Consider the following 56,428-nt stretch of genomic DNA (forward strand, 5'->3'; position numbering starts at 1 on the left):
CTAAAGCGACGTTGATTACGGCTACTATCACTCATAAAATCCATTGACCAACATTCACCTTGTTTATTAGGCACCAATAGCTTTTCCGGGCATCGTGGAGGAATGCGTTTTTTTCGTTTTACTCTGAGATTAAGCTTTAATTCACAATACACCCGATAAACACGCTTATGGTTCCATTGATAGCCGAGCTTTCTGATACGATTAAAGCATTTAGGAAAGCCCCAGCGTAAATGCCGGTCTGTGATAGCATTCAATACCGAAACAATCACCGAATCATCCTGTAACTTAGGTTGATAATAGTAAGCACAACGGCTTAAGCCAACAATGGCACAACTCATAGCAATAGTAACTGAATGATTTTGTTGTAGTTGCTGTGCCCACGTTTTACGTGCCTTTGTGGGCACTAAAGCTTTTTTATGATTTCTTCCTGAAGCTGTGATTTTAAGCTCAGCTCGGCAAACATCTGCTTAAGTTTGCGGTTTTCAGCCTCCAGCTCTTTTAAGCGTTTGATATCCGAAGTTTCCATTCCGCCGTATTTTTCCCGCCATTTATAAAAAGTTGAATTACCCATGCCATATTTACGGCAGAGTTCCTTGACAGGAATACCTGCTTCAGCTTCTTTTAAAATAGCGACGATTTGATGTTCAGTCATTTTTTTCATAATTAAATCCCCTTTTACTTTTATCATAGATAATTTTCTACTTTTTTGCTGTACTATTTTAGGGGATAGTTACAGTTGCTTTCTAAAAAAGTAATGTGAAATGCAAATACTTAACCAAACTGCTACCACGGCGAAGCCAGAAATAGCGGTTAATGCTACAAATACAGTATCAGGAGCTATCACGCTTGAAAATAACGCTAACAATCCACCAAGCATACTTACTGCAATAGCGATCATTGGAATACCTTTATTGGTTAATTTAGCAAAGCACTTTGGTAGTGTACCTTGATTAGACAACGACCACATCATACGCCCAGAGGCATAAAGTCCTGAATTAGCGGCTGATAAAATAGCGGTTACAATAACAAAATTAAATATATCAGCAGCATATGGAATACCGATATTTTCAAATACCATTACAAATGGACTAGTAATAACGCCAGCTTGATCCATAGGTAGTAGAGAGGCTAACACAATAATGGTTCCAATAAAAAAGAGAATCAATCTTAAAATTGTTGTTTTAATTGCAAGTGGAATCGATTTTTCGGGATTATGAGTTTCGCCCGCAGCAATACCAATTAACTCGGTACCAGAAAAGGCAAAATTAACTGAAACCATCGTCATGATAATTGGTGTTATACCATTAGGAAACCAGCCATTATCGGTAATATTGTGTAAAAAAGGTGCTGGCATGTCATTTTTCATAGGAACAAAACCAAAGATAGCAGCAGCTCCAGCAACAATAAAAATAATAATAGTGATGACTTTAATGATTGAAAACCAAAATTCACTTTCGGCAAAGAATTGAGCGGTTATAATGTTTAATGCAAAGATTACGATACAAAAAATTAAACACCAAATCCAGACCGAAACAGTAGGGAACCAATACTTCATACATAATCCAGCTGCGGTTAGACTTGAACCAAGTGCCACTGTCCAAGTAACCAATACAGCCAAGCAACGGTATAACCAGTGCCAGGACTAATAAAGCGAGAAGCATAAGTGTGAAATGCACCTGTTTCAGGCATAGCGACAGCCAGTTCGCCTAGGCACAACATCACCAAATAAACAACTAATGCACCAATTAAATAAGCAATAATAGCGCCAATAGCCCCAGCAGTAGCAATAATGTAACCAGTATTAAAAAATAAACCTGTGCCAATAACGCCACCCAGTGATAACATAATTAAATGACGGGTTTTCATGGTTCGTTTAAATTGGTTTTCTGTTGTGGATGATGAATTTGTATTCATAAATTTTTTTGCTTAAGTTAAAAATAATAAAATTCCGCCAAAATTAGTGGCGGAACTAAATAGGTTAGTTTGAATAATAAATTAGCTAATTATAATTGTTCAAAGAATTCTTCTTTTGTTACTTTTTTACCATTTACGTTAACTTCATCACTATCTTTGGTTAGGCTTATATCAGAATAGATACCTTTGGTTTTACCATTGCTTGAAGTAAAATATTGAGAGCTACTAATGAAAAATGCGGACATCATTTGTAGGTTTTGATTTGCTTTAGCAATTTGTTCTGGTGTTACCTTGTTAGAGTTAGGGTTTTCGATCTGTGCGGACGTATACGCTAATACATCAAATGGTGCTTCAAGTTTTAATTTTAGTGAGTCAATTTTATTGTAATCGGCTTCATCAATAGCTGTACTATCTATATCAGACATACTGAACATTAAATTAAGATTAATATCGCCTGCAGGATTGTGCCAATTCAATTTATTTAACGAAAAATTAATATAATGCTTTTGTTCTGTATCATCTGAGTCAGGATAACCTATTCCCAATTGATTAGTGAATAGATGCTTATCAAGTCCCTTAAAATCAATATCTATCGAGCCATAACCTAGATTTTGTTGTCCATAAATAATTGAATCTACACTACTTGAAAATGATCCATCGACAGTATTGGTGACGTCATTTAGGACATTTTTTTCGTCCATAACGAATTTATTAATAACAACCGAAACTGGTTTTGAATTAAATGATGCAGGGTAGGTTAATAAAATTTTATCAATTTCAATTTTAGTTGATATGTCAGAGCCAGTAGTATAACTACCAAAGGTGTACTTGCCTTCACCAAGTTCTAATGCACTATCAATTCTTGGAAAGAATGGAACTTCATTTTGGGTAACTTTTATTGCTTTGCTTGCTAGTTTTACGGTGATATATTCACCATAACTTATACCTGCATGTCCTGTAATAAAAGGCTGATTGCCCGCTAGCTTCCAAAGTGTCGGATTAGTTTGTTCGCTCATTTCATATTCTAACCAAGCCATTTTAGGCGCAAAACTTCCTTTGGCGAGTGCAGCGATAGGAAATGGACCATGATGAATAGTAACATCATCAGAAAATAAGGTTTTAGGTTGAGCATCGTCGCCTGTAGCATTTTGGAGTGATGCTGTAATAGTTAAATGCAATTTAGTTGAAAAGATATTCTTTTCATAATTACTTTTTATAATATTAAACGTGAAATCGTTTTGAGTTTGATTAATTTTGTTTGTAATTTGTACCAATTCATTATCGATGTTATTTTCGATCATGTTGCCTGTATGCCATGCAGTGCCTACGTAAGCAACCCCTAATACAGCAAATATTCCTATAGCAAGTGTGGTTTTTTTCATTATAGATCTCTTAGTTATTTATTATATTTTAAATTATCATTCCTGATGATTTATAAAATCAACTAGAAAATTTTTAACATATTCAACGTGATAAATTAATTGTAATCCTAGTTGTTATAATTTTAATCGATTTGAGCTTTCTAGGCGATAGTTTTTTGATTTTTTGTAAAATGCACCTATACAAGTTTAAATAAGTACCCTAGCATATTATGGTGCATATATTGTTAACTACTACGCTTGAATCTAAAATAATCGCCAAATTAACCAATATCATTGAAACATTTTATAATTTTTTTAGTGTCGCTAAAATAAATTAGAAATTTCCAAAAAAATCTTTTTTATCTAGTAATTGTCCATTTACCTTTACGCTTTGATTGCCTTTTGTATACTCCACATTAGAATAGATACCTTCTGTTTGATCTTTATTAAAGATAAAAAATGGTGATCTACTAAAAAACATTTTGGCATTGTTTTTTATTACAGCGCTTTCTTTTGCAATTTGTTCTGATGTAACTTGCTTAGTGTTAGGGTTTTGGATTTGTGCGGACAAACTAGCTAAAACATCAAACGGAGCTTCGAGATTGAATTTAAGTGTATTTATTTTGTCATAGTTTTCTACATCAGTATTTGAGCTATTTATTTCTGATATATTAAACAATAAGTTAACATTAATGTCGCCACTAGCATTGTGCCAATTCAATTTATTTAACGAAAATTCAATATTGTGTTTGTCGCTCTCACTTATGTCAGGATCAGTTGTTTCAAAGTGAGGATCGAAAAATTGTCTACCAACCCCTTTGAAGTCAATATCAAATGATCCACTACCTAGGTTTTGTTGACCATAAATAATCGAACCAATACGACTTACAAGCGAACCTTCAATTGTATTATTGCTGTCATTTAAGATATTTTTTTGACTCATCACAATTTTGTCAATAATCACTGATTCGTTTTTCGGAGTGGATGATTTGAAATTTAATGTAATTTTATCAATACTGCTTTGCTCATCAATATTTCGATTTTTGTAGTTAGCACGACCTTTTGATTTTAAGTTGTCAATATTAAAATTCCCTTTTGAAAGATAGCTATCAAAACTGTATTTAACCTTTCTAATGTTAAATTCATAATCGAAGTCTTCTATGGTGTTAAGTGGTCTTAATGACATATTAATGTCATCAAAGTTAAAATTATTACCGTCAGAAAGAAAAAACAATTTATCCAGATGCACTTTAGCCTTGCCGTCAGAACCATCGGCATAGCAACTAAATGTATAGCTGCCATGGCTAATATCCAAGATACTATCATCAATGGCAGGGATTTCTGCTTGGGTCATTTTAATCGCTTTGCTTGCTAGTTTAACGGTAATATATTCGTCATAACTCACGCTTGTATGTCCACTAATAAACGGTCGATTGCCCGCTAGTTTCCAAAGTGTTGGATTTGCTTGTTGACTCATTTCATATTGTAACCAAGCCAATTGTGGGGAAAAAGTCCCTTTTGCAAGCGCAGCAATAGGAAAAGGACCATGATGGATAGTGACATCGTCATCAAATAAGTTTTTTGGATAACTACCTTGAATAGTCGATTCACGTGGTGATACGGCCACTGTTAAATGTACTTTTGTTGAAAAAACACCCTTGTCATAATGGTTTTTAGTAACGGAAAATGTGAAAAGATCTTGGGACAGGTTAACTTTGTTTGTGATTAGTGCTAATTGGTCATCAATATGCTCTTCAATCATATTACCGCTGTACCATGATGTACCTGCATAAGCCATACCTAATACAGCAATTATTCCTATAGTAAGTGTGCTTTTTTTCATTGTGGCTCTCTTAGTCGTTTATTGTAATTATAGTTATCATTCTTGATGACTTGCAAAATCAGACAACAAATTTTTAATATATTCAATGCGATCGATTCGTTGCAATTCTGATTTTTGTAATTTTAATCGATTTGAACTTTCTAAGCGATAATTTTTTGGTTCTTTTTGAATTATTTCAATTAAGTAATTGACTGACACCTTATTATTATTACCGAATTCAATATAACCGCCTTTTTCACCAAATTCAATCTTAGTAATGCCTAATTGAGTTGCGTGATAACGGATTTTGGTAGTTTCTAGTAAAAAAAGCACTGCATCGGGCAATTTACCAAAACGATCTCGCATTTCAACTTGAATATCGGTGAGTTCGATAAGATCGGTGATACTCGCAATACGTTTATATAGTGATAAACGTGTATTAACATCGGGAATAAAATCATCAGGAATAAGTGTTGGTAAGCGTAACTCAATTTCTGTTTGTTGATTATTGAGTAATGATTCAAGTGTTGGCTCTTTGCCTTCTTTTAGTGATTTGACGGCCTCATCAAGTAGCTCAATATAAAGGTTAAAGCCAATCGTCTCTATTTGACCGCTTTGATCGCTGCCTAATAACTCACCAGCACCTCGAATTTCAAGATCGTGTGTGGCTAGAGCAAAACCTGCTCCTAAATCTTCAAGTGAGGCAATTGCTTCTAGGCGTTTTTTGGCATCTTTAGTGAGTAATTTAGGATGTGGGGTTAATAGATAAGCGTAAGCCTGATGATAAGAACGTCCAACTCGTCCTCTGAGCTGATGTAACTGGGCTAAACCAAATTTATCGGCACGATCAATGATAATGGTATTGGCATTAGGAATGTCGATACCAGTTTCAACAATGGTTGTACAAACAAGTATGTGAAAACGTTGATGATGAAAGTCATTCATTACGCGCTCTAAGTCGCGTTCATGCATTTGCCCATGACCAATGGTAATTCGAGCTTCGGGCACCAGCTCTGCCAGTTTTTCGCTTACTTTTTCGATATCAGAAATATCATTGTGTAAGTAATAAATCTGACCACCACGTAAAATTTCACGCAAAATAGCTTCTCTAATCACGAGATCATCATATTCTCTAACAAAGGTTTTTACTGCTAATCGGCGAGCTGGAGGGGTCGCAATAATAGAGAGATCGCGCATACCACTCATTGCCATGTTGAGGGTTCTTGGAATTGGCGTTGCGGTTAGTGTTAGAATATCAATGTTTGCTCGCATTGCTTTAATTCGTTCTTTTTGGCGGACGCCAAAACGATGTTCTTCATCAACAATCAACAAACCTAAATCTTTCCATTTGATATCTTCTTGTAACAATTTATGTGTGCCAATTACAATATCAATTTTGCCTTCACCAAGAGCTTCTATAATACTTTTTTGTTGTTTGGCGGTTTTGAATCGAGACAGGCTTTCTATGCGAATTGGCCAGTTTGCAAAGCGATTACAAAAGCTTTCGTAATGTTGTTCTGCAAGTAAAGTTGTAGGAACTAAAACTGCTGTTTGTTTATGATTAATAACGGCTAAAAAAGCAGCGCGGATCGCTACTTCTGTTTTACCAAATCCAACATCACCACAGACTAATCTATCCATGGCATAAGGAGAGCACATATCGCCAATTACTGCTCCAATAGCATTTTGTTGATCATCAGTTTCTTGATAAGGAAACCCTTGGCAAAATAGTTCATACTGCTCTCGGTCTTGTTTAAATTCAAACCCGGGTTTACTTTCACGTTCAGCGTAAATATCGAGTAATTCAGCAGCAACATCTCGTACTTTTTCGGCCGCTTTTTGCCGTGCTTTACTCCAAGCATCAGTACCTAATTTATTCAATGGTGCGTTTTCTTCATCGCCACCAGAATAACGGCTAATTAGATTTAATGATGAAACAGGAACATAAAGCTTGGTGTCATTGGCATATAATAGAATAAGATATTCAGCCGTAATCCCACCTGTTTCTAATGTGGTAAGTCCTGCATATCGACCAACGCCATGTTCTAAATGGACAACGGGTTTGCCGGGTGTTAGCTCAGCTAAACTACGAATAAGTGAATCAGTATTGATAGCTTGTTTATTTTCTTTTTTGCGACGAACTACTCGCCGTCCTAATAGCTCATTTTCAGTAATAAAGGCAAAATTATCTTGCTGATTGATAAAGCCTTGTTCACTAGATCCAACAATTAAATAAAATCGGCTATCACTGTTTTTTCGTTCATCAAGTAAATCGATAGTAGTGGGATGAATACGAATTCGTCCAAGAATTTCTTGTAAAGCCTCTTTGCGTCCTTCTGATTCAACCGAAAAGATGATTGTTCCTGTAAAATTTTCAACAAATTTTTGAAATTGCAAATAAGGATCTTTTTGTTGGATCTCAATAGCAATATTAGGTAATACTACATAAGGCAAATTAACGTTTTTATTTGATTCTGTCGTTATTGCATGCGATAAAACCATTCTTGGGTAGTTTTTGAAATTGGCAAAAATCTCGTCAGTTTTAGACCAAATAACATTTGGTGCAAGTAATGGTCGCATAGGATCGACTTTACGGCTTTCATAACGTTGGGTAATATCTTGCCAATATTTATTAGCATATTGCTCAATATTAACTGTATTGATAATTAAGCTATTTGCTAAAAAATAAGAGAATAGAGGTGTTAAAGGTTCGTTAAAAAACAGTGCTTGCCAATATTCAATACCGGTTGGCAAAATATTTTTACTAACTTGTTGATAGATGCTTTCTGAGTCCAATCTAACCTCAAATTGTTCTCGCCATTGACTACGAAACAACTCAATAGCTGTTTTATCGAAAGGAAACTCATGGGCTGGTAGCAATTGTATTTCAGCAATTTCACCAAAGGTACGTTGAGTTTCGACATCAAAAGTACGAATACTGTCGATTTCATCATCAAAGAAATCGATGCGATAAGGCTTATCACTGCCCATGGGGTAGATATCAAAAAGCGCTCCACGAGTAGCATATTCGCCATGCTCCATAACTTGGCTGACTGAACGATAGCCAGCATTTTCAAGTTGAAGACGTAAATGTTCTCGGCTAATTTGTAAGCCTTTTTTCATCATAAAAACATGTCCACCCAAATAACTTTGTGGGCAGACTTTTTGCATTAAGGTATTAATGGGTAAAATTAACGCCCCTTTGGTTAAATGTCCAAGATGATAAAGGCAAGATAAGCGTTCTGATACGATATCTTGATGAGGAGAAAAACTGTCATAAGGCAATGTTTCCCAATCTGGAAAGATAATAGAAGGGAAGGATGTAAACTGCTTTAGTTCTTCATGAATGCGCGAGGTTTGTTGCATATCATCAGTGACAATCACAACTATACCTTCATGTGCATCTATAGCTTGAGCGCAAAATTGTGATAAGGAAGAGCCAACTAGCTGCCCAATTTGCTTTACTTCTCCTGATTTTTGAGGAATTAAGTTTGAAATATTAACTATTTTAGACATGATGAGTTCGTTAATGTCGCTGAAAATTTATTGTCAGATTATAACGTAAGTATGAGGTTGTTTTCTATAACTGTTTAATCCTGTATGATAAGCACCTTGCATTTAACTAGCAAAACTTTGTAAAAAAGTTTCAGGTAATATATACGTTTATGTCAAAAATATTTCGTCCATTAGTATTTTTTATTGGTTTGCGCTATGTATATGGGCAAAAAACAGATGGGTTTGGTCGCTTTGTATCATGGTTGTCGATGATTGGGATTATGTTGGGTTCAATTGGTCTAATTGTGGTCTTATCAGTCATGAACGGACTTGAAGATCAGATGCAAAGTAGTATTTTAAAGTTTTTACCTCAAGCCCAGATCACAACACCACAAGGTAGGATAGATCCTAAGGTCATTACTCGTGAGCAATTTAATCAGATTCAAGGTGTTAATCGTATTAGTTCTTTGGTGTCGAGTGATGTGGTTTTGCAAAGTGAGCAAAGTATCACTGTAAGCACACTAATGGGCATTAATCCAGAAGATGATGATCCTATTAATGATTATATCTATAGTGGATCGCTCTTAGATCTTCAAGCAGGGCAGTACAATGTTATCATAGGGCAAACGTTAGCTAATCAATTAGGTGTAACCGTTGGCGATAAAATACGTTTAATGGTAACAGATGCAAGTCAAATTACTCCAGTTGGGCGTATACCTTCCCAACGTTTATTTAATATTGTAGGACTGTTTACGGTTAACCACGATATCAATCAAACGCTTATTTATGTCAATCAATCTGACGCTAAAAACTTATTACGTTATCCTCCTAATATGATTAGCAGTTGGCGTCTATTTTTAGATAAACCACTGGATATTGCCTCGATAACTAACACCCCATTACCTGAAGGATTAGTATTTAAAGATTGGCGAGCTAAACGAGGTGAATTATTTCAAGCCATTAAAATGGAAAAAAATGTCATGGGATTACTCATTAGCCTGATTGTGATTGTTGCGGCTTTTAACATTATTACTTCATTAAGCTTGTTGGTGATGGAAAAGCAAGGCGAAGTCGCTATTTTAAAAACACAAGGTCTGTCTCGCTTTAAAATTATGTTAATTTTTATTATTCAAGGTGCAAGTTCAGGAATAATTGGCACGTTATTAGGTAGCGCCTTAGGACTGTTACTTGCTATTAACTTAAACGAAATCATGCAATTGTTAGGTTTATCTTTAGCTGGTATCTTGCTACCTTCATTGGTTGAACCATCGCAAATTATTTTAATTATTATTGGATTGCTTATGTTATCGCTAATTTCAACTCTTTATCCTGCATATCGTGCAGCCAATATTCAACCTGCCGAGGCTTTACGTTATGAATAATTCACAAATATTACTAAGTGCCAAAAATCTTTATAAAACTTATAACGAAGGCAAAATGGTGACCGAGGTTTTAAAAAATGTCTCGTTTGATATTTATTCACAATCATTACTCGCCATTATAGGTAGTTCAGGATCAGGTAAAAGCACTTTACTGCATTTGCTTGGTGGCTTAGATAATCCCACATCTGGCGAAATTATTTTTAAATCACATCAGTTAAATCAATTATCTGAACAAGAAAAGGCACGTCTACGCAATCAAGAAATTGGTTTTGTTTATCAATTTCACCACCTATTGCCTGACTTTACAGCGCTTGAAAATGTAGCGATGCCACTATTAATTGGAGGCGTTTTACCCAACGAAGCTAAAAAACGGGCTATGGCAATGCTAGAGTCGGTTAATTTAGTCAAACGAGCAAATCATCGCCCTTCCGAGCTGTCTGGCGGAGAACGCCAACGAGTGGCAATAGGGCGTGCATTAATTAATAACCCCGCTTTAGTAATGGCTGATGAGCCAACGGGTAACCTTGATAAATCAACAGCCGATTCTATTTTTGAGCTACTGATTAAATTAAATCGTGAACACGGAACCGCGTTTTTGGTTGTTACACATGATCTTGAGCTTGCCAATAAACTTGATAAACAAATGGTGATGAGAGATGGTCAACTTTCTGATAGCGCATCATCAGATAACAATTAATGGATAATTAATATGAATTTATCTTTAATTACCGCCATAAAATTTCGAAAAGGGCGTCGTAAAAGTGGTATGGTGTCGTTAATTTCGATTATCTCAACACTCAGCATTGCTATTGGTATTGCGGCATTAATTATTGGTTTAAGTGCCATGAATGGCTTTGAACGTGAATTACACAATCGAGTGTTATCGGTAGTGCCACATGGACAATTTTATCCCAAATACGGCAATTTAGATAATTGGCAACACGTTCAACAAGAACTTAAAAACAATAATAATATTGTATCAGCCTTGCCATTTGTTAATTTTACTGGATTGATTGAAAACGGTAGTAAGCTTGGTGCAGTACAAGTACAAGGTCTTGACCCTGAACAAGAAATGCAATTTAGTTCACTACCGAATTATGTACTGAATAAAAAATGGCAAGATTTTAAGCCCGATAGTCAACAAATTATTATTGGTGCTGGGCTTGCTAAAAATTTATCAATGAGTGAAGGAGGATGGGTTTCTTTATTAATTCCTGTTTCGAGTAGTCCAAATCAACTCAAACCACCTAAAAGAGTCCGTTTGCAAGTAGTAGGGATTTTAGAATTAAGTGGCAGCTTGAGTAATAACATGGCAATAATTCCATTAACAGATGCGCAGAAATTACTAAATATGAGCGATAGCGTTACAGGCGTTATGGTAAATGTAAAAGACGTTTATCAATCCAATAACCTTATTGGTCAAGCAGCATTAGGGCTTGACGAAGATCTGTTATTTAATAGCTGGGAACAGACGTTTGGCTTTATGTATCGTGATATTCAAATGATTAGGCAAATCATGTATCTGGCCATGATTGTGGTCATTGGCGTGGCTTGTTTTAATATTGTATCCACTTTAGTCATTGCCGTAAAAGATAAACAGCGTGATATTGCCATATTAAAGACCCTAGGCGCAACTAATCGTTTAATCAAACATATTTTTATATGGTATGGGGTGATTTCAGGGTTAATTGGCAGTCTAATTGGAGTTATTTTAGGCGTAATACTGTCATGGCAACTTTCTAACATCATGGGCTTTATTGAGTCATTAATGGGGCATAAAATCTTAAATAGCAATATCTATTTTATCGATTTTTTACCTTCCGAAATTCATCTGTTTGATGTGGTGATAGTGTTTATAACCGCCATGTTACTTAGCTTAATTGCTAGCTATTATCCAGCTAAACGTGCTTGTAAGATTGAGCCTGCACGGATTTTAAATAGCTTTTAAATAGCTTTTGTATAAATAAGGCGCTGTTTAATGATAATCAGCGCCTTTTTATTATTAATAATAGACATAATAACCATTAGGTAAAGCATAGTGCATATATTGCACATAGATCCCCAATGCAGTCACAATAAATACAAGACCAATAATAAGCAGAGTTAACTTACTTGGGTATTTGAACATTTTAATACATAACGAAACAACCCCACCAAGCACAAAACCAGCACAAGCACCACCAATATGCGCCATATTATCGATAGATGGCAATAACCCTAACCCAGCAGTTAATACTAAACTCACCAGCATTGCTTTGACTGGCATTTCTTGTATATTGGTTTTAAACACCAAACAATAAGCCAACAATGCGGTAATAATACCCAAAATAGCACCCGAGGCACCACAGCTAATCACATTTTGATTGATGGTGGCAATATCGCTTGATAAGCTTCCTACTAGCCCTGAAAAAAAGTAAATGCCAACAAAAGCAAGGCAAGGAATGCGCTGTTCTAAAATAGGACCAATGCTCCATAATGCCAGCATATTCATAGCTAAATGAGTAAAGCTGACATGCATAAATAAATTAGTAAACATGCGCCAATATTGGCCAGAAAAAGTTAACTCCGCAACATCGGCACCCCAATCAATCAAAAAATGATTTTCATATAATGGCGAAAACCCACGGCTATCAACTAGCCGAAATGCAAAAAAACACAGAATATTGATTACTACAAGCGTTGTGGTGATTTTAGATTGACTAGCGTAATATTTAATATCATTAAAGGTGCTCATTAAAAATCCTTTTGAATAGGTAAATTTTATCGATAGAGGTCAGTTAATCTAACCGTTTACCTAATATCACTAAATCACGCTGAACATTATCTAATTCAGCAATTTTTGGAAGAAGTCCCCATTGTTGATACTGCATTTTTTTAAATAAATTAACACTAGGTAAGTTATGTCGAAACACATAGCTAAAAATTGCCTCAATTCCAGCTTGTTTAGCAAATTGTTCAATTTTATCCACCATAAATTGACCAATTTTTTTACCACGAAAATCTTGATGAAGATATAAGCTAATCTCAACGGTTTTATAAAAAGCGGGGCGACCATAAAACGAAGATAAACTAATCCAACCACAAGGTCTATCTTGATATTTAATTAACCAAAGTGGACGATTTTTAGGGTTATGCTGGTAAAACCAATCCAATCGACTTTCAACAGAAACAGGCACTGTATCGGCAGTAACTTGGTGACCAGCAATTGTTGAATTATAAACATCAACAATAAATGATAAATCTTCTAATGTAGCATCGTGGTAAGTAATCATGTTTTTTTGCTTTAAGTGGTTTAAAGTGAAATTATTGTAATTTTATTATTGTTTATTGGCAATAAAGCATATTTTTTATAGTGAGAAAAATAATGTATAGTAATATTTCACATTTAAAATAAAATCAATTCACTAGATGGATTTTTTGAAAATACAATTTAAAAATTGCCTCAAAATATAAAATTTAGCTAACCCTTTTTTTTAACAATAAATTAAAATCAATAAAAACAAAAGGTTAATAGTGTCTTATAAAAAAGGGTTTTTGACAGAAAAAATCCTGTTTGCCTTTTGCTAAATGGAATTATAGTATATTGGCTTCTAGTTTACCGCCGTGTAGGCGGTTTAGAAAATTACGTCATCAGAGTACAAAACTAGATTAATGTTTACCGCCGTGTAGGCGGTTTAGAAATTGCTATGCAGACCCTGACGAAATCATTATCGGTTTACCGCCGTGTAGGCGGTTTAGAAAAGTAGAGCGCCTAATTCTTGCTCCATCTGGCGGTTTACCGCCGTGTAGGCGGTTTAGAAATAAAAAAAACTAAAAAAATCGGGTTAGCGTTAGTTTACCGCCGTGTAGGCGGTTTAGAAACACAACATAAACATTTGTATAGTACAAAAACCGTTTACCGCCGTGTAGGCGGTTTAGAAAATAAATTCACCTTTGCTTCCCTTTTTTATCGGGTTTACCGCCGTGTAGGCGGTTTAGAAATAAAGCGATTGATGATTCAGTTTTAGATAGCAGTTCACCGCCGTGTAGGTGGTTTAGAAAAATAACACATTTAGAATTACTAACTAAGCCAGCCTTAACGCTGAGTAATCGGTTTTAACATAACCACAAGAATAAAAAACAACCGAATCAATTAGAAAAAAGGTAAGAAAAGGGCGTTTTGAGGGGTAAAAACTAGCAAAAAACTTTGTTTTTTGCTGAAGTTTAAGCCAAGAGCCTCATTCCCGCATTGTAATGAGGAGGTGTTTGAGCAAGATCACTACGGCAAACAAGAAAATCCAATGTGGTAGTTTAGACCTTTACAAAAGTTTAGAAAAGTTTACAAAAAAGCTTACAAAAAAGTTGCGTTAATTTTTTGGTGATTTTATACTTTTTAATAATGTACTGAGTTAGTTTTTGTACAGGGAGATCAAAACAAGATCAAAAAAACAGAAAGTGAAATAAAACAGTAAAATAGACTGACAAGGAATTCCAGATGCCTTATAATTTTTCACAGTCCACCTGGCCAAACTATAACTTAAACATAGCCAATAGCGAGTGCGGTTATTCGTTTCTTGGTCAATTCTTATTTTTCCGCCGAGCTTTAGGAGCGAAAATTTTCGCCGGATCATCTTGGCGATCAAATTTGCCCTGTCGTCGGATCGTGCCGGCGTTATCATCAGCGTTATTGTTGTTCTCTGCTTTCAGCAGCGAAGCTTTAACGGCTCGAACAACTGGTGTTATCAACGGTAGTGCGCCGTATTTGACTTTTGATGGAGGTCGAACTCGGGCGACTAATGTTGACGAGTTGTTGTCAATAACGTTGCCTAGTGGTATTCGTGTTACACCAAGTTCTAACACATCTAGCGCAGCAAATCCCATTCAGTTGCAAGATGCTAATATAAATTTCACTCACATAGGCATGTTTGTGCCAACAAATACAAGTTCAGTCACATTAAGTACACTTATTGGTCCGCTATATAATTATTGGAGGGATGATGATGGAGATGGACAAGGTAGTGGCGGTATTAGCGCTACAGGGAGTTTAACATTATCTATTGTTGATAAAGCGGGTAATGCCGTCGACCGACAAGACACGTTAACGATTTGTAATGCACCATATAAAGTCACATTGTCCAGTTCAGAGGGAACATTAAGTACGCATTACGGTGTTCCTAGTAGTCTTAGTTTTAGTGCTAGTAGTGCAACTTATTATATCACCCCTAAGGCAACGCCGGTGGTTTGTTTTGTGAGGCCTAATCTATCATTTGGTAATTCTGGGTCTGGGTACGATGGCCCATCAAACATCTGGAATTCAGCTAAGGGTTTCCTTACCCAGTCTACAGTCCCATCAGGTTATCATAGAAACTTTCCTACTACAGGCGCTAATAACTTATACTTTGACTTAGATATAGATGGTGTAAATGCAAATCAGTTAACTTGGTCTCCCGTCACTCATAGTGATATTACTGCTACCATGAAACCAAATTCTAGTACAAGCGTGCGCGTCACATTAACGGGTCCTGCCGCCACTTCATCGCAGTGGAATTCTTCTTCTCCAGGTAATATACCTAATCCCGCTTTGCCAGCGACTTTTGAGTTAGTTGGTCGAGATAGTAGTGGTAATGCAGTTATCAAGTATGGATTCAGGTTAAAGCAGTGGTTCGTTAACCGGGGTACTGGTGTGTACACCAATCCTGATTCACAATCTTGGTGTAATAGTATAGGCTACCAGATGCCAAGGGTCAGGGATTTAACTAACGGGGTTAGTTCAGATATTAGTCCTCCACCTGTAGGCGCCAGCCCATTTTCACCAGGTAATCATTACATGCGTCATATTGATGCAGGCTTTTTTTCCGAGTGGGGCTACATGTACGGCTACACCGGTTCCAGCTTTGCCAACTCCTTCTACTGGACGAGCGATACTTCGGGTAGCTACCAGTTCTCTGTGAACTCGTTCAATGGCAACATCCATTGGTGCAACCCGAGATTCGTCCACTATGTTGTTTGCGCCTCAGTCCTTAGACCTTAGTCCTTATTTCTTAGTCCTTAGGTCGCCGAGGTCAATATTTAGAAACTCCTATTTTGTTACTTTAACTATCATAAAATTGTTCACCGCCGTATAGGCGGCCTTTTGTATAAAAATAGAAATTTCTGTATAACTGGTTGATTTTAATGAAAATAAAAAATTAAATAAAATCAATGCTCTACCTGAGCGATTTTATGGGTGTAATACATCTTATAACATGGTAAGGATTATATGTTCATTGGTTGTTAGGTAATTCACTAATTCCTTGGTTTAGAAATTATCACCAATATTCATTATTTCCACAAAAGTTAAGACTTACAAAACCTAACACCGTATTCTAATTAAAAAATTGCATAAAAAACTAGCCAATTTTTTTTAAAATGGCTATACTTTAATCTCCTTAAAGGAATAGATTATTAAACAATCAAATAAATATAAAAATTAAAATAAATCATTAATTTACTTGACAGGTGAACCGTAATGCATTATCATTTTAGACACCAGACACCAGACACCAGCACTGGCAAACCTATGTCTTAAATTTATCAGATAAACACACTAGTTGGATTTTTAACCCCGCCACGTTTATATTTTCAAAGCTATCTTTCAAATTATTATCAAAATTATTCCGAAAATTTCTGTTAGTATTGGTATTGTTATTATTGTCTTCTTTATGGAGTTTACAGGCATTACCCGTTAAAAATGGTCGAAGGATTAATCGTAGTGATGCCGTAATACTGCCATCGTCACAATGGGGGGAGCTTAAATTTGTAAAGCCCAATCTTGAGCTGGGTGGACTCCATTTTGCTGGCCCTGCTGATATATGGCACCCAGATTATGGGTTCTTAGTTCAATCAACCGATCAGGGATCATATAACCTAAATTTTCCGACAACGGGCGCAAATGGGTTATATTTTGATTTAATCATAAGGGGAGATGCCGATGAATTAACATGGGGAACGCCAATTACGCATGATGGAATTACCGCTACAGTAACAAGAAAAACAAAATGTAATGCCCAATGCGATGTTGAATTTCGCGTTACACTAACAGGTCCAGAGGCAAGAAATCAATGGTTCAATCCTTATTCTAGTCGAATTGCTAGGCCAAGGTTACCGCTGACCTTTGAGTTAGTGGGGAGAGATAGAGAGGGGAACGAGGTAATTAAATATGGATTTGTCCTGCAAAAATGGTTCGTAGTTAGGGGGGCTGAATTATATCACTACCCTGATATGGTAACTTGGTGTAGTGGTTTGGGTTATCGTGTGCCACAGGTTAAGGATCTGACTAACGCTGTTTGTTCTGGTATTGGCTCAGGTCCGAATTGCCAAGGCTCTATCGGCGCTACACCTCCATCAAAAAATAATAATTACCTGCGTACAATAGGTGCTGGATTATTTTCGGAGTGGGGCTTTATGTATCATTACGCTGGTGCGGACTTCGTTGACCAAAACTATTGGACAAGTGACACGACTAGAATAGGGCAGTTTAGTGGTCAGTTTGATGTGGGAGCTAGTAACGGTGATATTTTTTGGTTCAAGACTTCTATTATTAATTATGGTCTTTGCACCACCCCTTAGTTTTTATGACTTAGTTATTAATCTTTATGGTGCTGATGATATTCTGATATTAATAAAGAATAATCAATAAAAGAATAAAATTCCAGTGCGAGGAGGACAGCCAAAATAGCAAAGCCTGAGAGCTTTGCATTTTAATGACTGAAAGTCCAAAAGCACTTTTATTAAAAATTAAACTTGATACAACAAAAGATAGTCAATAAAAAAATTAATCTTTTATAAAATAAAATCAATATTCTACCTGAGTGATTCTTATAGTTCAATAATAACTCGTCCACGAGTGATGTCGCTAATGTTTTTTTGTAGGAGTTGCAATTTGTCTTTTGTGATAGCGACGTTTACTTTTACACCTTCAGCATCAAACTCTTGATTTTCAATAATGGAATCAAGTTCCTTTAGGCGATTTTCGATAATTGGCCATTCGTTATAATAGCAGTGAAATTGTAGCGTTATGCGGGCAATGAGTTCAATTAGTTCAGCTTGTTGCAAGCAGTGACTAGCCGAACCGCCATAGGCACGAATTAATCCTCCAGTACCTAATTTTATGCCACCAAAGTAACGAGTTACTACTACTACCACTTGGTCACAATCTTGTCCTTCAATGGCTGAAAGAATAGGGCGACCTGCTGTACTAGTGGGCTCGCCATCGTCATTAAATCGGTATTGTTGTCCAATCTTCCATGCCCAGCAGTTGTGGGTGGCGTTGAGATCGCTTATTTGATTAATAAAGTCGGTGGCTTGTTCAGCTGATGTGACTGGCGCTGCATTGACAATAAAACGACTTTTTTTGATTTCTTCTGTTAACTCGGTAGGATTTGCTAATGTATATGGCATGCTAATTCTGATAAAATCAATCTATTGGAATAATGATACTGAACAGAATAAAAATGTCTATCAATTTAGAACAATTAATGCAAACACAGCAGGCGTTAGCCATGCAGGTTAAATGCGATGATGACTTTAATCCGTCAATAAATTACGTTGGTGGTACTGATGTCGGTTTTGAAGATAATGGCAAGATTACTCGAGCAGCAATCGTTATTTTGCGCTATCCAACTTTCGAGGTTGTTGAGTATCATATTGCTCGGGTTGAGACAGGGTTTCCTTATATTCCTGGTTATTTGTCTTTTCGGGAATACCCTGCGCTACTTGCCGCTTGGCAGCAGGTAACACAGAAGCCAGATTTGTTGTTCGTTGATGGGCAAGGTGTTGCTCATCCTCGGCGTTTAGGTATTGCAAGCCATTTAGGTTTGTTGTTAGATATGCCAACAATTGGTGTTGCTAAAAAAAGGCTTTGCGGTCAATACGAAATATTACCTAAGCAAGCAGGTAATGTAACACCTTTACAAGACAAGCAAGAACAGATTGGTTGGGTTTTATGTAGTAAAAATAATTGCAATCCTTTATTTATTTCAACAGGTCACCGAGTAAGTCAAGATAGTGCTTTAAAATGGGTTAATTTATGCTTGCGGGGCTATCGTTTGCCAGAACCGACTCGCTGGGCTGATGCGATAGCATCTAACAAGCCTTTGTTTAAGAAGTTTATTTATGCAGAATAATTCATTACCGTTAAAAAAAGGTGGCTTTACTTTTAAGCGTTTTTTTGTGGCGCACGATAAAAGTCCAATGAAGGTAACAACCGATAGTTGTTTGTTAGGGGCTTGGGTTCCGATTGATTCGGCTCCGCAAAAGGTACTCGATATTGGCTGTGGTTGTGGTGTAATTGCGTTAATGTTAGCTCAGCGGTTAGAACATGATAACAGCCAAATTGATGCCATCGATATTGATATGCAGGCGGTATCACAATGTCAGCAAAATAGCGAACAAGCTGGGTTTACTTCGATTAATGCGATTAATACCGATATTAATCAATTTCAGCTAAGTTATGCGGTGGGCTATGATTTGATTGTGACTAATCCCCCTTATTTTGCATCTGCCGTTGATTGTCGCAATTCCCAAAGACAGTTGGCACGTTATACCGAATGTTTGAACTTTCAACAGCTTATTGACACAGTTAAGCGCTTACTAAAACCGAAAGGGCAATTTTGTTTAGTTTTACCTTATCATTTATCCAATCAGTTTAGGTTATTATGTGAATCTAATCAGTTATATTTATTCCAACTGATGAATGTTAGATATAGTGCAGATAAAGACTTTTCGTTATCATTATTGGCTTTTTCATTTATCCAGGCTAATAAAATTGATGAGCAGCAATTGTGTATGCGAGATGGTGATGGGCGTTATTCTCAAGAGTTCAGAAAGCTATTAGCTGACTTTTATCTATTTCGAAAATAACGCCTAACTAATTAATTTGGTGTTATGTAGAAGTGTAAAATAGCGATGATAGCTAATAGGATGATTGCAATAGCGTAAGCTTTGTCATGCAAGTAACTAAATGCTGGCAAAGATCGTTCCTTTCTGGCATAAAGGTAAAAACAGAGTCCCATACTATATAGTATCATCGACAGTAATAAATAAACTGTGCCACCAGCATAAATCAACCATATGCCATAAAGCGATCCTAAAGCGCCAATCATAATTAAGTAGGCTTTACCTTGTTGAACGGCTAATTTAAAAACAAAGAGAGCCGCCAGTAAATAGGGAATAAGCACCATTGAGGTTGATAATTGGATTAAGGTGTTGTAGCCAGATTGATAGTAGTGGGCAAGGATAATTAATACGGTTATTAAACATGTTGTTAACCATAATGCGTTGGATGGCGTGCCTGCTTTGTTGAGTTTTCCAAAACAACTTGGTACTGTGTGTTGTGTGCCTTGGCCAGCTAAAAATAGCATTTCGGCCGCTAGCATTAACCATGATAGTAATCCACCACTGACTGACACAATTAAACCAATATTAATTAATGTTGCTCCCCAGCTGCCTACTACATGTTCAATGACAAGTGCCATGGAAGGGTTTTTCATTTGAGCAAGTTCTTGTTGTGGCACAATACCAAGCGATAACACAGATACGCAAACAAGTAATAAGCTGGTAATAGCAAAGCCAAAAAAGGTGGCTCGGCTAATGCTGATGATGTTTTTGGCTCTAGCAGCATACACAGTTGCGCTTTCAATCCCTAAGTAGACCCAAACGGTATAGAGCATGGTGTTTTTTACTTGCTCGATAATTGAGCCTAATTGCGGTGTTCCCCAAAAATCTATCTTAAATGTCGATATTTTAAAGGCAAGGCTAACACAAACAATAAATAAACCAATAGGCACGATTTTCGCTAATGTTACTAGGCAATTTAATAAAAAAGCACGATATATTCCTTTTAATACAAAATAGTGCACTATCCATAAAAATATGATAGCCGTAATAACGGCAGGTAATGTGGTACCATGACCAAAGAAGCTCAAGCAATCAAAAGATCCTAATGCGCTAAATAAAATCACTAGGTAGCTGGTGCACGACATCCATGCTGATATCCAGTAGCCCCACGCGGCATTAAAGCCGATATAATCGCCAAAACCTTCACGCACATAACCATATAATCCATCATTGATTTTGTAAAATCGAATCGATAAATACTGAAATATCCGTGTTAGCATTAACATGCCAAATAGGGTTATTATCCATGCAATTAAAATAGCGCCAGAGCCCGAACTTACGGCCATGTTTTGTGGTAGGCTGAAAATACCGCTGCCTACAATACTGCCAACCACTAACAATGTGAGTGGCAGGATGCCTAGCTTTTTTCTTACCGATGTATTCATGTTGTTGTCTTATTATGTGGTTTAGTACGGTTAATATTTAATATAGATCGATTAAAATCTTAGTGACATGCAACTTACGCCACCATCAATCTTTTGATATTCCGATGTATCAACTTCAATAACTTGATAACCAAGTTTTTCTATTTTTGCTTTTGTTGTTGGATAGCCCATCGGCATTATTACGTGATCATTAACCCAAATACAGTTGGCAGCATAACTTTCTTGTTCGGGAATTTCGATAATATTAAAGCGTTGAAACTCTGGTTTAGTTATAAATTCGCCTGCTGCTAATAGGTTATTGTTTTCTAAATAAGCTAAACCTGTTTTTAGATGTAATACTTTTTCAAGCTTAACTACCGAACCAGTTAATCCGTACTTCTCTAAAATAGCTATCATTTGGTTAGCACCAGCTTGGTTGGTTCGAGCAGATAAGCCAATATAGTAGTGGTTTTCAACCATCATTATATCGCCAGCTTCAACGGTGCCTGGTGCGGTGATTCGCTCAACTTTATTGGGATAAAATCGTTCAATGGTGTCTGATATAATTTCGGTTTCTGCTCGGCGACTTTCAGCTCCAGGCCTTGTAATAATTGCACAATATGGGGTACAAAGCACAGCGTCTTCAACAAAGACTGAATCAGGAAAACGTTCGTCGGGTGGTAAAATAGTGATATCAACATCGCACTGCTGTAGTGCTCGAATGTAATAGTTATGCTGATCTAAGGCTTTTTGATAATCAGGTTTACCCAAGTTAGCTGACGTTAATCCGTTAATTAAAGATTTGGCGGGTGTTCTTGCAATAATATGGTTAAATTTTTTCATTCTATCTACTTCCTTTTGTTTTAAATAATTATGCTTTATTTATGAATAATAATTCACATTTATGGCTTTATCAAGATGTAAAGTGTATTTTTATTCTTTTTTGGAGGTTTTGTTGGTTTTTTATCTTGATTTATTTAGCTGAATTTAGATAGAGTGGTGGTACATATCTATTTTTTATGCAATGAAAATGACTAACTTATTTTATTTTAGAAAGGAAAAGAGATAAAAGTATTCAAAATAAAAAAAGGCACTAATTGTGCCCTTAATAGTAATTATTCGCCGTCAAAATTAACTAAAGTAAAGCAATCAATTCCCATATCCGTTAACTTTGTTTTGCCACCTAAATCTGGTAAGTTGATTACAAATGCGGCGTTTTCGGCAATGCCACCAGCTTTACGAATTAAATTCGCTGTTGCAGCAATTGTTCCACCTGTAGCAAGTAAATCATCAATAATTAATACTCGTTCACCTGGTTTAATGGCATCAGTGTGAATTTCTAACGTATCTGTACCGTACTCAAGCTGATATTCTTCTTTAAATACGTGGCGCGGTAACTTATTGGGCTTTCTTACTGGTACAAAACCAATATTTAATGCTAATGCTATTGGTGCTGCAAAGATAAATCCACGCGCTTCGGTGCCAACCACTTTATCTATTTTTTTATCTTTATAGTGATCGATTAATAGCTCAACCGATGTGCGAAATGCAACAGGATCTTCAAGCAGACTAGTAATATCACGAAATAAAATCCCTTTTTTAGGGTAATTTGGTATGGTGATAATACTATTTTTAATAAGTGCAAGTTTTTCTTGTAATTGAGTCATATTAAATGTTCTCTATATCATTTCTATGAGAATGGACAATTTTTTATTATATACTCTCGCCATTTGGAATGGCAATAAACAAAAGTCAATATCGGCATAAATTAAAATTCTTAACTTGGTTTTTTACATTTTTTTACAAATAAATACAATATTCAGACAGTTTATTTTATAAAAAGCAGATAATTGAATAAACTTCATATAAAAAAGGAAATAACATGAAATTTATTAAATCACTTATTTTTATTGGAATTTCTGCCTTGAGCTTTTTGGGGAATGCTAAAACAAATAATCAAATACAGGTTCGTTCTGAATTGGCATCGCCTATTATCTTAGAAAACTCAGAAGAAAAGAATTATTTAAAAGTGTCGTTAACTGGAATTGAGTTTGACTCATCTAAGCGTGTACCGATTAATTTAGCTTTGGTCATTGATCGTTCTGGTTCTATGTCTGGTGACCGTATTGAAAAAGCAAGAGAAGCGGCTATTCTTGCGGTTAATATGCTTAATAATGAAGATATGTTATCAATTGTTGCTTATGATTCTGATGCTAAAGTTATTGTGCCATCTTCTAAAGTTACTAATAAACAAAAAATTATAAGATTGATTAATAAACACATTGTTGCTGGTGGCGGTACAGCATTATTTGCTGGTTTAAGTAAAGGTATTAATCAAGTTGAAAAGCAACTAACTAAAGATAAAGTTAATCGAATTATTTTGTTATCTGATGGGCAAGCTAACATTGGACCATCTTCGGTTGGTGAACTTTCAGAGTTAGCCATTATTGCAGCTAAAAAGAATATTGCTATTACTACGTTAGGTATTGGTAGTGATTATAATGAGCAGTTAATGTCCTCGATTGCAAGTTATAGTGATGGTAATCATGTATTTATTGATGATACAGCAAAGCTTGAAAATGTATTTGTGCGTGAATTTAAAGATGTTATGTCTGCTGTTGCGCAAGATGTAATTATTACTATTCATTTGAAAGAAGGTGTTAAGCCTGTGCGTTTACTTGGTCGTGATGGTGTAATTAAAGATAATCAAGTCACAGTTAAAATGAATCAGTTGTATTCAAATCAAGAAAAGTATCTATTATTAGAAGTTATCCCAGAAAAAGGTAAAGTAGGGCAAGATAAAACACTCGCCCAAATTGATTTGCAATATGATAATTTATTAGAAAATAAAACCGAAAATGAAACCCAAATTGTTAAAATTGCTTATACTGATAATCAAGATGTAGTTAATAAAGCCATTGTTCATGAAGTCGTTGCCGAATCAGAAATACAAAAAGTTACACTTGAAAATGATAAAGCTTTAAAGCTTTATAATGAAGGTAAAGTAGATGAAGCAAGACAGTTATTACAAGAAAATAGTAAAATGCTTAGTGAACGAGCAGATATGTTAAGCGAACACGAGCCAGAAGTAAGTAGTAGATTAAAAGAACAAATGGATAAAAATAATATAATGGCTGATGCAATTCTTACCGATGATGAGAACACTTATCGTAAAAAAGTGACTGAAAAACAGTATGAATCTAAGCAAAATATGAAAAGTGTGATAAAAAAATAACTTATGAAAAAATTAACAGCGATTTTGTCTTTTTTTATATTAATAGTTGCTTTTAGCTATTTAGGTTGGCGAACTATTGAGCATGAGGTCTTAATGCGCCAAACTAATCAGAAGCTATTAGCACAAAGTCAAATGAAGAATATAAAATCATCAATTGAATCGCTGTTAAATCAACGAGCTGTTTATTTTAATAGTTTGGCTCAGTTTTTACATAGCGATCAAACTGATATTGATGTTTTTTTAGCATCACAAACCGATATTAAAAATATCTTTAAGATCAAACATAATAAAATTGTTTATTTTAGCAATAAAACCGATCTGCAATGGAGCAATATTGTTGAATCAATTGAATACGATAGTTCAATTTTAGTTAATCATCATTCTCAATCTGAGCAATTTCAACCTAAATTTGGTTGGTATCAATCCTATGATCATCTTATTTATTGGGTAATTGAATCAGACACGATAATTGGTTTTGAGCTTTCAACCATTAATTTTTCGTTAAATGTGATTTGTTTATTTGACGATCAAATGTTAGCTAATAATTTTGTGTTATTAGATCACGATAAACAGATTTATGTTAATGGTGAACAATTGGCAGATAGTATCACTATTACGCTAGATTATCCATTACAGAATTGGAAATTAATTTATTATTATCAATCGCCTAAATTATTAGTATTGTATTTACTTGGTGGTGGGGTTATTGGTTTATTTATCATTGCTATTAGTTTTATTGTTTTGTATTGCTATCGTGAATATACTCGAACATTACGATTAGCAAAACAACAAGTTAGCTTTGTTGGTCAGGTTTCACACGAGTTTAAAACACCTTTAACCAATATCACACTTTATGCTGAACTATTACAAGAAAAACTGATAGATGAGCCCGTGCCAATTCCAGATTATTTAGAGGTAATAACAAGTGAAAGTAAGCGATTGACAAGATTAGTACAAAATGTGCTTAATTTTAATAAGCCAGCCAAGCTGAATATTAAACCAGTCAATTTAACACACCTAGTTGAACGAGTTTATACTACTTTTAAACCTGTGTTAGCAAAGAAATCTTTACAACTTAATTTAATTATTAATTGTGATAAAAATTGCATGATTAATACCGATGAAGATAGTGTGTTACAAATTGTTAATAATTTTTTAAGTAATGCCGAAAAATATGCTGCAAGAGGTAAAAAAGTTGATTTGTTACTCAATAAAAATGACAAACAAACAATCATTACAGTTCGAGATTATGGTATCGGCATACCGAATCATTTAATCAGGCAGATCTTTAAACCATTTTATCGTATCAATTCATCAATAACAGAAGGGGTTGCTGGTACAGGTATTGGACTTACCATTGCTAACCAATTAGCACAGCAATTGAATGGCACCATTCAGGTTGTAAATGAAAACCCTGGCGTAGCCTTTTCGTTAATTATTATGGAGTAAAAATGAAGATTTTAATTGCTGAAGATGATTTATATATCCGTAAAGGTATGACCGATCTTTTAGAACAAGAAGGCTATTCAATTATTCAAGCACCTAATGGTAAAGTTGCTCTAGAATTATTTGAACAAAATCAACCTGATTTTATTATTTTAGATATTATGATGCCTGAACTTGATGGTTACAGCGTTTGTCGTGAAATACGTAAAATAAATGATGATGTGCCAATTTTATTTTTATCAGCAAAAGATGAAGAAATTGATCGCGTAATAGGGCTTGAACTAGGTGCTGATGATTATATGAGTAAACCATTTGGTGTACATGAGCTAAGAGCAAGAATTAAAGCTATAGCTAAACGTTATTTAAAATCACAACAATCCAATCCAAAAGTTGATGATTCTTTTGTTTTTGGTGATTTGCTGGTTTATCCAATTGAGTTATGCGCTAAACGTAGGGAACAAACTATTGAGCTTTCGTTACGAGAAATAAAGATACTGGAATGTTTTTATAAAAATAAAAATAACGTGGTTACCCGTGATATGCTGTTTGATTACGCTTGGGGCTATGATTATATGCCAAACAGCCGAACACTAGATCAACATATTTCGAAATTACGCAAACAAATCGAAATTGATCCCTTAAATCCAGTTTTGATCAAAACAGTTCATGGTGTAGGGTATAGGCATTAATCGTACTTTTGATAATAAAAAACTTTATTTTGTATTAGTCTAATTTGTGTTGAGAGAATACTTTTAGTTTTTATCTGAATATTTTTTTTCGTGTTCAATTAGCCAACGTTTTCGTTCTAATCCTCCACCATATCCCATTAATTCGCCATTTGAGCCAATGACTCGGTGGCAAGGTATGATAATTGCAATTCGATTAAATCCATTTGCGCTTGCAACTGCGCGAATAGCATGTGGATTATTGATGTTTTCTGCTTGCTCTTTATAGGTAGTTAGTTTTCCATAAGGGATTTGTTTTAAACTGTCCCAAACAGTTTGCTGAAAATCTGTTCCAGGAGTATGTAATTTAACAGCAAAATATTTTCTTCTTCCTTGAAAATATTCATCAATTTCATTTTTAGCTTGAACAATATGGCTATTTTCTCCAAAAATAATTTTTGTATTAAGTTGTGTTTGTAATTGTTTAAATTCTGTTTCTAACATTCGACGATCCACGAATTCTAATAGGCAAATACCTTGATTAGTGGCGCAAATAAACATTGGTCCCAATGGTGTAGTTAGGCGATTAACCAAAATAATTTCGTTATTAGTATTTTGAGATGGGGCATTTTTCATTATTTTTTTGTAAGTGTATCCAAAACCACTTAATGACTCATATCCTGTATCATAAGCGGTATTAATGACATTTTTACCAATTTTAAGCTCTTGAAAGGCATTATTTATTCGATACATCCTTTGATAGGTTTGGAAGGTAATACCATAATTTTTTTTGAACCAGCGTCTGATCGTTTCGGGGCTTATTTGATGCTCTTTTAATATCATATCGGATATTTTTGTTTTAGGATTTTGGGTAATTAATGCGATAGCTTTAATGACTTCTGATGGTGCTGCGTTAGAATTTTCAGTTGGTTTGCAAATTTTACAAGGACGATATCCAGCATCAAGAGCTTCTTTGAAAGTGCTAAAAAATTCTACATTTTCATATTTTGGTTTCTTTGCCCGACAAGTTGCAATACAAAATACCGAAGTTGTTTTAACTCCAGCATAGAATATCCCAATATAGCCTTGGTCTTTTGCAAGTAAAGCCTGATAATATTGTTTTCTTTTGTCTAAATTGGTAATAAGCATAATTTTTAAAATCTTAATTTTAGTTAATTGATAACTGGGTTTTGTAATCTGGTTAGCATATTAAATAAACAGTAAGCATCGCAACCGAAAAATCGACAACTATTTTTATTTTACTGTTTTTATGGTTTATAAATATAATTGGTGATTACCACATTCTATCTTTGTCAAAATGTGGTTATATTTAATATATAAATATTGACGTAATAAAACCTTAACCATTTAATGATTGTTGATTAAGGTTTTTGTTTAATTTGTGAATAAAGGAGAGGTGTTTAACGATTTTGCGACAAAACTATTAACTGATAGTGCTGCATTAAGTTTGCCTTGAATGGCTAATGCTTGTTGCTTTGATTCACATTGGGTAAAAACACATGCACCAGTTCCTGTTAATCGAGTTGTACCATATTGGGAAAGGTAAGTAATTATTTTATCTATTGTTGGATAACGTTTCCTAACTACTTCCTCACAATCATTTTTTAATTCGTTAAACTTCAATGAAAGTAAATTAGTAATGCTTTGAGCTGGCGTATTGCGAGTTAGCTCAGGATCATTAAAAATTTCGACTGTTGATATTTCAATATTAGGGCAAGTGACTAAATACCAATATTCAGGAATATCTACAGGGTGAAATTGATCGCCAATTCCTTCGGCAAAAGCCGCATGACCATAAATAAAAATAGGGACATCGGCACCAATTTTTCGTCCTATATCCATTAGTATTTCGGTTGATAAATTAAGTTGCCATAGCTGATTAAGTGCTACTAATACTGTTGCAGCATTAGATGAGGCTCCTCCTAATCCACCACCCATAGGAATTTTTTTATCAATTGTAATATCTACACCTAAATCATTACGGTTGGTATAGGATTTCAATTGTTCAGCAGCAACAACAATTAAGTTTTTATTAACGGGTACATTTGTAAAATCGGTTAATAAGTTAATTTTATTATCTTGACGAACATTAAAGGCTAGGATGTCGCAATAATCAATAAATTGAAATAACGTTTGTAAATTATGATAATTGTCAGAACGGCGTCCAGTGATGTAAAGGAATAAATTTAATTTAGCAGGCGATAACCACTGTTTCATAACTATTATCCTTTATCGTAAAATCCAGTCACTAATTTTTAAGCGAACAACTTCGTCATCATGCGTAAGCTCTATAGTTGCAGGTAAATCTATCTTTTTGTTTTTATGAGTATAAGTAGAGTAACTTGGAATTTTTAATGTCCATTTATTGTTATTTTGTATAAAGACAGTTGAAAGTAATCTTCCTGAACTATCTAACTTGTCAGTGTTGGTGTTGTCTGAAAATCCTTTTAACCAATTATGCAAAGAATTAAGTGGAATATTTACATTGGATATCTTTTTCATAAGATTTTCAACATTGGTATCTTGGTAACTTCTACCGTCTTTATCAACCAGTTGGGCATAATTAGGTTCGACATTTAATGTTAAAATATTGCTACCAATGGGGGAGGTTAATTTAACTTGGTAGTTATCAGTTGATTGTTGTGCTATTAAAAATCGTCCATAATTACGAGATTTATCACTTATGTAAGCTATACTGCCTTTAACTTGGAATGTGTTTATTTGTTTTAGATTTTGTTGGCGGATTTGCCACTGCTGTTCAACCGAAGCGTTGTTTTGAGATTTTGTTATTTGGCAAGCGGTGATAAGTAAAGGTAATATGAAAACAAATATATATCTGATTTTAGACATAAAATAACTCTTAGTTGTTAGTGTTTGTGTCAATAAGTGCAGTATTATAACTGATAATTTACTGAATAAGAAAAAGAACCTTTACTGTTTTTTATGTATAATATGGACGTTTAAGAACTCTTAATAAAATAATTATACCTAATAACCTTCAAAAAAGAAGCGATGCAATGTCTATTACAATTTTTGGTGTTAATCATAAAACAGCGCCAGTTGCTTTAAGGGAAAGGCTTGCTTTTCCTAATGAGATTGTCGATAAAGCACTATACAGCTTATACCAACATCCTTTAGTTGATGGGTGTGTTATTTTGTCTACCTGCAATAGAACAGAAATTTATCTTAGTTATGAGCATCAAACTGACTATCTAAGATTAAAACAATCTGTAGAAAGTTGGTTAGGACAATTTCATCATCTTGATGTTGATCTATACCAAGATTCATTTTATTGGTATGACGGTCAACAAGCTGTTGAACATTTGATGTCGGTAGCAAGTGGTTTAGATTCTATGATCATTGGTGAGCCACAAATTCTAGGGCAAGTTAAGCAAGCATATAGTTTTGCTCAAGAACAAAATTGCTTATCTGTTCAATTAAAAAAACTATTTCAAAAAGTATTTCATGTAGCGAAAATTGTCCGTAGTGAAACCAATATTGGCACTAATACAGCATCTGTCGCTTATGCTGCTTGTTTAGTTGCTCGCCATCTTTTTAGTGATACCTCTAATTTAAATATTATGCTTGTTGGCGCGGGTGAAACAATAGAGCTTATTTCACGTTACTTAAAACCGCATGGATTTAATCAAGTTATTATTGCCAATCGAACCCGTGAAAAGGCATTAAAACTTGCGGTTGATATTGATGCAGAAATCATTTCATTACCTGACATCGCTAATCGACTTAAAGATGTTGATATTGTGATCAGCTCAACAGCGAGTCCTTTACCTATTATAGGTAAAGGCATGGTTGAGCGCACTTTACGAGCTAGAAATCATCGTAAAATGCTGTTTATTGATTTAGCTGTTCCTCGCGATGTAGAGGAAGAGGTTAGTCAACTCAATAATGTGCATCTTTATACTATTGATGACTTACAAAAAACGGTTGAAAGTAATTTAGAACAAAGAGCTATTGCCGCTAAAGAAGCGCAATATCTTATTCAAGAACAAGCTGAACTTTTCATTAATTGGCTTAAGACTAGACATGCAGTTGCTTATGTTAAGCAGTATCGTAGTAATGCAGAAAGTATTAAACGTGAGTTACAAATAAAAGCCTTAAATGCCATCAGGCAGGGCGCTAACATTGACGATGTTTTTGCTGAGTTTTCACATCGCTTAACCAATAAATTAATCCACGCCCCGACTCAAACATTATTTCATGCAGCTACACATGATTGTGATGACTGTTTTAAAGTATTAAGTAAAGGGTTAGGATTAAAAGAACATTAGTCAATATGTTGTTTTGCCTAGGAAACGAGGAATAAATTGGATCAGATTGAATTTTTTGATATTCCAAGCCCGTGTAAACGAGTTTGTGTAACTGATAAACAAGGCTATTGTATTGCTTGTTATCGCTCAAGAGAAGAAAGATTTAGTTGGTTAACCTTGAGTGATAGCCAAAAGCAAAAAGTTTTGCGTTTATGTAAACAACGGGCATTAAAACGCCATTATCTATTATCAAAACAGCAACGACAACAACAAGAATTAAATCCAGTAACACCTCAATTCGATCTTAATTTCTAAATCTATTTATCTATTTTTAATATATATTGTAATCTTGTTTAACTCAGAGTAGGATTTTTATACATATAAAGATGGCAATTATTTAGTCACCTTTTTTAATATTATTGGAATTTAAAATATGAAAATGTGTATTGCATGTGGCATGCCAATGACTGCTATTGCTGATTATCCATTGCTCGATATGTCTAAAAACTATTGTAAACATTGTGCTCATAAAGATGGCACAATGAAAACATTTGATGAAAAATGGCATGAAGTTACATTACAATATGCTCAAAATCACAATGTTGATAATGCAGTAGCTAAACAAACTGCTTATATAATCCTTAAAAAATTACCTGCCTGGAAAAGGAAGGATTAGACGTTTTTTTAGGCAGATAAATTGCTTTATGAATAATATCTGTTGCAGATATTGCAAAGCTTAGTATAATGCCAACGTTTACTTATTTGCACTTCAAATGCCAGTGTGGCGAAATTGGTAGACGCAGCGGATTCAAAATCCTTAACTTACACATTAAAAAACAACAACTTATAAATAAATCAATATTTTACAATGTCAATAAAGGTCTTTAATGGTCGATAAGGGGCAACTCGACCGCCATTTTACCGCCATTTTTTAGCGTTTAATTAGTGGATTTAATGCCGCTGCTTCCTCCAAGTGATCGGGTGCAAAGTGAGCGTAACGCATTGTGACTTTAATATCAGTATGCCCAAGTATTTTTTGTAGTACCAAGATATTGCCCCCGTTCATCATAAAATGGCTAGCAAAAGTGTGGCGTAGTACATGCGTTAATTGCCCATCAGGTAATTCAATGCCGCATTTTTCGATCATCTTTCGAAAGTATTTATCGCTAATAGTGCATTTAAATAACTTGCCTTTTGTTTTTGGCAGTTCATTCTGTAATTCTTGGGTTATCGGCACTGAACGATTACGCCGCCCTTTAGTTTTGATAAATGTAATACGACCGTCTTTTATTTGTGACGACGTCAGATCGCATATTTCAGACCAGCGCGCCCCAGTTGACAACCCTATCTTTACTTTAAGTAACAGTTCTTTATCTGTGCTTAACGCAGCTTCTGTTAGCACAGCATCGATCTGCTCTGCTGTAAAGTACGCCATTTCTTGCTCTGTTGTTTTGAACTGTTTTATATTTTCCAAGGGATTTGGCTTGTCCCACTCTCCAAGTCTTTTTAGCTCATTAAAGACGGAGCGTAAATAAACAAGCTCTAAGTTCAATGTCCTTTTTGATACTGTTTGTTTAGATTTTACTCTGTAAATTTCACCGCTTAATCGCTTTTGTCTATAATTTGTAAAATCCTTTGTAGTGAAGTTATCGGCAAGCGGATCCCCTAGGCTTTCACAAATAAAGTCTAATATCCGCTTTTCTCTCTCGCCGTCCGCTAGTGTTTTTCCATGTGATAAATACCACGTATTCACTAAGTCAGACAAACGCCGCCGATCTTGCTTTTCAGCAATCCAAGGCTTTGTGATTGCTTGTTCTTCGATATAGCTTTCATAGGCAAGCGCTTCGCCCTTTGTTGCAAATGTTTTGCGGATGCGGCGGCCGCCATCTAAATATTTTTCAAATAGCCATTTGTTTTTTTGTTTTCTGATAGACATGCATAATACTCGTAATCAAATTTATATAAATGATGATTTAGTGTTATACAGCTAGGTTAGTTGATTTGTTTGATGTGATTAGAAGGCCCTGCCATAACTGCTCTTTGCTCAATTAAGCACGTGAATCCGAGATTAGAGGACAGGGTACAATTGCACATAATACTAATACAAATTGCGATCTATGTCTAGCTGTGACGACTTAATTTAGCCGATTTGTCTAAATATCATTAAAGGCGTAATACCAAAATTTTCGCGATGTTTCCCTACCATTGCTTTAAAATGATTGGATATGTCGCCTAAGTCAGCTATATACTTCCTGTTTTCAACAAAACCCCTATTCACTTCACCTGGTAATGAATCTAATATTCCAATAACAGACCAAACCCCTTCTAAACCATTCCCGTATTTCAATAGAAGTTCACTAGAAGGCATAAGTAGGTTATGATCGGGTAATGTCATCCATGCCCTGTTTTCATTTTCATCTTTAAACGTGAATTGAACTGTTGCGGGAATAACTTTGATAAAACCAGCAATTTCTTTCCAGTGTTTGTCTTTTTTTAACCGATCCAGAGATCCGGACGTAATTAGCTGTTTAATTGTGGATATATCAAAAATCTCAACCAAGCCGGTAAACAAAATAATATCGCCGACTTTCGATTTATTGATATTTTTATTTATTCTTTGTTGTTCGCTTAATTTATGCAGTAGTCTCAAGTGAACAGATAAGGCTGTATCGAAAGATTGCTCTGTTGATTCCGTGTTTGAGTTATCTCTATTTTTTTCAAAACCAATGACCGTATTAAGAACAGCTTTACTTTCGGATGTTTCTTGTTGCTCGTATCTGTTTTTGATTTGAGTAATAATCCCATTAGATTCAATTTGAGCTAAAAGGATTTTTGATTTGTGAGTGTCTATATAGATAAAATCATAAAGTGAATCGGTGAGTTGTTCCGAACGCTCCATTTTTTTTAACCTCTTCAAACTTTTTGCGTTTTTGTTCTAAACGCTTTTCTGTTTCTTCAATGTCCTTTGTGACAGAAATAAATAAATCTAAAGCTTCCTTGTTTAAGTTTGCTTTATTTAATGTATTTTTCTTTGCCATTTTGGACTCCATTGTAAGAGGATAAAAAATAGTACTTGACTACTATAAAACAAATCACTCTTAGCTGCAATATGCTTGTTTTAAATTTAATCTGTACAAAATAAACCTTACTTCAAAATACTCGCCTTTAATAACTGATACTCATCATCAGTAATAGCACTACGGTTTTGTGGCCGCTTTATAGCTTTCATAGGCAAGTGCCTCGCCTTTGGTTGCGAACGTTTTACGAATGCGCCTGCCGCCATCTAAATATTTGCCGTTGGATTGCTTGCGTACACTCATCCCAGAATTTTAGCCTTTTGTGCTTGGAATTCTTCTTCTGTTATAATGCCTTTTTCTTTTAATGATGCTAAGCGTTCTAATTGTTCGAATGGGTCATTATTATTGGTTGCGGGTTGTTGGGCGTGGTTGTTTGCGCTTTGTTCTTTGCTTTGTTTTAGTGCTTCTATTGCTTGCTTAATCATATTGGTAAACGGTACCACACCTTTTTTTGAGACGTTTTCGACCGTGTACGTGTGTCCGTCGGCGGCGATCGTGATTTCACCAAATAGTAATTTAGTTTCTCCGCCAACTGATGAAATGTGACTTAAATCTAATGCAACTTGTTTCAATCCAAAAAACATGCCTTTATCTAAAAATATTACTCGTTGATTAGTTAAAATAATCAACCATGTTTTACCGTCCATGCTTCCCGATGATATACCGATCGGCGTCTCGTTTGGCATTGCGATTTGCGGAAAGTGTAAAAATTCTTTTTTAGTAAAAAAACCGTCATCATGAGATATTTTTTTTAATCGTTCAAATTCGGCTAATAATTCGGCTTTTGTTGCTGTTTTGTAATCAATCATTTTATTTCCTTCCTCTTTTTTATTATTTATTAAAAATACTCGCCTTTAGTTGCGAACGTTTTACGAATGCGCCTGCCACCGTCTAAATATTTTTCAAACAGCCATTTGCCGTTAGATTGCTTGCGTACTGTCATGCACTTTATTCTTCTTTAGGTCTAACTTTGGTAGGTATATAAAACTCTACTAAGTCATCTAACTGTTTTGAATAATATAATAATTGTTCTTCAAGCCTTAATAAACGTCTGCGATATCTAATTTCATCTTCTCTAGATCGAGGTTCTAATAACAACATTTCCGTAACACGAATATCTCTTTTCGTGGCTTTTATTGATTGCATTAAATTAAACCTTTCTCTTTGGAAAAAAGATAATTTTGTATTTTCTGGATTGGAAGGCGGCTTAAAATCTTCTGAATCTAAACTATCTGGTTTTTTTTCTGAACGGCTATTAGAAATTTCAAAGGCAGCTCTTTCTAAAATCAATCTTTTTAAATTATTAGCAGTATTTTTAATGTCATTAACTGAATCATCATTTAATTCTAAATTGAAAGTATTATTACTTTGTTCAACAAAACTTTCTGAATCAGCAATAAGAAAATGACTAATATGCTTAGCGTCCATGAGTAATTCATCAAATAACTCATATCTTGCCACCGATATTGTTTTATCTCCACTGTAATGTTTCTGAACCCAGTCTTCCTTATTATCATCGGTTACAAACACTATATTTTTTATTTCAAACAACTTGGCTTTTTCATTCTTTACATACCGTTTTATTTCCTCCCAAATAATAAGATCTCCATATTTGTAAGGAATCGCACATCCATTATGATAGTAAACATTATCTTCAGATTGATCTTTAGTTGCATCTTTATAACCAGGCGGTCGCTTATGCTTATAGCGCTCTTTACCTTTATTTTTAATGTCTTCTATAAAACCTTTATCGTAAGCGGTACCAACGAATTTAAGTATTTCCATTAATGAATCATATATTTTATCATGATTGTTAATACCAACATCGTTATCTGTTACCTGCTTTATTTTTTTAATATACTCTTCTTTTTTTTTAGAAAAGTCCTTATTAATAACTTCCTTAATATTATTCCAATCAGTTTTTAAGTCTGGGTATTTACGGCTAAAATCTTTGCATGCTGATGAAATATCTTTTTCTTCTTTTTTTTCAAACATATCGTTGGGAAATTCTAAACGCATATCATTACACCGTTTAATTATTTCGTTAATGGTGTTCTCTTTATCATTAATGACTTTTAGTCTATTTCTATGATATTCAAGCATTACATGATATGGAATCCAAATATTACTTTTCAATTTTTCAAGTATTTTAAAAAAGTCATCTTGAGTCTTCTTACGATAACTATATAAATTCAATAAAATGTTTGTATCTAGAATAAATAGTGTTGTTTTGCTCCGCCATACAGCATCAATTTGTTTTTTAGTTATTGGTGTATAAGCTTTAAATTTTTTTTTCATTATTTTTCCTAATTTCCAATAGTCAAATAAATCGTAAATTAACCAACCTTAAAAATACTACTCTTTAATAACTGATACTCATCATCAGTAATAGCACCACTGTTTTTTAGTGCTGCAATTCGTTCTAGTTTTTCCAACGCTTCGCTTGATAGTTCAATTGATTTTTTTTCTGTTTTGATACCGTCGATGTTTGGCTCACCCTCGCCAGTTAGAACCCATTGCAAATTTGCGCCTGTATCTATTGAGCATTTAACTATTAAATCATATGGAATTGAATTTCTTGCGACTCTATTACCTATAACACTGACAGTAGTCCCAAGTAGTTCGCTTAGTGACTTAACTGTTTTTGCTCCATAGGCGAAAACCATTCTATTTATTATTTTTTTGCATTCATTTTCAGTATCCATAAATCACCCGTAAAACTCAAAAAAATCCGATTCGGAGTATTGACACGCCTCCGATACGGATAGTAATATATAAAACAATCCGAAACGGACACTCGTAAAGGTCAATAAAGGTCAATAATTCCAAAAAGGACATAATGCACTATGAGCGAACCAATTTCAATAACTTTAAAGTTTGGACCTTGGGTAACTGTCGAACGCTATGCTGAGCTTTCCGGTTTACCTCTTGAAACAGTTAAAAAATATGTCAAAAAAGGGGAGCTTCCGGTCAAGAAGAAACCTGTTTCAGAAAAATCAAGCCGTACCCGTACGCTGATTAATATGTTCGATATCTCAGCGGGTGCGGCAATGGAAAGTAAAAAACGAATCAATTTAATTTTTGAGGTTTAAGCAATGGCTAACTCATTCTATTTAAAAAAGACCACGCAGCAACCAACCCCGATCGATATTCAAATCAACACGCACAACCCGAAAGGTTGGATTGAAAAATCAAACGGGCAAGTAATTAAGTTGCATAAAAAACTAATTGCGGATTAATCAAATCAATAAAAGGGGTAATTATGTTTGAACATGAATCGATTGCTGATTGGGAATGCAGAATGATAAAGCAAGCAATATTAAAAAGTGCAGAAAATCTGCACCTAACCCCGATTTTCCTTGCGGAAGAACTAATACGGGCTTTTGAAGTAGTGGACAAACACTATACAAATAATTTTACAAGAGTTGATTCAGTCGTGATAAATCCTTGTCGGCCTGTTTGAATTGTTCGATTTCATCGGCTAACAAAATGCATTGTTGAATCTGCGTGTTTCTCAATTGACTAGCAAGATCTTCAACATCCTTTTTTGACAATAATTTATTAGCGAGCACAGACAAAGCTAATTTTAAGGCAATAACTTCATCTGAGCCGCTAAGAACAGCATTTTTAACTTCGTACGACATTTTATTTCCTCTTTTTGTTGGGGAATTTGATTATAACAGGTTCTTTTTTTGTTGGGGAACAAAAAAGAAGTGCGAGGCTAGGCGCACTCAATCCTAGCCATTGCAGGGGGGGGTACATGAACACAATGCAAAATAATCAAACCATTGAGCCACGCAGTTTAATCCGTGAGTTCAATCACATTTTAAGCGGCAAACGCAGCCTTGCCCGTTCAGCTTTTAACAATTTAAAACCAGGTCAAAAACGGTTGTTACTTAGTGCGTCGGGCATCGAATTGCGCACAACTGAAATTTATAACTCAGATAGTCAATTTACTCATGCTTGGCAAATGCAATATGACAATCTGACAGATAAAGAAGTCGACGACTTAAAGAAAGGTTTACGTCGATTGCAAGCAATTATTGATGCATTCGCATTATGTGAAGAAGAAGATTTTAAAAAAGAAACTAAAAAGGTGGCATAAATGAACATGACAACACTTAAAGGCGATGCATTACTGCAAGCCTTAAATCAGGCAAAAGAAGAAACAAAAAGCGGACTTTGTGACGTATTTACGGCAAAGCTGGAACGCTTGGCGGCTTTTATTCGAACTTATGACTTAAGCCCGACCCAGTCAGCCGACCTTTTAGAACAAGAAGCCGAAGTCATGCGGTCAGGGCAACGGGGTGACTTCTAATGGCAGATTTAGCAGATATCGCACAAGCACACATTGAAACAGTTGCCGCCGCGGCTGTGAAAAATGCAAGTGCAAAGGTTTACACCGGCAAATCATCACTTTATTGCTGTGAATGCGGCGAGCCAATACCGGAGGCAAGACGTGACGCCGTGCCGGGGTGTAGTTTGTGTGTCTATTGTCAGCAGATTTTAGAAGCAAAAAGGTAAGCACGAGCAATAAATTATTAATAAAGGAGAAAACAGATGTTTGAGAAATTTAAATCTAATTCACGCAAAATAATAAATGTAGAAGATTCTCTATTTGAGTTAATTGCAGATCATGAGATGCGGGTAATTACACTACCGAAAGAGTATTCAAAACCGTTAAGAGAAAATCCAAAGTTTGCCCTTGCATGTGGTGATGCGGTGATCATTTGCGAAGCTGTCGACTTGTATGACTCAGACATTGACGACGATGTACATATTATTGAGTTTGAAGTTAAAAAAGACGAAACAGAATAAATCCATCAATCAATAATCAATCGGGGCAATCAGCCCCAAATCTTTTAAGGCTCAAAAAATGTGTGTAGAAAAATCCTTTTTAAAATGGGTCGGCGGTAAGGGTCGGCTTATTCCTCAGTTATTACCTCACATGCCAGACGGCCAGCGGCTAATAGAGCCGTTTGTTGGGGCGGGTAATGTGTTTATCAATACAAATTATAGTAGCTATATATTAGCTGATAAAAACCGTGATTTAATTAACGTTTATCGCTGTCTACGTGATGATTTAGCCGAATTAATAAATACTACTCAATCATTATTTGATAGTGACATCGATTTTTATGAAGTTCGCTGCCGCTTTAATTGCAATATAACGCAACCATTTACGTTAGAACGTGCTGCTGAATTTATCTATTTAAATCGCCATTGCTTTAACGGCGTTTGCCGTTATAACCAAAAAGGCGAATTTAATGTACCGCACGGCAAATATAAAAAGGTTTACTTTCCCAAGGCTGAACTAATCGCATTTAGCAATAAGCTGATCTCCGTCCCAGTTACGTTAATAGCGGCAGATTTTAGGGCGTCGATAGAAATGGCCGAAGCAGGCGACGTTATTTATTGCGATCCGCCGTACATTTCGGGCACTAAAAACGATATTTTTACTGGCTACACTCCCCACAAATTTAATTACCCAGTTACGAAATTGTTACGTGATTTACTGGTTCATGCCGTTAGACGTGGAGCAACTGCGATCGTATCAAACAGTAACAACGCAATAGTAAGAGGTATTTTTAGTGATTTCGAAATCTACGAAATCGACGCACCAAGGTCAGTTGCCGCTAATGGTAATCGAAAACCTGCAAAAGAGATTATTGGCGTGTTAACGCCGGATATGCTTTAACAATCATCATCAAAATTAGGGAGGTGTAACTGTGTTCAATTATATATGTAAACATTTATTACGTGCTGCTAACTCTTTGAAGCGTTCAATGATCGTTATGCAGCCGCCGAAATTGAAAAAAGGCAAAGGCAAAAATAAAACCGCACACACGCCCACGGGTATAGCAAAAGCTCGCCGGGTAGCACGGAAAAATCGTAATAAAAAACGTAGAAAGTAACATGACCACAATCACGCAAAACTTACCAACATTAAATCACAGGGTTAAACATGCCCTGCTTTCTGGTATGCGTGATTTTTACGATACGGTTGGCAAGTTTTTACCAACAAAATATATTCAACCAAAATCACAATACGCCACAAGTCGCAGACCGCCCAAAGAATTGACTATTATTGAGCGTCCACTTTGGGAGCAGATACCGCATGAGTATGATTATTTTCACCCGTATTTTAGTGATACTCCGCAGTTTATCGGTGGTTATTTTGCTCACAAATATGCAACGCTGTATCAAGAAAAAGGCTCAAAAGTTGCTAATACCTATTTACGCACTTGTGGGCTAACTCGGTGTACCGAAGTACAGCAGCAATACGCAATCGAAAATGCTGGAAAAAGCCTGATTGTACAAGAATTTTATGAGCAATTATCGAAATTACCAATCTTAGACAAAATCGACGTTGAAGAACTTGGCGGAAAGATTGCTGGCTATATGCACAATCTCATTATCAAATTTTTAGAAACCGAGGAATTTAAGTTAAGCAATAACGCCCATGAATTAGCTATCTATAAATTTGCATTAGAGCAACTCAAGCCGTTAAAAATTACAGCACCCTACTTTGCTGATTATAAAAAAGGTGAAATCAGTGAACAGCAAATTGTTATCGCACTAGCTAAATTATCAGATGATAAGTGGTGGAAAAGCAGATTAAAGCGGACATGGGGCTTTCAGCGTGAGCATTTAGCTATTGCTGCCGGACAAGTACAAAAGCACGCAAACCCTTATGCAAGTCGCACCTGCGTGGGTGAATGGAAAGAGCAAAAACGGAAAAATCGGGAATGGCTAAAAAAACAATGTATAGAAAATACCGAAACAGGCGAACAGTTCGAGTTAGTTTTACAGGTCGATAAATCAAACGCCAACCCAGTAATCCGTCGTTGCGAATTAATGGTCCGTATGCGAGGCTTTGAAGATATTGCTGATGAGTACGGCTATGAGGGGGCATTTATAACATTGACTGCGCCGTCAAAATATCACGCGGTACATGCCAAAGGTGGGTTTGTCAAAAACTGGAACGGCGGCACACCACGGGACACGCAGCGTTATTTATGTGGCGTGTGGGCAAAAATTAGAGCAAAGCTAAACAGAGAGCGTATAAAAATTTTTGGGTTTAGAGTTGCCGAACCGCATCATGACGGCACACCGCATTGGCATATTTTAGTTTTTATGCTACCGGCACACAAACAGCGGGTTTATGAAATTATGCAAACCTATGCACTAGAAGAAGACGGCGGCGAACAGGGTGCGCAGCATGCTCGCTTTAAGTTTGAAAATATCGAAAAAGAGAAAGGATCGGCAACGGGCTACATTGCTAAATATATTTCTAAAAATATTGATGGTTATCAGCTTGATAATGAGGTCGATGACGAAACAGGACAAAACTTAAAAGAAATGGCAAAGAACGTAACGGCTTGGGCTAGCCGTTGGGGTATTCGTCAATTCCAACAAATTGGCGGCGCACCCGTAACGGTTTGGCGTGAACTTCGTAGACTTGGCAGTCAAAAAGTCGAAAGCCCTGCAATCGATCCGGTTTTGGCCGCAGCGGATGCGGGCGACTGGGCGGCTTACACTCAATTACAAGGCGGCGCTATGGTACAGCGCAAAGATTTACGGGTAAGGATTTCGTACGAAGAAGCACAAAATCAATTTGAGGAAGATATCAAGAAAGTAAAAGGTGTGTTTTCCCCTATTATCGGTACAGCTTCTTTTATATGCACTCGTTTAATAAAGTGGGCTGTTGTTTCTAAAAATAGGAGCGATAGCGACGCTCGGAGTTCTGTCAATAACTGTACGGAGGTTAAAAAATCACCGCAGGACGATCGGCGTGAAAAAGTGATAAATGAGCTAAAAAAACATCAAATAAATTACAATTCTCATCAGTTAAATCATCTTTTAGCGGGTCGGGAACTAAAGTTTAGTGACAAATTGCTAATAAAATGGGTTAAAGACAAGTTGGCCGTAATCGACTTACGCCAAAAATGGAGTGGTATACCGCCAGATATAGAGTGGAGTTTTTAAATTTTGTAAAAAACTTTCAGGATAATATACGTTTAAGTATAAAACAGGGTAAATACACATGTTGACAATAAAACTAAAACCGATATATAGTAAAAATACGTTAGCAAAATCTAACGTCAAGATTGGCATCTTGTTAGTTCAACGACGTATAAGCCGCGTCAGCGGTATTTTTATGCGTGCTTAGTCATACCTATTCTATGGTGGACTGAGCGAGGGCTTCGAAAGGAGCGCCGTTTCGTTGAGCGGTAATGCCAACCTTGTTCAGTTCACCGCCAATATTGGCATGTTGGTGGTGATTGTTTAAACATTATCAACGGATAAAATACTATGAAAAACTTTAACCAACTTACAACAGTTGACACATCAGAAAACGTTATCATCCACCTTAATAATTTTGCAAAAATCGAACAGGCCGAAACGATTGCCCGTAATTGCATCAATGCACATTCAACCCCCACCGATTTTATGGTTATAATTTGCTGTATTGCGGATTTGTTGCATTCAGTAATAGAACAATATGAATAAAACTGAGTGAATTTTTTGGGCGGTAAATTCAATTTTGTTCAGTTTACCGCTAAAATGCTTTATATGGTTTTATGTAATAAAAATCAGATAGTTATACATTGATCACATTTTTTTAATTTTTTCTTGCCAAGTGATAGCTGTATAAATATACTGTATATATGTACAGTTAACAAAGGGTGAAAGAATGGATCAAATAACAATAAATAGCATTAAGTTAGAGCAAGCCGAATTTTTAAACAAATTAATGATTGATGCTGAGTTATCAAACAATGATATAAAAATCGGCTTATGTTTGTTGCATGAAATATTATTAAAAATGAAAGAAATTGACAAAACTACGCAGGATTAACCACATCAAAAGCCAGTTGTGAATTATTGCCATGACTGGCTAAATAAGCATTTAATCTATCTAGTCCTTTTGCGCTCGGGCTTAACACTCTATCAAATTCCGATTTAATTCTAAATGTCAAACCGCATTCAGGATCTGAGCATGAACAATATTGATAATTTAGCAGCTTGTGAGTGCGGGCAGTTTTTGTTATTCGGGCTTTTTGGCCGCATTCTGGACAGAATAATAACGGGGTTCGGCTCATGTTATTCTCCGGGAAGTTCTACACGAGCCAATTATAACATATTTTAATCAGTTGGCGGGATAATTACTTCAAAATCAAATAGTAATCGATTAGAAAATGGTGAATTAATGATGTCTTGATCGTTGTTCACTGAATCACGGATTAAATCCTGCAAAACCTTTGTTTCAGTTGCCATATAATTCTTGCGTAACTTAGTAACATCCCCTGTATTTGATCCGTTGGCCGGAATAACACCCGAAAGTCCGGCAGGAAAACGATGCGCATTTAAAAGGTCTTGTGCTGAAATGTTCTTGATGTTGGCAAATTCATCTTTGGCCGAGTTTAGATCGCCAACAGGAATCAATTTTATACCGTCGGGATTGCCTTCAGGAATACTTACAAACATATTTTTAAAGTTACCAACACCTTTAGAGTTTTCTATTCGTTCTTTTATTTCATTTTCGACTTCGTCGGTGATATTCGGGTCGTTAACGTAAAAAATGTAGCCCATGTGCGCCCCGTTATTATAATAGCGACGGCGAAACATAGTAGATTCACTGTTTAACATGGCACTATTTACACCACCTAAATAATCAGGCAGACCGTAAACTTGTTGCTGTGTGTCGGACATTTTTACTTGAATTACATCTTCAACCGGGTAAATAATCGTTTCATTTTTATTTGGGAAAACAAAGCCAGTTATTTCGTTTTCATCATCGTTTTTTTGTGCTCTGACATATAACGACATTAGCGGCGTCAATCCCACAACATTACCAAAGGCGTTACGCAGCTTTAGCAGATAACAATCACCAAATATAATTAAATCTAAAAAAGCCGACATGGCTTGCATATTGCTTAATCCGCCACTTTTGTACGTGCTTAGTAACATGTTACGCCTTGCTTGCACTATTCCGCCGTGCTGTGCGTTAATATTCGGTAGTTGTGACAGGGCGAGCCTATCGATTGGGATCGTATAACAATCACGTTCATATTCATTACGGGCATTATGATAATAAGTTAGGTCAGTTAATACGGTTTCCGGCCGTTCAAATGCAATTGAACTCATTCGAGCGGTTTTTTGTGCTTTTTTTCGTTTAAACAGATTTATCATTTTTGTAATACCCATTTTGATTGACGTTTTTTAGTGTTGTTTAATGGTTCATTAAATACCGCGTGCGCTATAGCAAAAAATTCGTCGGCGTGTCCTGTTTGTTCTGTCCTGCTAGCGGCATATGTGATCTGATTTGATTTGGCCGTGGCTTGTTGTTCAATTGACATAAACGCCGTGATTAAGGTTTTTTGCTCCTCGTCCCATTCAATTCGCCCCTCCTCGACAACATCGACCATTTTTAAAACCAATTGATTTTTGATATTTACGTTATAGTGAATATCTCGAACTTCACGCCGTGCAAACTCTTTAATATGTTCATAAACACCGTAGCCGATCCCTGTTATGTCAATGCCAATATAAGTAATGTTAAATTTTTCTTTAATTTTTTTGATTTCGTTTGCCATATATTTAAAATTCATACCCCGCCATTGATAAATAGCTAGCACCCGAAATTTTTCATCTGGGTGTAACGGCGGAGCAACTAGCACAAACGTAGCATTATCACGGGTGCGACTAGGGTCAAAGCCTGCCCATACTTCACGATTGCCGAAAGGTCGATCGGCTTTTAAGTCTAAATCTTGCCATTTGCTTGCATCAGTAATGCATTTTTGTAATTTTTCAAAGTCAAAAACGCCCTTACCGCTTTCAGCAAATTTACAGCAATACAGAATTTTAAAAGCTTGGGCACTGTTCGAATCTTTTAGATCATCAATATCAACTTTATCAAAGCCTAGCTTGATTGCATCTTCCATAGTGATCAGCAAACGCCAAAACTTATCGGGGCAGATTGTGCCGTTCATGCGCAGCGTTTCATCGGCCGGGAAGTCGATATTTTTCCGTTTTTGTGATCCGTCTTTCCATTCTTCGCCCGACCATAATTTATAACATGGGTGATCTTTAGTGCTTGGTGTTGAAAATAACGTTATTCTAAAATCCCCTAGCGTTGCCATAGCTTTGGCGCCGGTGTACAGGTCGATAAATTTGGACATCCAGAAGACTTCATCAAAATAGACGTTACCGCTATAGCTTTGGGCTGTGCTTACATTGTTGGCGCATAAAATTAAATTGGCATGATTGCTTAATGTGATAAAGTCACCGCCTTTTATTTCAACGCCAAAAAACTCATCGGCGATCCGCTTTATGTACATTGAAAAAACCCGGGCTTGCGCTTTTGATGATGAAACAAATATTTGATTATTGCCCGTCAATACCGCATCTTCAAACGCCTCGAATGCAAAATAGAACGTAAAACCAATTTGGCGGCTTTTTAAAATAAAGCGATAGCGTGACGCTGTTTTATGCTCTCTAACATATAATTGATGTTTATATAACAGCGTTTGAGCAACATCATCAAAATCTTCTTTTGTAATATGTGAAACATCATTCTTCTTACGTCGTCGGGGCTTTTTGCCCGATTTTTCGTTTTGTTGCTGTTGCTCACTATTGTCATTAATATTATCTGTAGTTTCGGTTTGCTCTTGTTTGTGCTGTGTTTTAGCTCGTGCATTAATTAATTTGACATGCTGCGCTACCAGGTTTTCGATCTCTCGCAGCTCTAACTCGTTTTTATTATCTCGTCCGATCAGTAGTGCTAGTCGGCGATTGATCGCATCTTCGACCGATTCCTCACTTAATAGTAACGACCATTTATACTTTTCCGCCCAATAGTAAACGATCCTTACATTTTTTAAATGTAACGATTTGGCTATCTCTTTTGGCGTGTGACGCTTTAAATATAGCGCCTGCGCTGCTTTAATTAGTTCGGTATTGTATCTCATGTAACTATTGTCTAGTAATCACATAAAACATTCATCAAACCCTTTTCGGAAAAGGCTTTATATCCGAAACGCACGCCGTGCAAACTAAATTACTAGCCGTTAACATACTCACATCAATTAAATCAATTCAACCAAGTTAAAAATATGGCAGAAATCAAAATCAGCGATTGGTTATGCATTGCTCAAGAGGGCAAAACAATCGATGGGCGAGAAATTAAGCGGGAATGGCTCGAAAGCGTTGTAAAAAATTATAGTGCAGAATTATATCAGGCATTGGTTTGGTGTGAGCATGAAGAGCCATTCTGGCGGCAATTTTCTGCTAACTTGGGCACGGTTGAAGAATTAAAGTTAGAGGAAAAAGACGGAAAACTAAGATTAATGGCTCGCTTACGTGCTAACGCTATTTTTCAATCTATGAATGAACAAGAACAGAAAATTTATTCATCAATTGAAATTTTACCCGACTTTCCGGAAAACGGCGATTTTTACCTTGTCGGCTTGGCTGCTACCGATCAGCCGGCGAGTACAGGAACTTCACGGCTTGCTTTTTCAGCCAATAAAAAGGGGTTTCGAGCTGAGCCGGTTTTACTATTTAATTCTGAAAAAAATAATTGCTTACCAAATAAAAAAATTAATTTATCAAAACTCACTAAAAGAGAGAATTTTAGCATGACACAAGACGAAATTGATGCATTGCTTGCCGAGCTTGAAGAAGCTAAGAGCACAATTGCAGAACTGCAAGAACAAAATAAGACACTGATTGAACAGCTTGAAAATGGGAACGCCGAAGCAGCACAAGCAACAGCCGAAGAAATTCAAGAAAAAGCTGAACAAGCAATCGATAACATTGAGGAAGCTCAAGAAGTAACAGAAGAAGCGGCTGACAATGCCGAGTTTTCACGAATTAAAAAAGAAATGGCGCAACTCAAAGCAGAACATAAAGCATTAACAAATAAATTTAATGCATTGATGAAAACCCCCGTAAGTCAAAAACCGGGTATTGGTTCACAAGCATTTAGCATTGATTTGCACTAAGTACGCATTGATTTGCACTAAGTACTTTAATCACAAGATAAAACTAAAACCGAGATAAACACATGTTAAATCAAAAAGCAGAACAGTTAATACAAAAATATTGCACGGCACTAGCTAAGCAAGCCGGCGTTACGAATATTACTAAGCAGTTTTCGTTATCGAATCCAATGGATACCCGCCTCCGCGAGGCAATTTTACACAGCACCGAGTTTTTACAAATGATAACGTGTTTTGACGTTGATCAACTGAAAGGGCAAGTTGTTGTTACGGGTACTTCTCAATTATTGACGGGACGAAAGTCAGGCGGTCGATTTATCAGAAAATTAGGCGTAGACGGTAACACCTACGAACTAAGCGAAACCGACTCATGTGCGGCATTAGATTGGGCTACGTTAAGCGTCTGGGCTAACTCCGGCGGTGAGGGTGAATTTTTCCGCATGATGCAAGATTTCATCGATAAGCAGTTCGCACTAGATATGCTTCGCATTGGCTTTAATGGTGTCAGTGTTGCAAATACTTCCGATCCTGATCAGTATCCGAATGGTGAGGATGTTAACAAAGGCTGGCATCAAATCGCTAAAGAGTGGAACGGCGGATCTCAGGTGTTAACAACCCCGGTCACGTTAGGCCCGGGCGGTAGTTATGAAACATTAGACGCTATGGCATCGGATTTGGTTAATCATTTACCGGTTGAATGCCGTAACGATCCAAATATCGTTATCTTAGTCGGCAGTGATTTGCTTGCCCGTGAGCAATTCCGCTTATATAGCAAAGCTGACACACCAACCGAAAACTTGGCCGCCGCTCAACTTGATACGATTATTGCAGGTAAAAAAGCATTTGTTCCGCCATTCATGCCTGGTAAACGTATCGTGGCAACCACGCTTAAAAATCTTCACATCTACACGCAAAAAGGCTCACGACGCCGCGCCGCTGAAGATGTTCAAGACCGTAAGCAGTTCGAAAACAAGTACTGGCGCAACGAGGGTTACGCTTTAGAAGTGCCTGAATTATACGTGTCAATTGATGAAAGTGCGATCTCATTTGTTTAAGTTTAGTCCTGCTGCCAGTTATTACTGGCAGCTCAATAAAAGGTAAATTTATGACAGTTGTTTTATCACCGTTTCAACAGCACCGGGAAAAAGTGGCACAAATCAGCCAAGAAAAAGCGGTGCTAGTTGATTCAAAAGATAGCTTGCATATTGTTAATGCTGAGCTAGAACGTGATATCGAATACTTACGTAATTTCGGCAATGACATGGCAGAGCGTAACGAATACAAATTAAACGTTGTGTTACCCAAATGGATGCCAAAAGTTGAGCGATATTTACAGGAGGGTAAAGTCTACCCTAACCCAATTTTTGTTTGGTGCATTGTTTGGCTGTTTGATACTCAGCAGTTCGATCAGGGGCTAGACTGGGCAGAAATTGCGATAGAACAAAACCAAGATACGCCAAAGTCGTGGAGTATGAAATTATCCGGTTTTGTTGCTAGGGCTATGTTCGAATGGATCGGAACTACTGCCGCTAATGGTCACTCAATCGAGCCATATTTTAGCCGGGTATTTGAGCTTGTTAAAAACAAATGGCGATTATATGAATCAGATAAAGCGGAATGGTACAAGTTCGCCGGTTTATATCTATTGCGTGATGAAAACGGCGCACCAAAAGCCACAGCAATCGATAACGTCGAAGTATTAAATCAGGCAAAAGAGTTATTAACTCAGGCGCAAAATATTTATGCCAAAGTGGGCGTTAAAACCATGCTTGGCAATATTGAGCAACGAATTAACGCATTAAGTAAATAACAGACTACACACAACGCCAGTGCCCAGCAAATGAGAATTAAGTATTGATTTGCTGATATTCAAAGTTTGCGTACGGGCACTTTTTTAAAGGTATTTTTATGTTTAGTGGGCAAGATTTTAATCAATCAGCAATCGTTATTAGCAATGACGGGTTCTGGCCAGATTTAGATTTATCTGAATTTCAGATTGATAGAGCTATGTCACCAAACATTAACGATCGGTTATTACGTGATGCAATTGTATCTGCGGTTGTTGAAATCAATTTGACGTTAGAACAATACAAAAACATACAAATATCAAAAGGTATTAACCACGCAAGCGATTGCGGAGTAGTCAGCGTTGAGGGTGTTTCTTCAACAGTGATTATTTATAAAAAAGCTGTGTTTGCACGAGCCAAAGCCGACCTGCTCGGTGAGTTTGTCAGTATTGCTAGTCGAGATGACAAAATCGGCGAAAGCCAAAAAGAAATGAGAACGGCATTATTAGCAGAAAGTACAAGGGAAATACGTAAATTACTGGGTTTGCGCCGTTGCGGGGTTGCACTGATATGAGTTTGATTACTGAGTTAACTACATTTTTAAAAGATAACCTGCCTGTAGCTGTTTATCGTGGGCAAAAGTTCAGTTCATTTATGGACAATTTAGAAATTGATCGCGTATTTAAATTAGTTACAAAACAGCCAACGGAGCAACTTTTATGCGCAAAACTGAAATACGACGCAGTAATAACATTTGACGAATTCCCTTACCGAATTTATGACCCATGTTTGATTTTTGCTTTAGTCATGTGTTGGCTTGAAAGTAAAAACCGGGACGATACGCAATTTGATAATGTTAATCCTGATATCGATGTTTCAGAAAATGACGAACAAACAGCGTACTTAATGATTGCAGTACCGCTGTCAGAAGATATCACGCTGATCGAAGATGAAAGCGGATCAATACCGTACAAGGATAAACGCTATAGCTTGGGCGCTGCTAGCGTTTGGGTTCATCCCGACGGGGTGAATATTAATGCAAATTAAAGGCGAATTAAACAAAACTCAACTAAAAGAGTTACAAGAAGCTATTAAAAAGCTTGAGATGCCACCAAAGAAAAAACAACGTCTTTTGTGGCGTATAGCAAAGCTGGGCATGATTCCGGCAATAAAAAGGAATATTAAAGAACAGAAAGACTTTAATGGTTCTGATTTTAAAGAAAGGAAAGGCAAGCGTAAAAGCCCGCTTTTGAAAAAAATAGCTAAACATATAGCGGTTAGAGAAATGCCGGCGATTGAAGCGGTGAAACTTTATTTTAAAGGACATTATAAAAGCACGTCGGATAAAAATATCCCAATCGGTGTAGTTGCTGATGTGCAACAAAATGGGCGGACAATTCGACAAAATGCTAAGCAATTTAAAAAGCAATCTAATAGCAAAAAAAAGGGTTCGATTACAAAACAACAAATTAAAAAATTAAGAGAGCTAGGACATACGCACTCAAGAAAAGGAAAAGAAGTTAAATCATCGGTTAAGTGGCTTAGTGAAAATTATTCAAGAGCACAGGCGGGGGTAGTAATAAAAAGAATGGTCGATGAGCTAGTTAAGCAATTTTGGTCAGTAAAAATCCCTAGCCGTGCGTTTATGGGTATAACTGATAACGAATTTTCCAAAATATTAGAACGACAACTTAAAAATATTAGCTTTGGCTGGGATGTAAAAGCCCAAAACATGAAGAGGTAAAAATTAAATGACTTGGCCAACAATTACAATTAATCAACTTAATTTGTTACAAGGTGAAACAGATGAAGTTGAGCGACGATTTTTATTTATCGGCAATGCAAATAAAAACAAAGGGCAAATTATTTCAGTCAATGCACAAACTGATTTTAATGGCGTGCTCGGCAATGACGATAGCGCACTAAAAAAAGGCATATTGTCTGCATTAGAAAACGCAGGGCAAAACTGGTTTGCAAGTATTGCTATTTTAAACGATGGGCAAGATTGGACTGATGCAGTAATGCAGGCTCAAAAAATCGGATCGTATGAAGCGGTTGTTTATGCTGAAAATATCAATACTAAAGCTGAAATCAATAAAGCCATTAGTCTGCGCAAAAATTTAATTGCAAAGTACGGGCGCTGGGTAAGATTTATTTTAGGTGTCGAGGGACTACAAGCTAACGAAACGTGGGCAAAATATGAATCACGACTAGCAACACTACAAAACGGTATTGCTGAATATGCAATTACACTTGTACCCATGATTTTTGGCAACGAGCCTTTTGTCAATGCCGGGCGTTCATGCAATCGGTCGGTAACCATTGCTGATGCGCTAGCACGCGTTAAAACTGGCGCTGTAAGTAATTTAGGGCGTGACACCTTGCCAGTCGATTCCGCCGGTATTGAATTGCCATTAGCCACACTGCAAACACTGAACGCAAATCGTTACAGTGTGCCGATGTGGTATCCAGATTACGACGGCATTTACTGGGCCGATGATAGAACGCTAGACGTTGAGGGCGGTGATTATCAATCAGCAGAGACAGTACGCGTTATCGATAAAGTAGCTCGAAAAATTCGATTATTAGCGATCGCAAAAATTGCCGATGCATCATTCAATAGCTCAGCTAATTCGATAGCTGTACATCAGCAATACTTTGCTAAGCCCATGCGTGAGATGTCAATCACATCACAAATAAACGGCATTGAATTCCCCGGAGAGGTTAAAAAACCGCGGGACGGCGACATTGTGATCACGTGGAAAACACCTAAAACAGTTGATATTTATGCGGTTGTGCGCACGCGTGATATTCCGATGCAAATCACTATCAGCTTAATGCTTGATGCTTCATTAGACCAATAACAGGAGTAATTAAATGGGTTCAAGAATCACGGGAAAATCGTTCGATGTCAACATCGGCGGCGAATTAGTTCAAGTTAAAACTGCGACGCTATCGATTACTGATAATAGCGCGGCAGCATCAACAAACGGCGTTCCGGATGGGTACGTTGCAGGTTCAGTAACTGCCGAGGGTGCGCTAACTTTTTCGAGCAAATATTTTAACAAATTGATTGATCTTGCTCGCAGTGCTGGCTCATTTCGTAATCTGCCAGACTTTGATTTGATGTTTTATGCGGATACCGGCGACGAAAGTCAAAAAATAGAAGCGTTTGGATGCAGATTAAAAATATCAGATCTGCTTAATGCAGATAAATCAAGTGACGACGAGACAACTCACACTATCGATTACATTGTCACGTCCCCAGATTTTGTCAGTATTAACGGCGTACCATATTTGTCCGCAACTGATACACGTAATTTATTAAATTATTAATGGGTTATAACAATGACTAATGAAGAATCATTATTAGTAAAAATCGGGCTTGTAGGCTTTATGCTCGGTGTAGCTAAGCTGCTCGCTGGTGACGAAGCGATCACTTGGAGAAAAGTTATTGGGCGAGCGTTGCTAGGTACTGGTTCGTCTCTTATTTCCGGTTTAATAATGATTCCTCACCCAAACGCACCTCAGCTGGTTGTCGTTGGCGCGGCGGCGTTGCTCGGTATTCTTGGGCACTCACTGATTGAATGGGTTGTTATTACTTACATTGATAAAAAACAAAAAGGAAAAAATTAATGAATTTATCAGCACACTTTAAACGCTCAGAATTTGCATGTAAATGCGGTTGCGGCTTTGATGATGTAAATCCACTTTTAATTGATGTATTAGAAGATGTTCGTGCTCATTTTAATGCTCCTGTTTTTGTTAATAGTGCATGCCGCTGCAAAAAACATAATCAAGCCGTTGGGGGTAAAACCAGTAGCCAGCACGTGCTCGGTAACGCTGCTGACATCAGAGTAAAAAACGTTCCGCCGTCTGCTGTTGCTGATTATTTAGATGCAAAATGTCCGGAAAATTTCGGGATCGGACGATACCGCACATTTACCCATGTTGATGTTCGGGCAGTTAAAGCTCGTTGGGGTTCAAATGAGTAAGTATAGGCTAGTGATTATTGCTTTATTTATATTACTGATTTTTTGTTTTGGTGTTTATTTTTCATCGTTACAACATGATAGCAAATCACTAAAACAAACAAACAAGCTGAATTTTGAAGCAAAGCAACAACAATCAGTTATTAATAATAAATCGCAAGAGCTAGAAACTAAACTACAGCAGGTAAAAACGTATGAACGACAAAATAACAAAAAAACGCAGACTATTAGCAATGCTACTAACAGCAATTGCATTAGCCGTGATTTTGTCGAGCTGTTCAACAAACAAACAGCAGATTACGAGCAAATTTTATCAACAAAACACATTAACAAAGTGCGTTGAAATATTGCCGAAAATTGAGAACAACTCAGCAGCAGCAATACAAAACGCATTAATTGAGTGGCGCAGTATTTATATCGATTGTGCGCTGAGACATAACACTTTAGTAGAAACAATAGAGGTACAACATGAAAATCACACTAACAATTAATGGCACAGATATCACATTCGAACCAACAAAGCTGGCTTATAACACGTATATCAACGATATCACGATGAACGACAAAATTGCACCCGCAACCAACTTTTTACGTCGTACTGTGTTAGCAGAAGATAAAGAGAAGTTAAACGAAATTTTAGAAAACCATGTCGGGGCAGCATTACAGATTATTGAAAAAGTTATCAAACAATATGCGCCAGATTTGGTAATTGAAGTAAAAAACTAAATCGGCGAGTAAGTAAGATTGAAAAAAATTCACTTGAACAGCTTTTAATCTTACGCCGCTACTATTTACCAAGTGAGGATGATAGTAGCGAAAACCTCGCCCGGGCGGCGTGGCTAGATAATCATTTAGCCGAAGTAACGGCAGCAGCAGTGGCAAACGGTATAGGTAAAGCGTTTAAGGGTGTTAAATAATAAATGTCATCATCATTAGATTTTGTAATTAAATTAACTGATCGCGTAACAGCACCGCTTAAGCGTGTACAGTCTCAATTTAAGTCATTTAATGCGACTGCTGCAAGCTCATTTAAAAAAATCGGCGGCGGCAGCATTGCCCTGTTTGCTGTTGCCAAGAGCATTACCGCCCTGCTGTCTCCTGCTGAGGAAATGGACAGAGCATTAAAAAACGCTAGTTTGGGCGGTGTTTCGTCAATTAATGAGCTGCGAACAGCAGCAAAAAAATTCAGTGCTGAATATGGCACTAGTGCTATTGATTTCGTCAATTCAGCATCATCAATTAAAGGGGCGCTATCTGGTATTAGTGATGCAGATGTACCGCAGGCTGTTGCTGCGATGAATATGCTGTCAAAAGCGACAGGCGAAAGCGTGGACACATCAACGGCGTACATTGAGCAAATGGCAGCGAGCTACAAAGGAACAGTTAATAAAATTGGCCAGTTAAATTTTGCCCGTCATGCCGCCGGGATCTCGGCATATGCTAAAAACAATTTTAACGTCTCAACTCAGCAACTGCAAAGCATGATGCAAAAAACCAAAGGCACAGCCGCCAATAATGGCGTAAGTATGTCGGAGCAGGCCGTCGTTTTAAGCATGGCAAGTAAAAGCCTTGGCGCGGGTGCTGCGGGCTCATATGCTGCACTGTATAAAAACTTAGGCAAAGCCGGTAAAGAGCTAGGGCTTTCGTTTGCTGATGCTAACGGCAAAATGCTATCAATGCCAGAAATTATCGCAAAAATACAGGGTAAATTTGGCAAGGATTTATCAAAGAACATTAAAGCCCAAGAATTATTAGATAAAGCCTTTGGTGCTGGTGCAGATACTGTAAAAACATTGGCGAATAACTCCGATGAATTAAATCAACATATTAAAGAAATCGGCAAAGGTCAAAACTTCAAGCTGATGCAAAAAATGGCACAAGGTAACGTCAAGCCATTAGAGCGTATCAATGCTCAATTTATGAATATTAAAGAATTAATTGGACGGGCGTTATTGCCAGTTTTAATGCCGGTTATGAATGCTATTAGTGGCGTTATCGGCAAATTTGCCAAATGGCTTGAAATGTTTCCAAATATTGCTAAGTGGATCGGCATTATCACAATTGCACTTATAAGCTTGGCGGGTATTGCTGCTGTGTTTGCAATTATTTCGGGTGTTATATCGTTACTGCTGTCCCCTATTACACTAATTATTATCGGAATTGCGGCTGTGATTGCTATTTGCTGGGTGTTTCGTAAACAGATCGGTAACGCAATTAACTGGGTTATTGAAAAAGTTAAAGCGTTGTGGGCTGCGTTTAGTGAAACGTGGGTATTTAAGATGATCGCAGGCTATTTAAAATTCATCGGCAAAGTGTTTTTGTTGCTTTGGAAAATCGTTAAATTTGGGATTAATGTTTGGGTATCTCTGTTTGTTGGGTTAAAAGATAAAATTGTATCAGTATTTACTGACGCTATTACATTAGTCTCGCAGTTTTGGGACTATATAAAAGATACTGCATATATTCAATCATGGATTGAATCGTTCAATTTATTATCTGATGTTGTTTGTGGTGTTTTTGAGTTTATCGGCGATACATTTATATCAACAATCGATGATTTAACAGCCGGATGGGATAGTTTTGTTGAGTTTTTTACTGATGCTGACGCATTTTCAAAAGTCGGCGATGCATTGAAAGAAGCGTTTTGGGGCGTTTTTAAAATCATTCAAAACAAAGGAATAGATGTTATTAACACAATTATCGACGGCTTAAATTATATCCCGGGTGTTAACATCGAATTACTTGAATACGAAAAAATCGACGAACCAGAGCAATCTCCGGTTAGCACTGCAAAATCGCCGATCACAAGTACGATCGTGCGTGATATCGATCATGGTGGATTGTCAAAAGAGATTCAAAACAGTAAATCGCAGAATATTGACAATAGTAAGAATATTCAGTCGGTCACAATTAATAACGCGCAGCCGATGACGCCTGCACAATTACAGGAGTGGAATCAATTGTATGCAGGATAAATATTTTGATTTACTCATTACTGATCGTGATTTTTCGTTAAATAACGGCTATGAGCCGAACTTAGCAAAAAATCAGCAAAGCATCGGGCAAGATATTAAACATGCGATTATTGAAAGCGGTTTAGCGACTGAATTAGTTGCTGAACGCTCGCCAACAATGAGGTATGACGTGTTTACTAAGATTATTCTGTTAGTTGAAAGCGATCGGCGTATTGTTCCGGGCACGGCGCACATCAAAGAGGAAACAGCAGAGCGGCTTTATCTGACTGCTGACACTTATGATTTTGGGAAAATTGGAGTATCAATCGATGGCTGATTATCAAAAAATGTTTGAAAAAATTCTACACGATCACGGTATGCCAGTTGATGAAAACGCTGCCCGTAAAGAGTTCGAAGAATTGACAAAAGCAGAGGGGTTAATCACCAATACATCGAAATACTCCCCCTTTTGGCGATTAATGTCGGCTATCGTTATAAAGCCATACGTTTGGCTAAAAGATGCATTTATCAAAAATGTATTAATGAATATGTTTTTAATGACTGCAAGCGGTCAGTTTTTAGATCTGTTTGCTAACGCAGTTAATTTAGAGCGTAAGCCGGCAACATTGGCAACGGGTGAAATTTTATTCACTAAAGCAAATAAAAATCAGGCGGTTGTTATACCTGTAGGCACTGTGATCAGCTCGCCCGAAATTAACGGGG

The 56,428-nt window shown here is 36.4% G+C and carries 64 protein-coding genes, 2 pseudogenes and 1 CRISPR repeat array (1 of these 67 cut by a window edge); of the genes and pseudogenes, 40 read left to right on the plus strand and 26 right to left on the minus strand.

From position 1 onward, the window contains the following. From A9G44_RS01755 to mfd, 6 genes and pseudogenes are all read right to left on the minus strand, one after another. Positions 1–404, minus strand: a 404-nt coding sequence (locus A9G44_RS01755) for an IS3 family transposase (RefSeq protein ID WP_143426282.1), incomplete at its 3' end; no start/stop codon positions are given. Next, on the minus strand, positions 404–661 hold the full coding sequence (locus A9G44_RS01760; protein WP_034909955.1) for a transposase: 258 nt from the start codon (positions 659–661) through the stop codon (positions 404–406). The genes A9G44_RS01760 and A9G44_RS01755, both read right to left, overlap by 1 nt. A 75-nt stretch (positions 662–736) precedes the next feature. Continuing rightward, positions 737–1,914, minus strand: a pseudogene (gene mmuP, locus A9G44_RS01765) (S-methylmethionine permease); the annotation flags it as partial. 89 nt (positions 1,915–2,003) lie between these two features. Then, positions 2,004–3,296 (minus strand): DUF945 family protein, encoded by a 1,293-nt coding sequence (locus A9G44_RS01770; RefSeq protein WP_065609002.1) that lies wholly within the window; start codon positions 3,294–3,296, stop codon positions 2,004–2,006. Between the two features lie 313 nt (positions 3,297–3,609). Continuing rightward, positions 3,610–5,118, minus strand: a complete 1,509-nt coding sequence (locus tag A9G44_RS01775; protein ID WP_065609003.1) for a DUF945 family protein — start codon at positions 5,116–5,118, stop codon at positions 3,610–3,612. Between the two features lie 36 nt (positions 5,119–5,154). Then, positions 5,155–8,613, minus strand: coding sequence for a transcription-repair coupling factor (gene mfd / locus A9G44_RS01780; protein ID WP_065609004.1), 3,459 nt, complete (start codon positions 8,611–8,613; stop codon positions 5,155–5,157). Positions 8,614–8,771: 158 nt separating this feature from the next. Between mfd and lolC the strand changes: the two genes are divergently transcribed. The 3 genes from lolC to lolE are packed head-to-tail and all read left to right on the plus strand — an operon-like array spanning position 8,772 to position 11,922. Continuing rightward, positions 8,772–9,974, plus strand: coding sequence for a lipoprotein-releasing ABC transporter permease subunit LolC (lolC, locus tag A9G44_RS01785; RefSeq protein ID WP_034946138.1), 1,203 nt, complete (start codon positions 8,772–8,774; stop codon positions 9,972–9,974). Continuing rightward, a complete protein-coding gene (lolD, locus tag A9G44_RS01790; protein ID WP_065590452.1) occupies positions 9,967–10,671 on the plus strand; it encodes a lipoprotein-releasing ABC transporter ATP-binding protein LolD in 705 nt (234 codons plus the stop codon). Before lolC ends, lolD begins: the two co-directional genes overlap by 8 nt. Before the next feature lie 12 nt (positions 10,672–10,683). After that, positions 10,684–11,922 carry a lipoprotein-releasing ABC transporter permease subunit LolE gene (gene lolE, locus A9G44_RS01795; RefSeq protein WP_065609005.1) on the plus strand — a complete coding sequence of 413 codons (1,239 nt, stop codon included), beginning with the start codon at positions 10,684–10,686 and terminating at the stop codon, positions 11,920–11,922. A 54-nt stretch (positions 11,923–11,976) separates the two neighbouring features. On the opposite strand, the gene A9G44_RS01800 is transcribed toward lolE, so the two are convergent. Continuing rightward, positions 11,977–12,708, minus strand: a complete 732-nt coding sequence (locus A9G44_RS01800; RefSeq protein ID WP_065609006.1) for a rhomboid family intramembrane serine protease — start codon at positions 12,706–12,708, stop codon at positions 11,977–11,979. Between the two features lie 43 nt (positions 12,709–12,751). Further along, a complete protein-coding gene (locus A9G44_RS01805; protein WP_065609007.1) occupies positions 12,752–13,246 on the minus strand; it encodes a GNAT family N-acetyltransferase in 495 nt (164 codons plus the stop codon). A 321-nt stretch (positions 13,247–13,567) separates the two neighbouring features. Further along, a CRISPR array of direct repeats spans positions 13,568–14,015; the repeat unit is 28 nt; unit sequence GTTTACCGCCGTGTAGGCGGTTTAGAAA. Between the two features lie 433 nt (positions 14,016–14,448). Between A9G44_RS01805 and A9G44_RS01810 the strand changes: the two genes are divergently transcribed. Then, a complete protein-coding gene (locus A9G44_RS01810) occupies positions 14,449–15,984 on the plus strand; it encodes a hypothetical protein (RefSeq protein WP_065609008.1) in 1,536 nt (511 codons plus the stop codon). A gap of 659 nt (positions 15,985–16,643) precedes the next feature. Next, complete coding sequence (locus A9G44_RS01815) at positions 16,644–17,561, plus strand: hypothetical protein (protein ID WP_065609009.1); 918 nt, start codon at positions 16,644–16,646, stop codon at positions 17,559–17,561. 249 nt (positions 17,562–17,810) lie between these two features. On the opposite strand, the gene A9G44_RS01820 is transcribed toward A9G44_RS01815, so the two are convergent. Next, a complete protein-coding gene (locus tag A9G44_RS01820) occupies positions 17,811–18,392 on the minus strand; it encodes an IMPACT family protein (RefSeq protein ID WP_034911720.1) in 582 nt (193 codons plus the stop codon). Between the two features lie 59 nt (positions 18,393–18,451). On the opposite strand from A9G44_RS01820, the gene nfi reads away from it, so the two are divergent. Together nfi and A9G44_RS01830 are read left to right on the plus strand one after the other, a co-directional pair. Then, positions 18,452–19,117: a deoxyribonuclease V gene (gene nfi / locus A9G44_RS01825; RefSeq protein WP_442902862.1), complete on the plus strand. Its 666-nt coding sequence runs from the start codon at positions 18,452–18,454 to the stop codon at positions 19,115–19,117. After that, positions 19,107–19,853: a tRNA1(Val) (adenine(37)-N6)-methyltransferase gene (locus tag A9G44_RS01830; protein WP_034911714.1), complete on the plus strand. Its 747-nt coding sequence runs from the start codon at positions 19,107–19,109 to the stop codon at positions 19,851–19,853. Before nfi ends, A9G44_RS01830 begins: the two co-directional genes overlap by 11 nt. An 11-nt stretch (positions 19,854–19,864) precedes the next feature. On the opposite strand, the gene A9G44_RS01835 is transcribed toward A9G44_RS01830, so the two are convergent. The 3 genes from A9G44_RS01835 to apt all read right to left on the minus strand — a co-directional run bounded on the left by A9G44_RS01835 (position 19,865) and on the right by apt (position 22,920). Beyond that, positions 19,865–21,274: a basic amino acid/polyamine antiporter gene (locus A9G44_RS01835; protein WP_065609010.1), complete on the minus strand. Its 1,410-nt coding sequence runs from the start codon at positions 21,272–21,274 to the stop codon at positions 19,865–19,867. A 51-nt stretch (positions 21,275–21,325) separates the two neighbouring features. Further along, positions 21,326–22,096, minus strand: a complete 771-nt coding sequence (gene ddaH, locus A9G44_RS01840; protein WP_065608562.1) for a dimethylargininase — start codon at positions 22,094–22,096, stop codon at positions 21,326–21,328. Positions 22,097–22,368: 272 nt separating this feature from the next. After that, the gene (gene apt / locus A9G44_RS01845; RefSeq protein WP_065609011.1) at positions 22,369–22,920 is read right to left on the minus strand and encodes an adenine phosphoribosyltransferase; all 552 of its coding nucleotides are present in this window, start codon (positions 22,918–22,920) and stop codon (positions 22,369–22,371) included. Between the two features lie 215 nt (positions 22,921–23,135). Between apt and A9G44_RS01850 the strand changes: the two genes are divergently transcribed. From A9G44_RS01850 to A9G44_RS01860, 3 genes are read left to right on the plus strand one after another with little or no spacing between them, the layout of a single operon-like run. Beyond that, positions 23,136–24,488, plus strand: coding sequence for a vWA domain-containing protein (locus A9G44_RS01850; protein ID WP_065609012.1), 1,353 nt, complete (start codon positions 23,136–23,138; stop codon positions 24,486–24,488). A 3-nt stretch (positions 24,489–24,491) separates the two neighbouring features. Next, on the plus strand, positions 24,492–25,937 hold the full coding sequence (locus A9G44_RS01855) for a sensor histidine kinase (RefSeq protein WP_065609013.1): 1,446 nt from the start codon (positions 24,492–24,494) through the stop codon (positions 25,935–25,937). Between the two features lie 2 nt (positions 25,938–25,939). Then, positions 25,940–26,623, plus strand: a complete 684-nt coding sequence (locus A9G44_RS01860; RefSeq protein WP_034914577.1) for a response regulator transcription factor — start codon at positions 25,940–25,942, stop codon at positions 26,621–26,623. Between the two features lie 63 nt (positions 26,624–26,686). On the opposite strand, the gene A9G44_RS01865 is transcribed toward A9G44_RS01860, so the two are convergent. The 3 genes from A9G44_RS01865 to lolB all read right to left on the minus strand — a co-directional run bounded on the left by A9G44_RS01865 (position 26,687) and on the right by lolB (position 29,470). After that, a complete protein-coding gene (locus A9G44_RS01865; protein WP_065609014.1) occupies positions 26,687–27,748 on the minus strand; it encodes a bifunctional transcriptional activator/DNA repair enzyme AdaA in 1,062 nt (353 codons plus the stop codon). A gap of 246 nt (positions 27,749–27,994) precedes the next feature. Then, positions 27,995–28,837: a 4-(cytidine 5'-diphospho)-2-C-methyl-D-erythritol kinase gene (gene ispE, locus A9G44_RS01870; protein WP_065609015.1), complete on the minus strand. Its 843-nt coding sequence runs from the start codon at positions 28,835–28,837 to the stop codon at positions 27,995–27,997. A 12-nt stretch (positions 28,838–28,849) separates the two neighbouring features. Then, complete coding sequence (lolB, locus tag A9G44_RS01875) at positions 28,850–29,470, minus strand: lipoprotein insertase outer membrane protein LolB (RefSeq protein WP_065609016.1); 621 nt, start codon at positions 29,468–29,470, stop codon at positions 28,850–28,852. Positions 29,471–29,637: 167 nt separating this feature from the next. On the opposite strand from lolB, the gene hemA reads away from it, so the two are divergent. The 3 genes from hemA (at position 29,638) to A9G44_RS01890 (ending at position 31,564) form a co-directional block, all read left to right on the plus strand. Beyond that, a complete protein-coding gene (gene hemA, locus A9G44_RS01880) occupies positions 29,638–30,909 on the plus strand; it encodes a glutamyl-tRNA reductase (protein WP_065609017.1) in 1,272 nt (423 codons plus the stop codon). Positions 30,910–30,945: 36 nt separating this feature from the next. Next, complete coding sequence (locus tag A9G44_RS01885; protein ID WP_065609018.1) at positions 30,946–31,203, plus strand: DUF1289 domain-containing protein; 258 nt, start codon at positions 30,946–30,948, stop codon at positions 31,201–31,203. Between the two features lie 118 nt (positions 31,204–31,321). Beyond that, the gene (locus tag A9G44_RS01890; RefSeq protein ID WP_065609019.1) at positions 31,322–31,564 is read left to right on the plus strand and encodes a zinc ribbon domain-containing protein; all 243 of its coding nucleotides are present in this window, start codon (positions 31,322–31,324) and stop codon (positions 31,562–31,564) included. 255 nt (positions 31,565–31,819) lie between these two features. On the opposite strand, the gene A9G44_RS01895 is transcribed toward A9G44_RS01890, so the two are convergent. The 7 genes and pseudogenes from A9G44_RS01895 to A9G44_RS01915 all read right to left on the minus strand — a co-directional run bounded on the left by A9G44_RS01895 (position 31,820) and on the right by A9G44_RS01915 (position 36,670). Then, entirely contained in the window at positions 31,820–32,824 is a 1,005-nt protein-coding gene (locus tag A9G44_RS01895) for a phage integrase (RefSeq protein ID WP_065609020.1), read from the minus strand. 204 nt (positions 32,825–33,028) lie between these two features. Next, on the minus strand, positions 33,029–33,787 hold the full coding sequence (locus A9G44_RS01900; RefSeq protein ID WP_065609021.1) for a DUF6414 family protein: 759 nt from the start codon (positions 33,785–33,787) through the stop codon (positions 33,029–33,031). Beyond that, the gene (locus A9G44_RS13425) at positions 33,750–33,926 is read right to left on the minus strand and encodes a hypothetical protein (protein ID WP_179854788.1); all 177 of its coding nucleotides are present in this window, start codon (positions 33,924–33,926) and stop codon (positions 33,750–33,752) included. The genes A9G44_RS01900 and A9G44_RS13425 overlap by 38 nt, the downstream gene beginning before the upstream one ends. Positions 33,927–34,106: 180 nt before the next feature. After that, positions 34,107–34,208 (minus strand): annotated as a pseudogene (locus A9G44_RS13780) (site-specific integrase); the annotation flags it as partial. Continuing rightward, entirely contained in the window at positions 34,205–34,774 is a 570-nt protein-coding gene (locus A9G44_RS01905) for a PH domain-containing protein (RefSeq protein ID WP_065609022.1), read from the minus strand. The pseudogene A9G44_RS13780 and the gene A9G44_RS01905, both read right to left, overlap by 4 nt. Positions 34,775–34,913: 139 nt before the next feature. Beyond that, positions 34,914–36,263, minus strand: coding sequence for a PIN-like domain-containing protein (locus tag A9G44_RS01910; RefSeq protein WP_065609023.1), 1,350 nt, complete (start codon positions 36,261–36,263; stop codon positions 34,914–34,916). Between the two features lie 38 nt (positions 36,264–36,301). Continuing rightward, positions 36,302–36,670, minus strand: coding sequence for a helix-turn-helix transcriptional regulator (locus tag A9G44_RS01915; protein ID WP_065609024.1), 369 nt, complete (start codon positions 36,668–36,670; stop codon positions 36,302–36,304). A gap of 141 nt (positions 36,671–36,811) precedes the next feature. On the opposite strand from A9G44_RS01915, the gene A9G44_RS01920 reads away from it, so the two are divergent. Further along, positions 36,812–37,057, plus strand: coding sequence for a hypothetical protein (locus tag A9G44_RS01920; protein ID WP_065609025.1), 246 nt, complete (start codon positions 36,812–36,814; stop codon positions 37,055–37,057). Between the two features lie 3 nt (positions 37,058–37,060). Further along, complete coding sequence (locus A9G44_RS13430; RefSeq protein ID WP_179854789.1) at positions 37,061–37,204, plus strand: hypothetical protein; 144 nt, start codon at positions 37,061–37,063, stop codon at positions 37,202–37,204. Positions 37,205–37,381: 177 nt separating this feature from the next. On the opposite strand, the gene A9G44_RS01925 is transcribed toward A9G44_RS13430, so the two are convergent. Then, positions 37,382–37,609, minus strand: coding sequence for a hypothetical protein (locus A9G44_RS01925; protein WP_065609026.1), 228 nt, complete (start codon positions 37,607–37,609; stop codon positions 37,382–37,384). Positions 37,610–37,725: 116 nt separating this feature from the next. Between A9G44_RS01925 and A9G44_RS01930 the strand changes: the two genes are divergently transcribed. From A9G44_RS01930 to A9G44_RS13435, 9 genes are all read left to right on the plus strand, one after another. Further along, positions 37,726–38,070, plus strand: a complete 345-nt coding sequence (locus A9G44_RS01930; protein ID WP_065609027.1) for a hypothetical protein — start codon at positions 37,726–37,728, stop codon at positions 38,068–38,070. Beyond that, positions 38,071–38,283: a DUF2732 family protein gene (locus tag A9G44_RS01935; protein WP_065609028.1), complete on the plus strand. Its 213-nt coding sequence runs from the start codon at positions 38,071–38,073 to the stop codon at positions 38,281–38,283. It abuts the gene before it with no gap. Beyond that, on the plus strand, positions 38,283–38,489 hold the full coding sequence (locus A9G44_RS01940; RefSeq protein ID WP_065609029.1) for a TraR/DksA C4-type zinc finger protein: 207 nt from the start codon (positions 38,283–38,285) through the stop codon (positions 38,487–38,489). The genes A9G44_RS01935 and A9G44_RS01940 overlap by 1 nt, the downstream gene beginning before the upstream one ends. 36 nt (positions 38,490–38,525) lie before the next feature. Then, the gene (locus A9G44_RS01945) at positions 38,526–38,783 is read left to right on the plus strand and encodes a hypothetical protein (protein WP_065609030.1); all 258 of its coding nucleotides are present in this window, start codon (positions 38,526–38,528) and stop codon (positions 38,781–38,783) included. A 58-nt stretch (positions 38,784–38,841) separates the two neighbouring features. Beyond that, a complete protein-coding gene (locus A9G44_RS01950; protein WP_065609031.1) occupies positions 38,842–39,663 on the plus strand; it encodes a DNA adenine methylase in 822 nt (273 codons plus the stop codon). 31 nt (positions 39,664–39,694) lie between these two features. Then, complete coding sequence (locus tag A9G44_RS01955) at positions 39,695–39,880, plus strand: hypothetical protein (RefSeq protein WP_065609032.1); 186 nt, start codon at positions 39,695–39,697, stop codon at positions 39,878–39,880. Between the two features lies 1 nt (position 39,881). Further along, positions 39,882–41,954 carry a replication endonuclease gene (locus A9G44_RS01960; RefSeq protein ID WP_065609033.1) on the plus strand — a complete coding sequence of 691 codons (2,073 nt, stop codon included), beginning with the start codon at positions 39,882–39,884 and terminating at the stop codon, positions 41,952–41,954. A 327-nt stretch (positions 41,955–42,281) separates the two neighbouring features. Then, positions 42,282–42,479 carry a hypothetical protein gene (locus A9G44_RS01965; RefSeq protein ID WP_065581732.1) on the plus strand — a complete coding sequence of 66 codons (198 nt, stop codon included), beginning with the start codon at positions 42,282–42,284 and terminating at the stop codon, positions 42,477–42,479. A gap of 184 nt (positions 42,480–42,663) precedes the next feature. Next, complete coding sequence (locus tag A9G44_RS13435; protein WP_176701999.1) at positions 42,664–42,828, plus strand: hypothetical protein; 165 nt, start codon at positions 42,664–42,666, stop codon at positions 42,826–42,828. Here the strand turns inward: A9G44_RS13435 and A9G44_RS01970 are convergent. From A9G44_RS01970 to A9G44_RS01980, 3 genes are read right to left on the minus strand one after another with little or no spacing between them, the layout of a single operon-like run. Further along, complete coding sequence (locus A9G44_RS01970; protein ID WP_065609034.1) at positions 42,815–43,072, minus strand: ogr/Delta-like zinc finger family protein; 258 nt, start codon at positions 43,070–43,072, stop codon at positions 42,815–42,817. The genes A9G44_RS13435 and A9G44_RS01970 overlap by 14 nt on opposite strands. Positions 43,073–43,115: 43 nt before the next feature. Beyond that, positions 43,116–44,162 (minus strand): phage portal protein, encoded by a 1,047-nt coding sequence (locus A9G44_RS01975; RefSeq protein ID WP_065609056.1) that lies wholly within the window; start codon positions 44,160–44,162, stop codon positions 43,116–43,118. Beyond that, positions 44,159–45,940, minus strand: coding sequence for a terminase large subunit domain-containing protein (locus A9G44_RS01980; protein WP_065609035.1), 1,782 nt, complete (start codon positions 45,938–45,940; stop codon positions 44,159–44,161). Before A9G44_RS01980 ends, A9G44_RS01975 begins: the two co-directional genes overlap by 4 nt. Positions 45,941–46,084: 144 nt before the next feature. Between A9G44_RS01980 and A9G44_RS01985 the strand changes: the two genes are divergently transcribed. The 16 genes from A9G44_RS01985 to A9G44_RS02055 form a co-directional block, all read left to right on the plus strand. Continuing rightward, positions 46,085–46,975, plus strand: a complete 891-nt coding sequence (locus A9G44_RS01985) for a GPO family capsid scaffolding protein (RefSeq protein ID WP_065609036.1) — start codon at positions 46,085–46,087, stop codon at positions 46,973–46,975. 62 nt (positions 46,976–47,037) lie between these two features. Continuing rightward, complete coding sequence (locus tag A9G44_RS01990) at positions 47,038–48,027, plus strand: phage major capsid protein, P2 family (protein WP_065575923.1); 990 nt, start codon at positions 47,038–47,040, stop codon at positions 48,025–48,027. Positions 48,028–48,077: 50 nt separating this feature from the next. After that, complete coding sequence (gpM, locus tag A9G44_RS01995) at positions 48,078–48,782, plus strand: phage terminase small subunit (protein ID WP_065609037.1); 705 nt, start codon at positions 48,078–48,080, stop codon at positions 48,780–48,782. A gap of 98 nt (positions 48,783–48,880) precedes the next feature. Then, on the plus strand, positions 48,881–49,333 hold the full coding sequence (locus A9G44_RS02000) for a head completion/stabilization protein (protein WP_065609038.1): 453 nt from the start codon (positions 48,881–48,883) through the stop codon (positions 49,331–49,333). Further along, positions 49,330–49,806 (plus strand): phage tail protein, encoded by a 477-nt coding sequence (locus tag A9G44_RS02005; RefSeq protein ID WP_065609039.1) that lies wholly within the window; start codon positions 49,330–49,332, stop codon positions 49,804–49,806. The genes A9G44_RS02000 and A9G44_RS02005 overlap by 4 nt, the downstream gene beginning before the upstream one ends. Then, positions 49,796–50,503 carry a hypothetical protein gene (locus A9G44_RS02010; RefSeq protein ID WP_065609040.1) on the plus strand — a complete coding sequence of 236 codons (708 nt, stop codon included), beginning with the start codon at positions 49,796–49,798 and terminating at the stop codon, positions 50,501–50,503. Before A9G44_RS02005 ends, A9G44_RS02010 begins: the two co-directional genes overlap by 11 nt. Positions 50,504–50,510: 7 nt before the next feature. Further along, the gene (locus A9G44_RS02015; RefSeq protein ID WP_065609041.1) at positions 50,511–51,623 is read left to right on the plus strand and encodes a DUF2586 domain-containing protein; all 1,113 of its coding nucleotides are present in this window, start codon (positions 50,511–50,513) and stop codon (positions 51,621–51,623) included. Positions 51,624–51,636: 13 nt separating this feature from the next. Then, complete coding sequence (locus A9G44_RS02020) at positions 51,637–52,095, plus strand: phage protein (protein ID WP_065609042.1); 459 nt, start codon at positions 51,637–51,639, stop codon at positions 52,093–52,095. 12 nt (positions 52,096–52,107) lie between these two features. Beyond that, a complete protein-coding gene (locus tag A9G44_RS02025; protein ID WP_065581744.1) occupies positions 52,108–52,395 on the plus strand; it encodes a hypothetical protein in 288 nt (95 codons plus the stop codon). Beyond that, the gene (locus tag A9G44_RS02030; protein ID WP_065609043.1) at positions 52,395–52,754 is read left to right on the plus strand and encodes a D-Ala-D-Ala carboxypeptidase family metallohydrolase; all 360 of its coding nucleotides are present in this window, start codon (positions 52,395–52,397) and stop codon (positions 52,752–52,754) included. The genes A9G44_RS02025 and A9G44_RS02030 overlap by 1 nt, the downstream gene beginning before the upstream one ends. Beyond that, the gene (locus A9G44_RS02035; RefSeq protein ID WP_065609044.1) at positions 52,747–53,094 is read left to right on the plus strand and encodes a hypothetical protein; all 348 of its coding nucleotides are present in this window, start codon (positions 52,747–52,749) and stop codon (positions 53,092–53,094) included. The genes A9G44_RS02030 and A9G44_RS02035 overlap by 8 nt, the downstream gene beginning before the upstream one ends. 125 nt (positions 53,095–53,219) lie before the next feature. Beyond that, positions 53,220–53,477 (plus strand): putative phage tail assembly chaperone, encoded by a 258-nt coding sequence (locus tag A9G44_RS02040; protein WP_065609045.1) that lies wholly within the window; start codon positions 53,220–53,222, stop codon positions 53,475–53,477. A 47-nt stretch (positions 53,478–53,524) separates the two neighbouring features. After that, positions 53,525–53,668 carry a DUF6890 family protein gene (locus A9G44_RS13925; RefSeq protein ID WP_442902920.1) on the plus strand — a complete coding sequence of 48 codons (144 nt, stop codon included), beginning with the start codon at positions 53,525–53,527 and terminating at the stop codon, positions 53,666–53,668. Between the two features lie 3 nt (positions 53,669–53,671). Then, positions 53,672–55,726, plus strand: a complete 2,055-nt coding sequence (locus tag A9G44_RS02045; RefSeq protein ID WP_065609046.1) for a phage tail tape measure protein — start codon at positions 53,672–53,674, stop codon at positions 55,724–55,726. Beyond that, on the plus strand, positions 55,716–56,042 hold the full coding sequence (locus A9G44_RS02050; RefSeq protein WP_065609047.1) for a DUF2590 family protein: 327 nt from the start codon (positions 55,716–55,718) through the stop codon (positions 56,040–56,042). The genes A9G44_RS02045 and A9G44_RS02050 overlap by 11 nt, the downstream gene beginning before the upstream one ends. Then, on the plus strand, positions 56,035–56,428 hold the 5' end (the start) of the coding sequence (locus A9G44_RS02055) for a baseplate J/gp47 family protein (protein ID WP_065609048.1). The gene runs 782 nt beyond the window's last position; 394 of the gene's 1,176 nt are visible here — the first part of the coding sequence; its start codon is at positions 56,035–56,037; its stop codon lies beyond the right edge, outside the window. The genes A9G44_RS02050 and A9G44_RS02055 overlap by 8 nt, the downstream gene beginning before the upstream one ends.

The sequence above is a fragment of the Gilliamella sp. Occ4-3 genome, assembly GCF_001690675.1.
Lineage (GTDB): Bacteria > Pseudomonadota > Gammaproteobacteria > Enterobacterales > Orbaceae > Gilliamella > Gilliamella bombi.

What these genes read in the sequence shown, in the direction of transcription:
- A9G44_RS01855 (WP_065609013.1), top strand. Translation starts at nt 24,492, where the DNA reads ATGAAAAAATTAACAGCGATTTTGTCTTTTTTTATATTAATAGTTGCT.
- A9G44_RS01980 (WP_065609035.1), bottom strand. Translation starts at nt 45,940, where the DNA reads ATGAGATACAATACCGAACTAATTAAAGCAGCGCAGGCGCTATATTTA.
- A9G44_RS01920 (WP_065609025.1), top strand. Translation starts at nt 36,812, where the DNA reads ATGAGCGAACCAATTTCAATAACTTTAAAGTTTGGACCTTGGGTAACT.
- A9G44_RS01860 (WP_034914577.1), top strand. Translation starts at nt 25,940, where the DNA reads ATGAAGATTTTAATTGCTGAAGATGATTTATATATCCGTAAAGGTATG.
- A9G44_RS01960 (WP_065609033.1), top strand. Translation starts at nt 39,882, where the DNA reads ATGACCACAATCACGCAAAACTTACCAACATTAAATCACAGGGTTAAA.
- A9G44_RS01965 (WP_065581732.1), top strand. Translation starts at nt 42,282, where the DNA reads ATGAAAAACTTTAACCAACTTACAACAGTTGACACATCAGAAAACGTT.
- A9G44_RS02035 (WP_065609044.1), top strand. Translation starts at nt 52,747, where the DNA reads ATGAGTAAGTATAGGCTAGTGATTATTGCTTTATTTATATTACTGATT.
- A9G44_RS01930 (WP_065609027.1), top strand. Translation starts at nt 37,726, where the DNA reads ATGAACACAATGCAAAATAATCAAACCATTGAGCCACGCAGTTTAATC.
- A9G44_RS01915 (WP_065609024.1), bottom strand. Translation starts at nt 36,670, where the DNA reads ATGGATACTGAAAATGAATGCAAAAAAATAATAAATAGAATGGTTTTC.
- A9G44_RS01985 (WP_065609036.1), top strand. Translation starts at nt 46,085, where the DNA reads ATGGCAGAAATCAAAATCAGCGATTGGTTATGCATTGCTCAAGAGGGC.
- A9G44_RS01810 (WP_065609008.1), top strand. Translation starts at nt 14,449, where the DNA reads ATGCCTTATAATTTTTCACAGTCCACCTGGCCAAACTATAACTTAAAC.
- A9G44_RS02050 (WP_065609047.1), top strand. Translation starts at nt 55,716, where the DNA reads ATGCAGGATAAATATTTTGATTTACTCATTACTGATCGTGATTTTTCG.
- A9G44_RS01905 (WP_065609022.1), bottom strand. Translation starts at nt 34,774, where the DNA reads ATGATTGATTACAAAACAGCAACAAAAGCCGAATTATTAGCCGAATTT.
- A9G44_RS13435 (WP_176701999.1), top strand. Translation starts at nt 42,664, where the DNA reads ATGGATCAAATAACAATAAATAGCATTAAGTTAGAGCAAGCCGAATTT.
- gpM (WP_065609037.1), top strand. Translation starts at nt 48,078, where the DNA reads ATGACAGTTGTTTTATCACCGTTTCAACAGCACCGGGAAAAAGTGGCA.
- ddaH (WP_065608562.1), bottom strand. Translation starts at nt 22,096, where the DNA reads ATGAAAAAATTTAACCATATTATTGCAAGAACACCCGCCAAATCTTTA.
- apt (WP_065609011.1), bottom strand. Translation starts at nt 22,920, where the DNA reads ATGACTCAATTACAAGAAAAACTTGCACTTATTAAAAATAGTATTATC.
- A9G44_RS02020 (WP_065609042.1), top strand. Translation starts at nt 51,637, where the DNA reads ATGGGTTCAAGAATCACGGGAAAATCGTTCGATGTCAACATCGGCGGC.
- A9G44_RS02015 (WP_065609041.1), top strand. Translation starts at nt 50,511, where the DNA reads ATGACTTGGCCAACAATTACAATTAATCAACTTAATTTGTTACAAGGT.
- ispE (WP_065609015.1), bottom strand. Translation starts at nt 28,837, where the DNA reads ATGAAACAGTGGTTATCGCCTGCTAAATTAAATTTATTCCTTTACATC.
- A9G44_RS01940 (WP_065609029.1), top strand. Translation starts at nt 38,283, where the DNA reads ATGGCAGATTTAGCAGATATCGCACAAGCACACATTGAAACAGTTGCC.
- hemA (WP_065609017.1), top strand. Translation starts at nt 29,638, where the DNA reads ATGTCTATTACAATTTTTGGTGTTAATCATAAAACAGCGCCAGTTGCT.
- A9G44_RS01850 (WP_065609012.1), top strand. Translation starts at nt 23,136, where the DNA reads ATGAAATTTATTAAATCACTTATTTTTATTGGAATTTCTGCCTTGAGC.
- A9G44_RS13430 (WP_179854789.1), top strand. Translation starts at nt 37,061, where the DNA reads ATGGCTAACTCATTCTATTTAAAAAAGACCACGCAGCAACCAACCCCG.
- A9G44_RS02005 (WP_065609039.1), top strand. Translation starts at nt 49,330, where the DNA reads ATGAGTTTGATTACTGAGTTAACTACATTTTTAAAAGATAACCTGCCT.
- A9G44_RS02030 (WP_065609043.1), top strand. Translation starts at nt 52,395, where the DNA reads ATGAATTTATCAGCACACTTTAAACGCTCAGAATTTGCATGTAAATGC.
- A9G44_RS02045 (WP_065609046.1), top strand. Translation starts at nt 53,672, where the DNA reads ATGTCATCATCATTAGATTTTGTAATTAAATTAACTGATCGCGTAACA.
- A9G44_RS02000 (WP_065609038.1), top strand. Translation starts at nt 48,881, where the DNA reads ATGTTTAGTGGGCAAGATTTTAATCAATCAGCAATCGTTATTAGCAAT.
- A9G44_RS01925 (WP_065609026.1), bottom strand. Translation starts at nt 37,609, where the DNA reads ATGTCGTACGAAGTTAAAAATGCTGTTCTTAGCGGCTCAGATGAAGTT.
- A9G44_RS02010 (WP_065609040.1), top strand. Translation starts at nt 49,796, where the DNA reads ATGCAAATTAAAGGCGAATTAAACAAAACTCAACTAAAAGAGTTACAA.
- A9G44_RS01775 (WP_065609003.1), bottom strand. Translation starts at nt 5,118, where the DNA reads ATGAAAAAAAGCACACTTACTATAGGAATAATTGCTGTATTAGGTATG.
- A9G44_RS01900 (WP_065609021.1), bottom strand. Translation starts at nt 33,787, where the DNA reads ATGGAGCGTTCGGAACAACTCACCGATTCACTTTATGATTTTATCTAT.
- A9G44_RS01990 (WP_065575923.1), top strand. Translation starts at nt 47,038, where the DNA reads ATGTTAAATCAAAAAGCAGAACAGTTAATACAAAAATATTGCACGGCA.
- A9G44_RS01910 (WP_065609023.1), bottom strand. Translation starts at nt 36,263, where the DNA reads ATGAAAAAAAAATTTAAAGCTTATACACCAATAACTAAAAAACAAATT.
- lolD (WP_065590452.1), top strand. Translation starts at nt 9,967, where the DNA reads ATGAATAATTCACAAATATTACTAAGTGCCAAAAATCTTTATAAAACT.
- A9G44_RS01890 (WP_065609019.1), top strand. Translation starts at nt 31,322, where the DNA reads ATGAAAATGTGTATTGCATGTGGCATGCCAATGACTGCTATTGCTGAT.
- A9G44_RS01945 (WP_065609030.1), top strand. Translation starts at nt 38,526, where the DNA reads ATGTTTGAGAAATTTAAATCTAATTCACGCAAAATAATAAATGTAGAA.
- A9G44_RS02040 (WP_065609045.1), top strand. Translation starts at nt 53,220, where the DNA reads ATGAAAATCACACTAACAATTAATGGCACAGATATCACATTCGAACCA.
- A9G44_RS01800 (WP_065609006.1), bottom strand. Translation starts at nt 12,708, where the DNA reads ATGAGCACCTTTAATGATATTAAATATTACGCTAGTCAATCTAAAATC.
- A9G44_RS01805 (WP_065609007.1), bottom strand. Translation starts at nt 13,246, where the DNA reads ATGATTACTTACCACGATGCTACATTAGAAGATTTATCATTTATTGTT.
- A9G44_RS01935 (WP_065609028.1), top strand. Translation starts at nt 38,071, where the DNA reads ATGAACATGACAACACTTAAAGGCGATGCATTACTGCAAGCCTTAAAT.
- A9G44_RS01835 (WP_065609010.1), bottom strand. Translation starts at nt 21,274, where the DNA reads ATGAATACATCGGTAAGAAAAAAGCTAGGCATCCTGCCACTCACATTG.
- A9G44_RS01970 (WP_065609034.1), bottom strand. Translation starts at nt 43,072, where the DNA reads ATGAGCCGAACCCCGTTATTATTCTGTCCAGAATGCGGCCAAAAAGCC.
- A9G44_RS01895 (WP_065609020.1), bottom strand. Translation starts at nt 32,824, where the DNA reads ATGTCTATCAGAAAACAAAAAAACAAATGGCTATTTGAAAAATATTTA.
- lolB (WP_065609016.1), bottom strand. Translation starts at nt 29,470, where the DNA reads ATGTCTAAAATCAGATATATATTTGTTTTCATATTACCTTTACTTATC.
- lolE (WP_065609005.1), top strand. Translation starts at nt 10,684, where the DNA reads ATGAATTTATCTTTAATTACCGCCATAAAATTTCGAAAAGGGCGTCGT.
- A9G44_RS01760 (WP_034909955.1), bottom strand. Translation starts at nt 661, where the DNA reads ATGAAAAAAATGACTGAACATCAAATCGTCGCTATTTTAAAAGAAGCT.
- A9G44_RS01820 (WP_034911720.1), bottom strand. Translation starts at nt 18,392, where the DNA reads ATGCCATATACATTAGCAAATCCTACCGAGTTAACAGAAGAAATCAAA.
- A9G44_RS13425 (WP_179854788.1), bottom strand. Translation starts at nt 33,926, where the DNA reads ATGGCAAAGAAAAATACATTAAATAAAGCAAACTTAAACAAGGAAGCT.
- A9G44_RS01950 (WP_065609031.1), top strand. Translation starts at nt 38,842, where the DNA reads ATGTGTGTAGAAAAATCCTTTTTAAAATGGGTCGGCGGTAAGGGTCGG.
- A9G44_RS01865 (WP_065609014.1), bottom strand. Translation starts at nt 27,748, where the DNA reads ATGCTTATTACCAATTTAGACAAAAGAAAACAATATTATCAGGCTTTA.
- A9G44_RS01830 (WP_034911714.1), top strand. Translation starts at nt 19,107, where the DNA reads ATGCAGAATAATTCATTACCGTTAAAAAAAGGTGGCTTTACTTTTAAG.
- A9G44_RS02025 (WP_065581744.1), top strand. Translation starts at nt 52,108, where the DNA reads ATGACTAATGAAGAATCATTATTAGTAAAAATCGGGCTTGTAGGCTTT.
- A9G44_RS01770 (WP_065609002.1), bottom strand. Translation starts at nt 3,296, where the DNA reads ATGAAAAAAACCACACTTGCTATAGGAATATTTGCTGTATTAGGGGTT.
- A9G44_RS01975 (WP_065609056.1), bottom strand. Translation starts at nt 44,162, where the DNA reads ATGATAAATCTGTTTAAACGAAAAAAAGCACAAAAAACCGCTCGAATG.
- mfd (WP_065609004.1), bottom strand. Translation starts at nt 8,613, where the DNA reads ATGTCTAAAATAGTTAATATTTCAAACTTAATTCCTCAAAAATCAGGA.